Genomic DNA, 57671 nt, shown 5'->3' with positions numbered 1-57671 from the left:
TCAGCAGCAGCCGGGGTACGGACAGCCGTCGCCGTATCCGCCGCAGCAGCACTATCCGCCGCAGCAGGGTCACGGCGAGCAGCAGCCGTACCCCCCGCAGGGCGGGCAGCCGTACCCCGGACAGGGCGGGCAGCCCGGCCAGAGCGGGCAGCCCTATCCGCCGCAGCAGTACGCCGGACCGCAGCAGCCGCCGCAGCCCCCGCAGGCGTATCCGCCGCAGGGCTGGGCGCAGCAGCAGCAGCCGGGGCAGCCGCCGGAGCAGGGCGGCCCTCAGCCGCAGGGCCGGGCGGGTGGTCCTGAGGAGACCGATCCGCGGGAGGGGCCGCCGTCCGCGGAGTGGCCGCCGCGGCAGCCGTCGCGGCCTCCTGGGCAGTAGGGCGGCGCTCCCCGGGCGTCCCGAGGGGCCCGTATCGCTTCGGCGGTGCGGGCCCTCGGCCGTCCCGGCGGCCCACACGCCGTTTCCGGGACCGTTGACGCGGCCTGACGCCGCTGGTAGACCTCGCAGCACCGGCCCGTGAGTGACGAGGCGAGGTCACCGTCATGGTCACAGTGCTCCCTTTATCCCGTACCCGGGCGCGTCCCGCGTGGCGCGCGCTCGCCGCGGTGTCGGCCCTGGTGCTCGCGCTGACCTCGGCCGCGCTCCCGGAGGCCGCCCCGGAGCGGACCGGGGCCGGAGGCGGTGTGAGCACGAGCGAGAGCACGGGACAGGACAAGGGCAAGAGCGAGGGCGAGAGCGAGGGCCGCAGGGTCCTCACCGTCGCCGTGTCGCAGAGCGTGGACTCGCTCAGCCCCTTCCTGGCCCAGCGGCTGGTGTCCACCACCGTCCACCGCCTGGCCTACGAGTATCTGACGAACTACGACCCCGGGGACGGACGGCCGATCCCGGGACTGGCCACCTCGTGGAAGGCCGATCCGTCCAAGCTGACCTGGACGTACACCATCCGGGAGAACTCCCGGTGGTCCGACGGCCGCCCGGCGACGGCGCACGACGCGGCCTGGACGTTCCGCACGATGATGACCGACGAGAAGGCGGCCACCGCGAACGGCGGCTTCACCGCCAACTTCCGCGAGGTCACCGCGCCGGACGCCCGAACGCTCGTCGTCAGGCTGAAGAAGCCGCAGGCCAATATGGTCGCGCTCGATGTCCCGATCGTGCCCCGGCACATCTGGGAGCGGGTCGGCGACCTCTCCGCCTTCAACAACGACCGGCGGTTCCCCATCGTCGGCAACGGCCCCTTCGTCATCACCGGCTTCGAGGTCGACCAGTACATCCGGCTCAAGCCCAACAAGGGCTTCTGGCGGGGCGCGCCCCGGTTCGACGAGCTGCTGCTCAAGTTCTACAAGGACGGCGACGCGGCGGTCGCCGCGCTGCGCAAGGGCGAGGTGTCCTTCGTCCAGGGCCTGGTCCCGGCCCAGGCGGCCGCGCTGCGCCGGACCGAGAACATCAAGGTGAACGACGCCCCGGGCCGCCGCTTCCTCGCCCTCGCCGTCAATCCGGGCGCGCGCTCCCGGGACGGGAGGACCTTCGGCACCGGACACCCCGCGCTGCGCGATCCGGCCGTGCGCCGGGCGCTCTTCCACGCGGTCGACCGCCGGGAGATCGTGGAGGGTCTCTTCCAGGGCCACGCCGCCGAGGGCGCGGGCTACATCCCGCCGCGCTTCGGCGCGTACTTCTGGCGGCCCGGCGCCCGGCAGGAGATCGCCCACGATCCGCGGCGGGCGGCCGCCCTGCTGGACCGGGCGGGGTACCGGCGACAGGGCGACGGCGTGCGGACCGGCGCGGACGGCAGACCGCTCGTGCTGCGGCTGCTCTGTCACGCCACCGATCCGCACGACGCGCACATCGGCAGATACCTCTACGAGGTGTGGCGCGAGCTGGGCGTGGAGACCCGGATGGACTGCCGGGACAATGTCTCCGATCCCTGGCTGAAGGGCGACTACGACCTCGCCTTCGACGGCTGGTCGGTCAATCCCGACCCGGATTTCGTCCTCTCGATCCACACCTGCGCCGCGCTTCCGGCCACCCCGAAGGACACCGGCTCCACCGACAACTTCATCTGCGACCGGCGCTTCGACGAGCTGTACGCGCGGCAGATCGCCGAATACGACCCGGTGCGCCGGGCCGGCCTGGTGAAACAGATGCAGTCGAGGCTGTACGACACCGGTCTGATGAATGTGCTCGCGTATCCGAACGCGGTCGAGGCGTATCGGACCGACCACATCGCGTCGATCACGACCATGCCGCGGGACGGGGGCAATCTGTGGGGCCAGGACGGTTACTGGAGCTGGTGGTCCGCCGAGCCCGCCGACGGCCACGGCCGGGGCGGGAACACCGCGTCGGCGGCCGAGGTGGTCGGCGGCATCGGGGTGCTCCTGGCCCTGGCCGCCGTCCTCGCCGGGCTGGGCGCGCTGCGCCGCCGGGCCACCGCGGACGAGCGTGAGTAGCCGATGAGCGGCTCCTCCGCGCGCTCCTACGTCCTCTACTCCGCGGGCCGGCTGGGCGGGGCGGCGGTCTCCCTTCTCGCCGTCCTCGTCACCGGCTTCTTCCTCTTCCGGATCGTGCCCGGGGACCCGGTGAAGGCGCTGACCCGGGGCACTCCGACCACGGCGGGGCAGCTGGCGGAGCTGCGCCGGCAGTTCGGGCTCGACCAGCCGCTGTGGCAGCAGTTCACCGACTACTGCGCCAAGGCGCTGACGGGCGATCTCGGCGTCTCGTACCAGTTCCGCGCCCCCGTCGCGGAGCTGATCGCCGAGAAGGCTCCGGCGACCCTGCTGCTGACCGGGGTGGCGGTGGTGGTGTATTCGGCGATCGGGCTGCGGCTGGGCGCCCGTACCGCCTGGCGGCACGGCGGGCTCGGCGACCGGCTGCACACCGGGGTCGCGCTGACGCTGTGGTCGGTGCCGTCGTTCTGGCTGGGGCTGCTGCTGATCATCGTCTTCTCGGTGGGGGCGGGCCCGGTCCCCGGTCTCTTCCCCACCGGCGGCATGGCCACGGGCGACGAGAGCGGACTGGCGCACGCCGTCGACGTGGCGCACCATCTGGTGCTGCCGGTGGTCACCCTGGTCGCGGTGGGCTACGCGCAGACGCTGCTGGTGATGCGTTCGTCGCTGCTGGACGAGATGGGCGGCGACTATCTGACGACCGCGCGGGCCAAGGGTCTGCGGGACTCCGCCGTACGACGCCGCCATGCCGTGCCCAACGCGCTGCTGCCGACGGTGACGATGGTGTTCATCAATCTCGGCCATGTGGCGGCCGGGTCGATCCTGGTGGAGACGGTGTTCTCCTGGCCCGGGGTCGGCGGGCTGTTCTACCAGGCGCTGAGCGTGCCCGATCTGCCGTTGGTGCAGGGGCTGTTCATGGTCTTCGCCGGGGCGATGATCCTGATGAACCTGCTCGCCGAGCTGATCCTTCCCCTGCTCGATCCCCGGGTGGCCCGATGACGGACTCCGCGATCCCCCGTTCCCCGGCCCCGGCGCACCGCCGTGCCGCGGCCCTCCGCTTCTGGCGCGCGTACCGGACGCGCCGGGCGGGGCTGTTCGGTCTCGGGACGCTGGTCCTGATCGTCGCCGTCGCGTTCGCCGCCCCGCTGCTGGTGGAGGGGGACGTACGGCGGGTGACGAACGCTCCGGGCGAGCCGCTGGAGCCGCCGAGCGCCGCGTTCTGGCTGGGGACGGACCAGTACGGCCGGCCGCTGCTGGGCCTGCTGGTCCAGGGGGCGCGGATCTCGCTGACCGTGGGGCTGCTGGCGGCGGCGATGTCGGTGGCGATCGGCACGGTGGTGGGGATCGCCGCCGGGCACTTCGGCGGCTGGTCCGGCACGCTGCTGATGCGGGTCACGGACTGGTTCCTGGTGATGCCGACGCTGGTGCTGGCGATCGTGCTGGCGACCGTGATGTCCCGGAGCGTCTGGACGGTGATCATCGCGATCGGGGTGACCAGCTGGCCGACGACGGCCCGGCTGGTGCGGGCGCAGACCGTGGCGATCGAGGCCCGCCCGTACATCGAGCGCGCGAGGGCGCTCGGCGGCGGGCACCGGCACATCATGCGCCGCCATGTGCTGCCGAATGTGATGCCGCTGGTGCTGGCGCAGACCACGCTCGGGATCTCGGCGGCGATCCTGACCGAGGCCACGCTCGCCTTCCTCGGCCTCGGCGATCCGATGACGGTCTCCTGGGGCGGCATGCTCCAGCAGGCCCGGGAGGCGGGAGCGGTCTCCTCCGGCCACTGGTGGTATCTGGCCCCGCCCGGACTGGCGATCGCCGCGGTGGCGCTGGCCTTCACCCTCTGCGGACGGGCGGTCGAGACGGTGCTCGACCCGAGGCTGGGGGTGGGGCGGTGAGCCTGCTGGAGATCAGGGACCTGCGGGTGACCTACGGCTCCGGGGCGGCGGCGGTGCCCGCCGTGCGCGGGGTCGGTCTGTCGCTGGCCGCCGGGCGGAAGCTGGGGATCGCCGGGGAGTCGGGGTGCGGGAAGTCGACGCTCGCGCTCGCGCTGCTGCGGCTGCTGCCCGCCTCCGCCCGGCTGAGCGGGGAGATCCTCCTCGACGGCGAGGACGTGCTCACCATGCGGTGGGGCCGGCTGCGGGCGGTGCGCTGGGCCGGGGCGTCGATCGTCTTCCAGGGCGCGATGCACTCCCTGAACGCGGTGCGGCGGATCGGCGACCAGATCGCCGAACCGATCCTGCTGCACAGCGGGGCGACCCCGGGGGCGGCCAGGAGCCGGGTCGGCGAGCTGCTGGCCCAGGTCGGGCTGCCGGACGGGCGCGCCGACGCCTATCCGCACGAGCTGTCCGGCGGCCAGCGCCAGCGGGTGATGATCGCGATGGCGCTGGCCTGCGATCCCCGGCTGATCGTCGCGGACGAGCCGACGACCGCGCTGGATGTGATGATCCAGGCGCAGATCCTGCGGCTCATCGGGGGGCTGGTCGCCGAACGGGACCTCGGACTGCTGATGATCAGCCATGATCTGGCGGTGCTGGCGGACGTCTGCGACCGGCTGGCCGTGATGTACGCGGGGCGGGTGGTGGAGGAGGGGCCGGCCCGGGATGTGTACGCGGCCGGGCTCCACCCCTACGGACAAGCGCTGTCGGCGGCCTTCCCCCGGGTCGGCGACCCCGGCTCGCGGCGCGCGCCGCGCGGTCTGCCGGGCGATCCGCCCGATCCCGCCGCGCTGCCGCCGGGGTGCGCGTTCCATCCGCGCTGCCCGGTCGCGGTGCCGGTGTGCGCCCGGGAGGAGCAGGAGCTGACGGGGGACGGCCACCGGGCCGCGTGTGTGCGCCCGGGGCCCTCCCGCCCGTCCGGACCGCCCGGGAGGCCGTCATGACCGCCGCTCCCCTGCTGTACGCCACGGGTCTGGAGGTCGTCTTCCCCGGCCGGCGCGGCGCGCCGCCCGCGCGGGCCGTGGACGGGGTCGATCTGACCGTCGGCGCGGGCGAGATCGTGGCGCTGGTCGGCGAGTCCGGCTGCGGCAAGTCCACCCTGGCCCGCGCGCTGCTCGGACTGGTGCGGCCCACGGCGGGCGAGGTCGGCTTCGGCGGCCGGCCGCTCGGCCGCACCGCGCGCGCCCTCAAGGCGTACCGCCGCCGTGCGCAGCTGGTGCTCCAGGACCCGAGCGGCGCGCTCAACCCGCGTCACACGGTGTACGAGGCGGTCGCGGAGGGGCCGCGGATCCACGGCGGGGCTCGGGACGAGGGCGCGGCGGTCGCGGAGGCGCTGGCCCGGGCGGGTCTGCGGCCGCCCGAGCGCTTCTTCGCCCGGTATCCGTACGAGCTGTCGGGCGGTCAGCGCCAGCGGGTGGTGATCGCGGGGGCGCTGGCGCTGGAGCCCGAACTCCTCGTCGCGGACGAGCCGGTGGCCTCGCTGGACGCCTCCGTCCGCGGCGAGATCCTCGCGCTGCTGCTGCGGCTGCGGGACGAACTGGGGCTGTCCGCGCTGGTGGTGACGCACGATCTGGGGCTGGCGTGGAACATCGCGGACCGGGTGGCGGTGATGTATCTGGGCCGGATCGTGGAGTGCGGCCCGGCGGAGCAGGTGCTCACCGCGCCCCGGCACCCGTACACCCGGGCGCTGTTGTCGGTGCTCCCGGAGTCCGCGTCCCCCGCGGTCGTCCTCACCGGCGAGCCCCCCGATCCCTCCCGGATCCCCGGCGGCTGCCGCTTCCACGCCCGCTGCCAGATCCTGGCCTCCGGCGACGCGGACCGCGCCGGGGTGGCGGGGCGCTGCCGCTCCGAGGACCCGATCGTGCTGAGGGGTACGGGGGCGGCCTGCCACTGGGCGTGAGCGCGGACGGGGGTACGGGGCCCGGGACCGGCGCGCTGACGGCCGGGGCCGCGGGTGCTACGCGCCCGCCGTCAGCTCACGGCACTTCTGGACGTCCTCGCCCATCGCCACCAGCAGATCGTCGACGGAGTCGAACTTCCGCTGGCCCCGGACGTACGCGAGGAAGTCCACGGCCACGTGCAGCCCGTACAGATCGAGGCCGATGCGGTCGATCGCGTACGCCTCCACCGTCCGGTCGACGCCCTCGAACTGAGGGTTCGTGCCCACCGAGATCGCCGCGGGCATCCGTTCGCCGGCCGCCGTCAGCCAGCCCGCGTAGACGCCGTCGGACGGAATGGCGGTGTGCGGCAGCGTCTCCACATTGGCGGTGGGGAAGCCCAGCTCACGGCCGCGCTGCGCGCCTCGGACGACGATGCCCTCGACCCGGTGGGGGCGGCCCAGGATCTCGCTCGCGCCCTCGACATCGCCCTCGGCGACCAGCCGGCGGGTCAGGGTGGAGGAGAACGGCAGACCGCCGCCCGCCTCGCCCGTCACCACGAGATCGATGATCTCGGCCTGGTAGTCGTAGGTCCCGCCCAGCTCGGCGAGGAGGTCCACATTCCCGGCGGCGCGGTGGCCGAAGCGGAAGTTCGGTCCTTCCACCACCAGTCGGGCGTGGAGCTTGTCCACCAGGACCTTGACGATGAAGTCCGCCGGGGAGAGCTTGGAGAACTCCGAGGTGAACGGCAGGATCAGCACCGCGTCCACGCCCAGTTCGGCCATCAGCTCCGCGCGCCGGTGGTGCGGGGCGAGCAGCGGCGGATGGCTGCCGGGGCGCACGACCTCGCTGGGGTGCGGGTCGAAGGTCACGACCACCGACGGCACCGCCAGCTCGCGGGCCCGCTCCACGGCCCGCCCGATGATCAGCTGGTGTCCGCGGTGCACCCCGTCGTAGGAACCGATGGTGACGACGCTGCGCCCCCAGTCCTGGGGGATGTCCTCCAAGCCACGCCAGCGCTGCACTGTCACCGCTCCTCGCCCGAACCTGTGTACTGGTATGCCGATATAACGACAGCTGACTACGCAGGTCTAAGACTGCCATGCCCGGGGCCTTCGGTCCGCATCGGTATCGCGGAGGCCAGCGCTCCGATCGTCCGGCGGGCGTCGGGGCCGATCGGGAGGGGCCGTTCCCCGGCGGCTCCGACCGGCCACGCGACGAGCAGGCGGGCGAATCCGGGGGCGGTGCGGGCCAGCCGGATCAGCTCTTCCTCGAAGCGGGCCGGGCCGCCGGTCGGGGCGGCGGCGATCAGCAGCCCCGAGCGGCGGACCAGCTCACGGGTGTCGTCCTCGGGCCGGTCCGCGCAGCCGAGCGCGGCGGCCTCCAGCAGCGCCGCCGGGGTCCCGGGCTCGTCCTCGGGGCAGGCGCGCAGCAGGACGCCGAGGAGTTCGGCGCGCAGCGGGCGCGAGCGGGCGGTCCCGGCGGCGGCGAGCACGGGGGCGAGCGCTTGGCGCAGCTCTCCTGGGCCCTCCTGAAGCACCGCGCTGACCAGGGGAAAGAGCAGGGAACGGGCGGACGGACCCTGGTCGAGACGGCGGTCGACGAAGGCGGCGGCGTGCACGCCGCCGCCGGGGTGGCGGTCGAGGTACTCGGCGACGAGGGCGGCGGCGCGGCGGGCGAGCGCGGGCACGGTGACCTCGGCGAGCGCGCGGAGCACCTCCCCCGCGCGGTCGTCGGCGCGGAGCCTGGCCCGGAAGACCGCGAGCACCGGCCCGGGGTGGGTGATGAGCGCGGCGGCCAGGGCGCTCGCCGGGAGGCCGGGGGCGGCCCGGGCGTAGGCGGTGAGGGCCTGTTCGAGGCAGCGGGAGCGGCTGTGCGGATCCCGTACGAGCAGGGCGAGCGCGGCGCCGTGGAGGGCGGTGTCGGCGGCGCGTCCGAGGAGTTCGTACGCCGCGTGGCGGAGCAGCGCGCGATCGGCGGCGGTGGTGCAGTGGTCGGCGGCGGCCGGGGCGTGGGCGGCGGCCAGAGCCCGGCGGTCGGGGCGCGGGTCGCGGACCCAGCGGTCGACGGCCCGGCAGAGCGCGGAGGGCTCGTCCCGGGCGAGCGCGCCGAGGAGTTCGCGGGACCGGGCGTGTCCGCTCGCGGCGAGGGCCTCGGCGAGGTCGTCGACGGCGAGTGTCCGCCGGGCGTACAGCAGCGCCTGGGCGGCGGCGGCGACGGTGGGGCGCGCCGGGTCCCCGGGGGCGGCGGCGAGGGCGGTCTCGTCGGTGAACCAGCGGCAGAGCAGGGGCTGTACGGCGACGGGGCCGGCCTCCAGCAGGGCGGCGACGGCGTCCAGGACCCGGGGGCCGGGCGTCCCGGGCGGGCCGTCGGCGGGGATCAGCCGGCGCAGCAGATCGAGGCGGTCGGCCTCGGGGATCCGCAGCCGCAGCCAGAAGGCGGGGCCGAAGCCGGCGGGTGCGCCGGCCCGGGCGGGCCGGCGGCCGAGCCGGTCGGCGAGGAGCCGGAGCATGGGGAGGTAGGCCTCGGGGGCGGGCAGCGCGAGCAGGGTCCCGGCGAGCAGCCGGGTGGCCCACCAGTGGGCGTCCGGGCCCGCGTCGGGGCGGGCGACGGCGTCGATGAGGTCCTTGAGCCGCCGGGTCAGCGCGGCCGGGCCGTGGACGCGGTCCAGGAGCAGCAGGGAGTGGACGACCGGGCCGATGCGGTGGCGGGGCACGGGCAGCGGCGGCGGGGGCCGGTGGCGGGCCGAGCCGGGCGGCGGCGGGACATGGCCGGGGGTGAGGGTGCGGCCGGGCCGGGAGGGCAGCCGCGCCGGGGCCGGGGCGGCTGCCCTGGGGCGGATGAGGGCGTGCAGGGCCGCGTCGGGGTCGAGGTGGGCCCCCTGGATCCACTCGGCGACCTCTTCGTGGGCGAAGCGGTAGCCCGCGCCGGCGGGGACGAGCAGCCGCTCGGTGAGGACCGCGGCGGCCCAGCCGGGCCGCCAGGGGAACAGCTCCTCGAAGGATTCGCGGTCCAGCTCCCCGTGGCCCGGGCCCAGACAGCGCCGGGCGGCCTCGTGGACCCGTCCGGCGACCCGGGCGGCCAGCCGGCGTACGGCGGAGCCCCGGGGCGGCGGCCGGGACGCGGCGGCGATGCGTCCGGCGATCCGCAGACAGAGCAGGTCCAGATGGGCGCCGAAGATCTCGTCGCGGCCCGGCCGGCCGCCGACGCGGGCGGGCAGCGCCCCGCGCACCTCGGCGAGGAGCCGCAGCGCCAGCGGATGGGCGGCGTCGGCGGGGGCGATGGCGTCGGCGGGCAGTCCGTACCCCTGGCGCGCGGCCGCCGCCTCGGGCGCGGAGAGATCGGCGAGGGGCATGGCGACGGGCCTCGGGTGGGCGGCGGGGTGGAGGGCCTCGGCGCGCTCCCAGTGCTCGGGGCGGCAGGCGAGGACCATCCGGGCGGCGCGGCTGCTCAGCCAGTGCGCGGTGGCCGCCGTCCACGACGGCAGCCGGTGGGCGAGCGCGGGCGGCATCTCCTCGGGGCCGTCGAGGATCACCAGCAGCGGGCGGCCTGAGCGGTGGGCGAGGTGGGCGGCGCGTTCGGGGGTGACCTCGGCGAGGTCCGCGGGCGCGCCGGACGCGGTGAGCAGGCGTCCGGCGCGCCGCAGCGCGCGGGCGACCGCGTCGGCGACGGACGCGTCGTCGCTGTGCAGGTCACAGCCGCGCAGCCAGAGGGTGGGGGCGGGTTCGGGGCGGTGGGCCCGGTGGGCGGCGAGCGCGGCGAGGGCGGTCGTACGGCCCGTTCCGGGGTCGCCGACGAGGGCGAGCAGGGGCGGGTCGAGCGCGGTGAGCGCGGTGAGGATCCCGGGGCGGTCGTACGGCGGCGTGCGGCCGTGGGGGCCGGGCGCGGCGGCGGTGAGTTCCAGGACGGCGGCGAGGTTGAGGTCGTCGCCGTGGGCGGGGACGGTGGCGGCGTTGCGCCGCAGCAGCTCGGCGAGCGGGCCGTCCGCCGGGACCGGTGTGCGCAGCGGCAGGGCGAGGGCCGAGGCGCGGCGGTCGGACTGGAGCGCGGTGCCGAGTACGGCGAGGACCGCGCCGTTGGCGGCGTCGAGGACGGGTCCGCCGGTCGCTTCGCCGCCGAGGCGCAGCGCGTCGGCGGCGGCGGCCGGTACGGCGAGTTCCACGGCCTCGTCGATGAGGTGGTGGCGGTCGGTGGCGGTGTAGACGACCTGGACCGCGCCGAGGGCGCGGGCGTGGTGCCAGCCCCCGGCGGGCAGTCGCAGACCGGTGCCGGGGACGACGCGGCGGCGGGTGGTGAGGGGCAGGGGCCGCAGTCCGAGGCCCTCGGTGCGGACGAGGGCGAGTCCGGCCTCCGGGAGCGGGGTGATGGCGTCGGCCTCGGCGAGGCAGACGCGTTCCCCGGGGGCGTGGAGCACGAGACGGGTCAGTCCGTCGACGCTCTCGTGGCTGGTGAGGAGTGTGCCGTGGCGGTCGGCGGCGAATCCGGTGCCCCGGGGTCGTCCCGCGAGATCGCGGATGCGCACCAGGTCGCAGGGGGCTGCGAGCGTCGCCGGGTCTGCGCGTCCCATGGGGTCGACGGTAGGCCGACAGTGATCACCGGGTGAAGGCGGCGGGCGAACGCGCCCCCGCCGTGCCCCCGGATTCGCTCCGAGCGCCCGGCCGGGCGGGTGAACGACCGCGCTTCCGGGCGGGTGGACGACCGCGCTTCCCGTGGGGTGAGCGCGGTCGGACCGGGTGCGCGGACGCGCCTTCGGGCGGGTCCGCGGCGGACCGGGCGGGCGGTGATCAGTCGGCCGGCGGGCGACCGGGCGGGCACGGTCGGCCGGGCGGGGCGGGTGAACGGCGGGTGGGCCGTCCGCCCGCCCCGTCGGGCGGGCCGGGTCAGGGCAGCCGGGTCAGGGCAGCCGGGTCAGGGCCTCAGCCGAAGACGGCGAGGCTCTTGGCCTTGCCCTTCTGCTCCTCCACCAGGGCCAGAAAGCGGTCCTCGGGCCCGAAGACCGCGACCGGCGACCGGTCGTGCCGCGGTATGTCCAGCCGTACGCCGTTGAGCAGCAGCCTGGCGCGCCGCTCGTCCACGTCCCAGCGGGGGAACGCGGCGGCCGCGGCGTCGGCGATCGGCATCACGGTCAGCTCCTCCTGGAGCTGGTCGAGGGTCCTGGCCGCGTCCAGCCCGTAGGGACCGACGCGGGTGCGGCGCAGGGCGGTGAGGTGGCCGCCGACGCCGAGTCCGTCGCCGAGATCGCGGGCGAGGGCCCGGATGTAGGTGCCGGAGGAGCAGACCACGGAGACGACCAGGTCCATGACCGGGGTGCCGTCCTCGGCCTCGGCCTCGCGCACGTCGTACACCTTGAAGGACGAGACGGTGACCGGGCGGGCCGGGATCTCGAACTCCTCGCCGCCGCGCACGCGCGCGTAGGACCGCTTGCCGTCGATCTTGATGGCGCTGACCTTGGACGGCACCTGCATGATGTCGCCGCTGAGAGCGGCGACACCGGCGTCTATGCCCTCCCGGGTGACCCCGGAGGCGTCCGCGGACGCGATGATCTCGCCCTCGGCGTCATCGGTGACCGTGCTCTGGCCGAGCCGGATGGTGCCCAGGTACTCCTTCTCGGTGAGCGCGAGGTGACCGAGGAGTTTGGTGGCCCTCTCGACGCCCAGCACCAGGACTCCGGTGGCCATGGGGTCGAGCGTCCCCGCGTGTCCGACACGGCGGGTTCTGGCGATCCCGCGCATCTTGGCGACGACGTCGTGGGAGGTGAAACCCGACGGCTTGTCCACGATGACCAGGCCGTCGGGGGTGGTGGTCCGCTGTGTCATTCGGAGGTTTCGTCCTCGTCCTCCGGCTTGCGGTACGGGTCCGCGTCACCGGCGTAGGCGGCGCCCGAGGAGGCTTCCCGCACCTTGGCGTCCGAGGCCCGTGCCTTGTCCAGCAGGGTCTCGATCGTCTTGGCGTTCTCGGGGAGGGCGTCCGCCACGAAGGTCAGCGTCGGCGTGAACTTGGTGCCCGCCGCCGCGCCGACCGCCGAGCGCAGGACGCCCTTGGCGCTCTGGAGCCCGGCCGCGGCGCTGGCCCGGTCCTCGTCGTCGCCGTAGACCGTGTAGAAGACCGTGGCCTCCCGCAGATCTCCGGTGACCCGGGTGTCCGTGATGGTCACATGAGTGCCGAGCCGCGGGTCCTTGATGCCGCGCTGTAGCTTCTCGGCGACCACTTCCCTGATGAGGTCCGCCAGTTTCTTCGCCCGCGCGTTGTCGGCCACTGGTCCTTCTCCTTCTTACCTGCTTGCCTTGCCATCAGTCTTCGTCGCTGTGGAGCCTGCGTCGAACCGACAGCAGCTCCACCTCCGGCCGGCCGGCGACAAGGCGCTCACACCGGTCCAGCACTTCCGAGAGGTGCCCTGTGTCACCCGAAACCACCGCCAGGCCGATCTCGGCCCTGCGGTGAAGGTCCTGATCCCCGGTCTCCGCCGCGCTCACCGCGAATTTCCGCTGGAGCTCGGCGACGATCGGGCGGACCACGGAACGCTTCTCCTTCAACGACCGTACGTCACCGAGAAGCAGATCGAAGGACAGTGTCCCCACATACATGGATGATCCGGATGTCCCGCCGGTTCGGGTTCATGACGCCTGCCAGCGCTTGGCAGGGACATCCGAACCGTACACGGAGCGGCCGGGGCCGATCGACGGGATTTCTCCCGCCGACCGGCCCCGGCCGAGCGTTCCGCGTCAGCCGTGCGATCAGCCGCGCGGCTTCTCGCGCATCTCGTACGTCGCGATGACGTCGTCGATCTTGATGTCGTTGAAGTTTCCGAGGTTGATACCGCCCTCGAAGCCTTCGCGGATCTCGGTGACATCGTCCTTGAAGCGGCGCAGACCCTCGATGTTGAGGCTCTCCGCGATGACCTTGCCATCGCGCAGCAGTCGCGCCTTGGTGTTCCTCTTGACCTCGCCGGAGCGAATGAGGACACCGGCGATGTTGCCCAGCTTGGACGAGCGGAAGACCTCGCGGATCTCCGCCGTGCCCAGCTCGACCTCTTCGTACTCCGGCTTGAGGAGACCCTTCAGGGCCGCCTCGATCTCCTCGATGGCCTGGTAGATCACCGAGTAGTACCGGACGTCGACGCCCTCGCGCTCCGCCATCTGCGCGGCACGGCCGGCCGCGCGGACGTTGAAGCCGATGACGATGGCGTCGGAGCCCATCGCCAGGTCGATGTCGGACTCGGTGACCGCACCCACACCACGGTGCAGGACGCGGATGTCGACCTCTTCACCGACGTCGAGCTGGAGCAGCGAGGACTCGAGAGCCTCCACCGAACCGGACGCGTCGCCCTTGATGATGATGTTGAGGTCCTGCACCAGACCGGCCTTGAGCACCTTGTCCAGGTCCTCCAGGGAGACCCGGCGGACGCGCTTGGCGAAGGCCGCGTTGCGCTCGCGGGCCGCGCGCTTCTCGGCGATCTGACGGGCCGTACGGTCCTCGTCGACCACCAGGAAGTTGTCGCCGGCGCCCGGGACGTTGGTGAGACCGAGGACGAGGACCGGGGTCGACGGACCCGCCTCTTCCACGTTCTCGCCCTTGTCGTCGAGCATGGCGCGCACTCGGCCGTAGGCGTCGCCCGCGACCATCGTGTCGCCGACGCGCAGCGTGCCGCGCTGGACCAGGACGGTCGCGACGGCGCCGCGGCCACGGTCCAGGTGGGCCTCGATCGCGATGCCCTGCGCGTCCTGCTCCGGGTTGGCCCGCAGGTCGAGCGAGGCGTCCGCGGTGAGGACCACGGCCTCCAGCAGGGAGTCGATGTTCAGACCCTGCTTGGCGGAGATGTCGACGAACATCGTGTCGCCGCCGTACTCCTCGGCCACGAGACCGAACTCGGTGAGCTGACCGCGCACCTTGGTCGGGTCGGCGCCCTCGACGTCGATCTTGTTGACCGCGACCACGATCGGCACGTCGGCCGCCTTGGCGTGGTTCAGCGCCTCGATCGTCTGGGGCATCACACCGTCGTTGGCCGCCACCACGAGGATCGCGATGTCGGTCGACTTGGCACCGCGGGCACGCATGGCGGTGAACGCCTCGTGACCGGGGGTGTCAATGAAGGTGATCTTGCGGTCTTCGCCGTTGACCTCGGTCGCGACCTGGTAGGCGCCGATGTGCTGGGTGATGCCGCCGGCCTCGCCCGCCACCACGTTCGTCTTGCGGATCGCGTCGAGCAGCCGGGTCTTTCCGTGGTCGACGTGACCCATGACGGTGACGACCGGCGGACGGGAGACGAGGAACTCCTCGCCGCCCTCGTCCTCGCCGAACTCGATGTCGAAGGACTCGAGAAGCTCGCGGTCCTCCTCCTCCGGGCTGACGATCTGGACCTGGTAGTTCATCTCCTGCGCCAGCATGACCAGCGTGTCGTCGGAGACGGACTGGGTCGCGGTGACCATCTCGCCGAGGTTCATCATGACCGCGACGAGCGACGCCGGGTTGGCGTTGATCTTCTCGGCGAAGTCCGTGAGGGACGCACCGCGCGACAGGCGAATGGTCTCGCCGCCGCCGCGGGGCAGCATCACGCCGCCGACCGACGGGGCCTGCATGGCCTCGTACTCCTGGCGCCTCTGGCGCTTCGACTTGCGACCACGACGGGCGGGCCCGCCGGGACGGCCGAAGGCGCCCTGTGTGCCGCCACGGCCACCGGGGCCGCCGGGACGACCCGCGAAGCCGGGACGACCGCCGCCGAAGCCGCCGCCGCCACCGGGACCGCCGCCGCCGGGACGACCGGCGAAGCCGCCGCCGCCACCGGGACGACCGCCGCCGCCACCGCCGCCGGGACGGCCGGCGAAGCCGCCGCCGCCGCCGGGACGACCTGCGCCGGCGCCGCCGGGACGACCGCCGCCGCCCGCACCGGGACCGCGACCGCCGCCGCCACCGGGGCCCGGACGGGGTCCGGCCGCGGGACGCTGCGGCATCATGCCGGGGTTCGGGCGGTTGCCCGCGGGGCCGCCGCCGGGGCGGGGGGCCTGCGGACGGGGCATGCCGCCGGGAGTCGGACGGGCGCCGCCCTGACCGCCCTGCGGGCGGGGAGCGCCGCCGGGGCCGCCCTGCGGACGCGGAGCGCCGGGAGCGGCGCCGCCGCCGGGACGCGGGGCGCCGCCGGGACGGGGCGCCTGCGGGCGCGCCATTCCGGTGGAGCCGCCGGAGGTGAAGGGATTGTTGCCCGGACGGGGACCGGCCGGACGGTTGCCGCCGGGGCGGGGGCCGCCCTGACCGGGCGCGGAGCGCGCGGGACGGTCGCCACCGCGGCCGCCGTCACGCTGACCGCCGTCACGCTGGCCGCCGTCACGCTGACCACCGGGGGCCGGACGCGCGGGGCGCGGGCCGGGGGTGGCGGCGGGACGGGAGGCCTGCGGCGCCTGCGGAGCCGCGGGCTGGGCCGGGGCCGGGGCGGAGAACTCCGCCTGGGGCACCGGGGCCGCGGGACGCGCGGGGGCGGGCTTCGGACCCGGGCGGGGGCCCGAGGCCGGGGTGCTGCTGGTGGGCGCGCTGCTCGCGGGGGCCTCGGCGGCGGCCGGCTTGGGGGCCGGGGCGCCGGGCTTCGGAGCAGGCGGACGCGGCGCGGCCGGGGAGGGCGCGCCGGGGGTGGGACCGCCCGGACGGGGGGCGGGGGACGGCGCGGCCTTGCGGGGCGCGCCGGGCTTGGCAGCGGACTTGCCGGCGCCGGCGCCGGGTCCCTGCAGTGCGTCAGTCAACTTGCGTACAACCGGCGCCTCGATCGTCGAGGACGCCGAACGGACGAATTCACCGAGCTCTTGGAGCTTGGCCATGACGACCTTGCTCTCTACGCCGAACTCCTTGGCGAGTTCGTATACCCGGACCTTAGCCACTTCGCTCCTTTTAGGTCCGGGTTAGAGCCGGACCGTCGCTACTTCATGGGCGTACTCATCGCGTACTCATCGAGTGCTCATCGCAATCTCGACCTACTTCCAACTCGCGAGGTACCTGACCGCACGGGGATCCGTGCCGTACTTCTTCTTACAAGACCTGCCGCTCTGCCTGCTCCATGCGCCCCCGCACCGCGGCGGTGTCGAGCGGTCCCCTGCCCCGGAAGGCCCGGGGGAACGCCCGGCGTCGTACAGCAAGATCGAGACAGACCAGGGCGGGATGGAGATACGCGCCCCGGCCGGGCAGCGTACCGCGATCGTCGGGGACGCATTCGTCTCCGACGGCCACGATGCGCAGCAGATCGGTCTTGGCCGCTCGCTCCCGGCACCCCACACACGTACGTTCAGGGCGTGGGCGGGCGTGCGTCCGGCCAGACACGATTAAGTCTACCTCCCCGTAGCGGCCTCACCCCCGTGGGGCAAGAATCGAACGATCGTTGTCTCGATCTCGGCGTCGCGGATCCCGGCGCGGGCACCGTCACCCGGGGCAACGACGCCCTCGCCGGATTGCTTCCCCGGACCGGTCCGGGGCGCGCGCTCAGCCCCGGTCGGACCGCTCGGGCCGGACCGCCCGGTCGGCGCGGTCGGACCGGTAGTCCCGCTCGGAACGGTCGGAGCGGTCGGAGCGGTCTTCGGGGCGCTCGGCCTGCTCGGTGTCCGGGCGGATGTCGATGCGCCAGCCGGTGAGACGGGCGGCGAGGCGGGCGTTCTGGCCCTCCTTGCCGATCGCCAGCGAGAGCTGGTAGTCAGGGACGGTCACCCGGGCGGAGCGCGCGGCGAGGTCCACGACCTCGACCTTGCTGACCCGGGCCGGGGAGAGCGCGTTGGCGACCATGTCGGCCGGGTCGTCCGACCAGTCCACGATGTCGATCTTCTCGCCGTGCAGCTCCGCCATGACATTGCGGACCCGGCCGCCCATGGGGCCGATGCAGGCGCCCTTGGCGTTCAGACCCGAGCGGGTGGAGCGGACCGCGATCTTGGTGCGGTGGCCGGCCTCACGGGCGATCGCCGCGATCTCGACGCTGCCGTCCGCGATCTCGGGGACCTCCAGCGCGAAGAGCTTCTTCACCAGATTGGGATGGGTGCGCGAGAGGGTGACGGAAGGACCGCGCACACCCCGGGCGACCCGGACCACATAGGTGCGCAGCCGCAGACCGTGGGTGTACTCCTCGCCGGGGACCTGCTCCTGCACCGGCAGGATGGCCTCCAGCTTGTCGTCCAGCCGGACCAGGACGTTCTTGGGGTCCTTGCCCTGCTGCACCTGGCCGGAGACGACATCGCCCTCGCGGCGGGCGTACTCGCCGAAGGTGACGTCGTTCTCGGCGTCGCGCAGCCGCTGCTGGATGACCTGGCGGGCGGTGGTGGCGGCGATCCGGCCGAAGTCCGACGGGGTGTCGTCGAACTCCTTGGGCTCCTGGCCCTCCTCCAGATCGGCCGGGTCCTCCTTGGCCCACACGGTCACATGGCCGGTGTCCCGGCTGAGCACCACGCGGGCGTGGCGGCTGCTGCCGTCGGTGCGGTGGTACGCGATGAGGAGGGCCGACTCGATCGCCTCGACCAGCAGGTCGAAGGGGATCTCCTTCTCTTGTGCCAAGCCCTTCAGGAGCTTTACGTCGATGTCCACGGCTACGCCTCCTCTTCCTTCTTGTCCTTGCGGTTGAACTCGATCTCCACCCGGGCCCGGTCGATCTCCGCGAAGGCGATCCGGCGGGCGGTCGCCTTGCGGCCCTTCACGCCGGGCACTTCGAGGTCGAGACCTTCGTCGTCGACGGTGAGGATCCGGGCCACCAGCTCGCCGCCCTCGTGGAGCTGGAACTTGGCCAGCCGCCCGACGGCGCGCGCGTAGTGGCGGTGCTCGGTCAGGGGGCGTTCGGCGCCGGGCGAGCCGACCTCCAGGACGTACTCCTCCTCGCCCATGGCGTCGGACTCGTCCAGCGTGTCGGAGATCGCGCGGCTCAGCTCGGCGCAGGCGTCCAGGGTGGCTCCGTCGTCGGAGTCCACGATGATCCTCAGCTGGCGGCGGCGTCCGGCGCGGGAGACCTCGATCTCTTCCAGATCCAGGCCGGCGGCGCTGACGAGCGGTTCCAGCAGCCCGCGCAGCCTCTCGCTCTGGGTGGTGCTCATCCGGGTGACTCCTCGGCCGCGTGTGCTGTTGTGGGATCGTCGCGTGTCGAATCAAAGGGTATCCGGTCCCGGAGGGTGTTGCCGTCCACCGGAGGGGCGCCCACAGGTACGCTCGCCTGCGGCGATGATCACCGAGAAGTCGAGGAGACACGCGTGGGGCGCACGGGGACGACACGCAGACGTGTGTTCATCGTGACGGGTGCGGTCGCGGCGGGTGCGCTGGCCGGGTGCTCCGGCGGCTCCTCCGGGGGCGGGGCGGCCTCCGAGGAGGCGGCCCGGGCGAAGTCCGAGGCCGCCCTCCGCGCGGAGCTGGCCGCCCGGAGCGGGGCGCTGCGCGACCGCTACGACGCCACCATCGCGCGCCACCCCCTGCTGGCGGGCCGGCTGGCCGGGCCGCGGGACTCGGCGGCCGAGCATGTCGCCGCGCTCGGCGGCGGGGCGCGGAGCCCGTCCGCGAGCGCGGGCGCGTCCGCCGGCGCGACGGCCGCGCCGGCGGCGGTGACGGTGCCCGACACGGAGCCGGCCGCGCTCGCCGCGCTGGCGGACGCGGAGCGCCGGACGGCCGACGGTCACACCGCGGCGCTGGACACGACCGACCCGGAGCTGGCCCGGCTGCTGGCCTCGATGGCGGCGGCGGGCGCGGCCCACGCCTATCTGCTGACGAACGGGGACGCGCGATGAACGAGAGTCCGGATCCGGTGCTCGTCGCGGTGCGGGCGGCGCTCGCCGCCGAACACGCGGCGGTGTACGGGTACGGGGTCGTCGGCGCCCGCGTCGGCGACGACCGCGAGGGCGAGGCGACGGCCGCGCACGGGGCGCACCGGGCCCGCCGGGACAGCCTGGCGCGGACCGTGCGCGATCTGGGCGGGGCGCCGGATCCGGCGGCGGCGGCGTACGCGCTGCCGTTCCCGGTGCCGGACGGAGCGGCCGCCGTGCGGCTCGCGGCGGTCCTCGAGGACCGGGTCGCGGGCGTCTACTCCGACCTCGTACGGGCCGGGGACGGCGCGCTGCGGCGGGAGGCCGCGGTGGCGCTGCGGGAGGCGGCGGTGCGGGCGGCGCGGTGGCGGGGCAGCGGCGTAGCCTTTCCTGGGCTCGCCGAGCGGGCGAAGGGACAGTGAGAGGGCCGGCGGCGCGCCGAGGGGCGGGCGGCCGGCGCGTATGAGGGAAAGGGAACCACTCGCGCATGGGTTTTGAAGCGCCCCAGCGTCTGGTGCGGGCGCTCGGCGAGAGCGACCCGTGGCTCGGGCGGCTGCCCGGCATCGCCGAGGAGACGGTGGCCCGGCTCGGGCTGCGGGTCGAGCGGGTGCTCGCTCCCGGCGGCAGAAGCGGTCTGATCGTGCTCGTACGCCTCGCCGACGACACCCCCGCCACGCTCAAGCTCGCCCCCGGATCGGCCGCCCCGGAGCTGGAGCGGGCCGCGCTCGCGCACTGGGACGGGTGGGGGGCGGCGCGTGCGCTGCCGGTGTCCGGGACGGGGGACGCGCTGGTGCTGGAGCGGCTGCATCCGGAGGTGTCGCTGCGGTCGCTGCCGGAGGCGAAGGCGCTGCTGGAGGCGGCCGGGGTGGTACGGCGGCTGTGGGTCGCACCGCCGGCGGGGCATGGGTTCGAGACGGTGGCGGAGCGTACGGAGCGCCAGGCGCGGGTGCTGCGGGGGGTGGACGACCCGCTGGCGGCGGCGGCTCTCGCCGCCCGGGACGAGCTGGTGTCCGACCCCGCCGAGACCTTTCTCCTCCACGGGGCCTTCCGCCAGGGCAAGGTCCTCGCGGCGGACCGCGCGCCCTGGCTGGCGGTGGGGCCCGAGCCGGTGGTGGGCGAGCGCGCCTACGACCTCGCGCGCCTGGTCCGGGACCGGGCCGAGGATCTCGTCGCCGCGTCCTCGGGCCCTTCGGCGGCCCGCCGCCGGGTGAACAGACTGGCGGACTCGCTGGAGGTGGACGGGGCGCGGCTGCGGGGGTGGGTGTTGTTCCGGGCGGTGGAGTCGGGGATGAGGGCCTTGGAGGCGGGGAGGTCGCGCGAGGCGGAGTCCACCCTGGAGTTCGCCTCCTGGCTCTGAGCCCGGGGCTCGCCCCCCGGGCCCGGTCATCCCCCGGGCGGCCCGGCGCATGGTCCGTCCTCAATCGCCGGACGGGCTGAGTCTGCTCGCCGAAGCGAGTCGGGGCATTCCAGCCCCGCCGGCGATTGAGGCGCGGGGGGGCGGGGCAGAGCCCCGGGGGCAGCCAGAAGCGTGCGGGATCCCCGAGGCGCAGGTCCGTCCTCAAACGCCGGACGGGCTGGGTTTGCTCACCGGGCTGGGTTCGCTCGCCGCGGGTTGGGGCATTCCAGCCCCGCCGGCGATTGAGGCGCGGGGGGCGGGGCAGAGCCCCGGGGACAGCCAGAAGCATGCGGGATCCCCGAGGCACAGGTCCGTCCTCAAACGCCGGACGGGCTGAGTGTGCCAGGCGAGCCGAGCGCGTCATACTCAAGCCCCGCCGGCGATTGAGGCGCGGGGGGTCGGGGGCGGGGCCCCCGGGTCAGGGGCGGAGGCGGGAGACGGCTTCGGCGACGGGGAGTTCTTCGCGGGCGCCGGTGCGGCGGTCCTTGAGTTCGACGACGCCCTCGGCGGAGCGGCGCCCGGCGACGAGGATCTTGGGCACGCCGATCAGCTCGGCGTCGGTGAACTTGACGCCCGGGGAGACCCCGGCCCGCTCGTCCACCAGCACCCGCAGCCCCGCCGCCGCGAGCTGCTCCGCGACATCGAGGGCCAGCTCGGTCTGGACGGCCTTGCCCGCCGCCACCACGTGCACGTCCGCGGGAGCGATCTCCGCCGGCCAGCACAGCCCCTGCTCGTCGGCGGTCTGCTCGGCCAGCGCGGCCACGGCGCGGGAGACGCCGATGCCGTACGAGCCCATGGTCACCCGGGCGGGCTTGCCGTTCTGCCCGAGCACATCGAGCTGGAAGGCGTCGGCGTACTTGCGGCCGAGCTGGAAGATGTGGCCGATCTCGATCGCGCGGTCGAGCTTCAGACCGGTGCCGCAGCGCGGGCACGGGTCGCCGTCCTCGACCACGACGACGTCGGCGTACTCGTCGACCGTGAAGTCACGGCCCGCGACGACGTTCTTGGCGTGGGCGCCTTCCTTGTTGGCCCCGGTGATCCACGCGGTGCCGGCGGCGACCCTGGGGTCGGCGAGGTAGCGGACCTTCTCCAGGCCCTGGGGGCCGACATAGCCGCGCACCAGGTCGGGGCGGCCGGTGAAGTCGTCGGCGGTGACCAGCTCGACCGAGGCGGGCGCGAGGTGGTCGGTGAGCTTGCCGAGGTCCACCTCGCGGTCGCCGGGCACGCCGACCGCGACGATCTCGCCGTCGACCTTGACCAGCAGGTTCTTCAGGGTGGCGGAGGCCGGTACGCCCAGGTGGGCGGCGAGGGTCTCGATGGTGGGGGTGTCGGGGGTGTCCAGCTCCTCGACGGCGGCGTGGTCGGCGGCGGCGACCGGCTCGGCGACGAAGGTCACGGCCTCGGTGTTGGCCGCGTAGTCGCAGGCGGGGCAGTCGGCGAAGACGTCCTCGCCGGCGGCGGCGGGGGCGAGGAACTCCTCGGACGCGGAGCCGCCCATCGCGCCGGAGACGGCCGACACGACCCGGTGGTCGAGCCCGAGCCGCTGGAAGATCTTGATGTACGCCTCGCGGTGCCGGCCGTACGACTCGGCCAGGCCCTCGTCCGTGGTGTCGAAGGAGTACGAGTCCTTCATCAGGAACTCACGGCTGCGCAGGATGCCGGAGCGCGGACGGGCCTCGTCGCGGTACTTCGTCTGGATCTGGAAGAGGGTGACCGGCAGATCCTTGTAGGACGTGCACTGGTCCTTGACGAGCAGGGTGAAGATCTCTTCGTGGGTCGGGCCGAGGAGGTAGTCCGCGCCCTTGCGGTCCTTGAGGCGGAACAGCTCCGGCCCGTACTCCTCCCAGCGCCCGGACGCCTCGTAGGGCTCGCGGGGCAGCAGCGCGGGCAGCAGGACCTCCTGCCCGTCGATCGCCTCCATCTCCTCGCGAACCACACGGGTGACGTTCTCCAGGACCTGCTTGCCGAGCGGCAGCCAGGACCAGATGCCCGCCGCGTTCCGCCGCACATAGCCCGCGCGGACCAGCAGCTTGTGGCTGAGCGTCTCGGCGTCCGCGGGGTCGTCGCGCAGTGTCTTGACCATCAGACGGGACATGCGCTGGACCTGGGCTGCCATGAGGAACTCTCCTGCGTCAAGAAAGGGTGGTGTCGGAGAGGTTAGCCGGGCGGCGGGCGGCGGCGGAAATCAGTTGTCGCGCCGCAGCGGCAGCGGGGCCCCCATCACGGCGTACGGGCTCGGCGCGCTGGGGAAGTGGACGGGGCGGGCGAGGTCCTCGTACCCCAGCTTCCGGTAGAGCCTGCGGGCCGGTGACTCGATGTCGATGGCGGAGAGGATCGAGCGGGGCTGGTCCGCTCCGTCGGTGATGGCGGTGATCAGGGCGCGCCCGATGCCGCGCGCCTGGAAGGAGGGGTGAACGTGCAGCTCGGTGATGACGAAGGAGTCCGTGAGCCACCCCTCGTCGCCGGTGCGGCGCAGATGGGGTTCCACCACGGTGGACCACCAGTGCCGCCGGTCGTTCGGCATTCCGTAGACGAATCCGACGAGCCGCCCGGTCGGGGTGAGCGCGCCGAGCGCGCGGGCGCCGGGCTGGAGGAGGTGGCGGTGCACGATGTGGCGGCGCACCTCGATCTCTTCCTCGGTGAGTCCGAAGGCGAGGGCCTGCACGCCGAGGGCCTCGTCGATCCGGGCGCTGAGGTCGACCGGTTCGACCGCGACATCGGGAAGGGCTGCCATGCGCGAACCCTACTTGCCGCCGTCCCGGCTCAGAACAGCACGCTCATGAAGGCCCCGGTCTCCTCGAAGCCGACGCGCCGGTAGGCGGCCCTTGCCGGGGTGTTGTAGTCGTTGACGTACAGACTGACCACGGGCGCCACATCGGCGAGGGCGTACCTCAGCACGGCGGCCATGCCCGTCTCGGACAGTCCCCGGCCGCGGAACTCGGGGTCCACCCAGACGCCCTGGATCTGGCAGGCCTGGGTGGTCGCCGCGCCGATCTCCGCCTTGAAGATCACCCGGCCGTCCTCGATCCGGGCGAAGGAGCGGCCCGCGCCGACGAGTTCGGCGACCCTGGCCTGGTAGAGCAGTCCGCCGTCGCCGGCCATCGGGGAGACGCCGACCTCCTCGGTGAACATGGCCACGCAGGCGGGCATGATCGCGTCCATCTCGTCCTTGCGGATCCGGCGGACGTACGGGTCGGGCTCGATGTCGTCGGGCACCCGGTCGGTGACCATGAGCGGCTGGCGGGGGCGGACGTCCCGGGCGGGGCCCCAGCTGGGCTCCAGCAGCCGCCACAGCCGGGCGGTGGGCTCGGCGGGCCCGACGATGGAGGAGCAGCGGCGGCCGGCCCGGCGGGCGCGGTCGGCGAAGGCGCGGACGGCCTCGGGGGTGGCGCAGATGGGGACGAGGTTGGCACCGGAGTAGCACAAGGAGCGCAGCCGTCCGTCGGCGTACCAGCCCCACATCTCGCCGCCGAGCCGCCAGGGGTCGAGCCCGGCGACCTGGACCCGTGAGGTGACAAAGGCGTTCGCCACGGGCTCGCTCTCCAGAACGGCGAGCGCGGCGCCGAGGTCGCTGGGTTCGAGGACCCGGGTGGTCGTCTGCGTCAACACGAGGGGGCCTCACCTGCCGTCTGCCGATCTCCGCACTGTACCTGCCGGGTGGGCCGGGTGCCGAGCGTGCGACGGGCCCCGCTCGCGCGGGCGGCGCGGTCGGGGCCCTGGGCGGCGGCGGTCAGCCGACGGAGACCTCGGGCTCGCCGGAGGCGATGCCGTCCTTCTCCATCTGCTCGGCGATCTTCATCGCCTCTTCGATCAAGGTTTCGACGATCTTGGACTCGGGCACGGTCTTGATGACCTCGCCCTTGACGAAGATCTGGCCCTTGCCGTTGCCGGAGGCGACGCCGAGGTCGGCCTCGCGGGCCTCGCCGGGGCCGTTGACGACGCAGCCCATGACGGCGACGCGCAGCGGCACCTCCATGCCCTCCAGGCCCGCGGTGACCTCGTCGGCGAGCTTGTAGACGTCGACCTGGGCGCGGCCGCAGGACGGGCAGGAGACGATCTCCAGCCGGCGCTGGCGGAGGTTGAGCGACTCCAGGATCTGGATGCCGACCTTGACCTCTTCGGCCGGGGGCGCGGAGAGGGAGACCCGGATGGTGTCGCCGATGCCCTCGCTGAGCAGGGCTCCGAAGGCGACGGCGGACTTGATGGTGCCCTGGAAGGCGGGGCCGGCCTCGGTGACGCCGAGGTGGAGCGGGTAGTCGCACTGGGCGGCGAGCTGGCGGTAGGCGTTGACCATCACGACGGGGTCGTTGTGCTTGACCGAGATCTTGATGTCCTGGAAGCCGTGCTCCTCGAAGAGGGAGGCCTCCCAGAGCGCGGACTCCACCAGCGCCTCGGGGGTGGCCTTGCCGTACTTGGCCAGCAGCCGGGCGTCGAGCGAACCGGCGTTGACGCCGATGCGGATGGGGGTGGCGGAGGCCGAGGCGGCCCGCGCGATCTCCTTGACCTTGTCGTCGAACTGCTTGATGTTGCCCGGGTTCACCCGGACCGCGGCGCAGCCGGCGTCGATGGCGGCGAAGACGTACTTGGGCTGGAAGTGGATGTCCGCGATGACGGGGATCTGGGACTTCCGGGCGATGGTGGAGAGGGCGTCGGCGTCGTCCTGGGTGGGGCAGGCGACCCGGACGATCTGGCAGCCGGACGCGGTCAGCTCCGCGATCTGCTGGAGGGTGGCCCCGATGTCGGAGGTGCGCGTCGTCGTCATCGACTGCACGGAGACGGGTGCGTCGCCGCCGACGGCCACCGAGCCGACCTGAATCTTTCGGCTGACCCGCCGGTCGGCGAGCTTGGTCGGAACGGAAGGCATACCGAGCGAAATCGCGGTCATGTGCTGTGCAACCCCAAGGTGTGGATCGAGGTCCCGAATCGGCGGGCTCCAGAGGTCCGAGATTACGGCACCTCGGTTACGACAAGCACATCACGCGGGTGAAAACGCCGGAGCGGCGGGCGGCCGGGCGCACAGTGCACCCGGCCGCGCCGCCGCTCGGGGTCCGGTCAGCTGATCTTCACCGGATTGACGATGTCGGCGACCAGCACCAACAGGGTGAAGCAGATGAAGATCCCGGCGACGACATAGGCGACCGGCATGAGCTTGGCCACGTCGAAGGGGCCGGGGTCGGGACGCCGGAAGAGCCGGGCGACCTTGCGGCGCACGGACTCCCAGAGGGCTCCCGCGATGTGTCCGCCGTCCAGGGGCAGCAGCGGCAGCATGTTGAAGAGGAACAGCGAGAGGTTGAAGCCCGCGAGCAGCAGCATGAAGCTGGCGACAATGTTCTGGGTGGGTACGTCCAGATTCATCACCTCGCCGCTGATACGGGCCGCGCCGACGACGCCGACCGGGGAGTCGTCCTTGCGCTCGCCGTCACCGAAGGCCGCGTCCCAGAGGTCGGGGACCTTGGCGGGGAGGGCGATGATCGACTCCACCCCGTTCTCCAGCATGCCGCCCATGCGGTCGACCGAGTCGGGGAAGGAGAGCGGCATGATCTCGGTCCGGGCGGCGAAGCCGAGATATCCGGCCTCGACGAACTTCCCGGGGACGACCTCGCCGTCGGAGTCCTTGGCGACCACCTTGTTGGTGATCAGCTCGGCCCGCAGCTCCCGGCGCTCTCCGTCGCGCTCGACGGTGATGTCGGCGGCTCCGGTGGTGTCGCGGATCAGGCCGGAGAGGCCCGCCCAGTCGTCCACCGGCTTCCCGTCGAAGGCGACGATCTTGTCGCCGACCTTCAGTCCGGCGGCCTGGGCGGGCGAGGCGGGGTCGCCCGCCGCGCAGGTGTCGCGCTCCTCGCTCTGGGCGATGACGCACTTGGGGACGCCCGCGACCTCGGTGGTCTGGGTGGCGAAACCGAAGCCCATCGCGACGCCGAGGAAGATCGCGACGGCGAGGATCAGATTCATGAACGGGCCGGCGAACATCACGATCACGCGCTTCCACGGCTTGCGCGTGTAGAAGAGCCGCTTCTCGTCGCCCGGCTCCAGCTCCTCGTACGCGGCCGAACGGGCGTCCTCGATCATGCCGCGCCAGGGCGAGGTGGACCGGGCCTCGACGCGGCCGTCCGCGCCGGGCGGGAACATCCCGATCATGCGGATGTAGCCGCCCATGGGGATGGCCTTGATCCCGTACTCCGTCTCGCCCTTGCGCCGGGACCAGAGGGTGGGGCCGAAGCCGACCATGTACTGCGGCACCCGGATGCCGAAGAGCTTGGCCGTGGAGAGGTGGCCCAGCTCGTGGAAGGCGATGGAGAACAGCAGGCCGACGGCGAACAGCGCTATGCCGAGGACCGTCAACAGCAACGTCATGCGCGAGCCTCCGCTGTGGCTTTCCCTGCCAGTTCCCGGGCTCTGGCCCGGGCCCAGCTCTCCGCTTCGAGAACGTCGCCGACCGTCAGCGCGGTTCCCCGCGCGGGAGCCCCGTGTTCGGTGACGACTTCGGTGACCGTATCCATGATTCCGTTGAACGGCAGCCTTCCGGCGAGAAACGCGTCCACGCACTCCTCGTTGGCCGCGTTGAAGACCGCGGGGGCCGTGCCGCCCAGCTCGCCCACCTGGCGGGCGAGGGCCACCGAGGGGAACGCCTCGGTGTCGAGGGGGAAGAACTCCCAGGTCGAGGCCTGCGTCCAGTCGAAGGCCGGGGCCGCGTCGGGCACCCGCTCGGGCCAGCCGATGCCCACCGCGATCGAGCCCGTCATGTCCGGCGGGGTGGCCTGGGCGATGGTGGAGCCGTCCAGGAACTCCACCATCGAGTGGACATAGCTCTGCGGATGGACGACGACTTCGATGCGGTCGAAGGGCACGTCGTACAGGAGATGCGCCTCGATGACCTCCAGGCCCTTGTTGACCAGGGTCGCGCTGTTGACCGTGATCACCGGGCCCATGGCCCAGGTGGGGTGGGCCAGGGCGTCGCCGGGGGTGACGTCCGCCAGCTCGGCCCGGGTGCGGCCGCGGAAGGGGCCGCCGGAGGCGGTGACGACCAGCTTGCGGACGTCGGCGCGGGTGCCCGCGGCCAGCGACTGGAAGATCGCGGTGTGCTCGGAGTCCACCGGGATGATCTGGCCGGGCGCGGCGACGGCCTTCACCAGGGGCCCGCCGACGATGAGCGACTCCTTGTTGGCGAGGGCCAGCGTCCGGCCCGCCGTGAGCGCGGCGAGGGTGGGGGCGAGGCCGATGGAGCCGGTGATGCCGTTGAGCACGGTGTGGCAGTCGGAGGCGGCCAGCTCGGCGGCGGCCCCGGGGCCGGCGAGGATCTCGGGCCGCCGCTCGGTCCCGTACTCCGCGGCCAGCGCCTCGCGGAGCGCGGGCACGGCCTCCTCCCGGGCCACGGCGACCGTCTCGACGCGCAGCAGGCGGGCCTGCTCCGCGAGCAGCGCCACCCGTCCGCCGGCGGCGGAGAGCGCGGTGACGCGGAAGCGGTCGGGGTTGCGCAGTACGAGGTCTATGGCCTGGGTCCCGATGGATCCGGTGGAGCCGAGGACGACGACGTCCCGGCGTCCTTCGGCCGGATCGAAGGCGATGTGCGGGTCGGCGAGGGGAGATGGGCTGTCGCTCATCCCCCCATTGTGTCCGTAACGGCGGCGGGCAAGAACAGCGGCGTCGGGGCGGCGGGGCGCGGAACGGCGCCGGGGCCCGCCGCCCGGTCGCCGGGGCGGCCTCGGGGGCGGTCTCGGGGGCGGGGAGCCGGGGGCCGGCGAGGCGGGCGGCCGGGGTCGGGGAGAAGGGGCGAGGGCGCGAGGTGGCAGGGCCGCGGTCAGGGGACGGGGCGGTGGACGTTCTCCCGGGCGGAGGGGCCCGGAGTGGCGTCCGCGATCCAGGGCCCGTCGCCGCTGGGGTCGACGATGCCCTGCTCCAGCCACTCGTACCGGCCGGAGAGCACGCCCTCCACCACGCGGTGATCGATGCTGTCGGTGTTGGACCAGAGCCGGTTGAACAGCTCCTCCACCCGGATCCGGGACTGCCGGCAGAACGCGTCCGCGAGCTGGTACGCCTCCCGGCCGGGGCCCTCGCCGGTGCGCAGCAGCTCCGCCCGCACGCAGGCGGCGCTCATCGCGAACAGCTCGGCCCCGATGTCGACGATCCGGCCCAGGAAGCCCTGCTTGGTCTCCATCCGGCCCTGCCAGCGGGACATGGCGTAGAAGGTGGAGCGGGCGAGCCGGCGGGACGAGCGCTCGACGTACCGCAGATGGGCGGAGAGGTCCGGGAAGCCGGCCGGGTGGAACTCCCCGTACGAACTCGGGAGCCCGCCCGGGCCCGCGACCAGCTTGGGCAGCCAGCGGGCGTAGAAGGCCGTGGCCCGCGCGCCCGCCCTCGCCTTGTCGCCGAGGGAGTTCTCCGGGTCGATGAGCCCGCCGGCGACCTTGAGGTGGGCGTCGACGGCCTCCCGGGCGATCAGCAGGTGCATGATCTCGGTGGAGCCCTCGAAGATCCGGTTGATGCGCAGATCGCGGAGCATCTGCTCGGCGGGTACGGGACGCTCGCCGCGCGCCTTGAGCGAGTCGGCGGTCTCGAAGCCGCGTCCGCCGCGGATCTGGACCAGCTCGTCGGCCATCAGCCAGGCCATCTCGGAGCCGTACAGCTTGGCGAGCGCCGCCTCGATCCGGATGTCGTTGCGGTCCTCGTCGGCCATCTGGGAGGAGAGGTCGAGCACGGCCTCCAGGGCGAAGGTGGTGGCGGCGATGAAGGAGATCTTCGCGCCGACCGCCTCGTGCCGGGCGACCGGCCGGCCCCACTGCTCGCGCTCCGCCGACCACTCGCGGGCGATCCTCAGACACCATTTGCCCGCGCCGACGCACATGGCGGGGAGGGAGAGCCGTCCGGTGTTGAGGGTGGTGAGGGCGATCTTGAGGCCCTCGCCCTCGGCTCCGATGCGATGGGCGGCGGGGACCCGGACCCGGTGGAGGCGGGTGACGCCGTTCTCCAGACCGCGCAGGCCCATGAAGGCGTTGCGGTGCTCCACGGTGACGCCCTCGGAGGCCGCCTCGACCACGAAGGCGGTGATCCCGCCGCGATGGCCCTCCGACCTGGGCACCCTGGCCATGACGACCAGGAGGTCGGCGACGACGCCGTTGGTCGTCCACAGCTTCACGCCGTCCAGGACGTAGTCGTCGCCGTCCGGCACGGCCGTGGTGGCCAGGCGCGCGGGGTCGGAGCCGACGTCGGGCTCGGTGAGGAGGAAGGCGGAGATGTCGTGGCGGGCGAGACGCGGCAGGAAGGCGTCCCGCTGCTCCTGGGTGCCGAAGATCTTCAGCGGCTGCGGTACGCCGATCGACTGGTGCGCGGAGAGCAGCGCGCCGACGGCGGGGCTGGCGGAGCCGATCAGCGCGAGGGCCTTGTTGTAGTAGACCTGGGTGAGGCCGAGGCCGCCGTACTTGACGTCGATCTTCATCCCGAGCGCGCCCAGCTCCCTGAGGCCGTTGATCACCTCGTCGGGGATCCGGTCCTCGCGCTCGATGAGGGCTCCGTCGATCCGGGTCTCGCAGAAGGCGCGGAGCCGGGCGAGGAACTCCTCGCCGCGCCGGGTGTCCTCGGCGGCGGGGAGCGGATGCGGATGGATCAGGTCGAGCCGGAAACGGCCGAGGAACAGCTCCTTCGCGAAGCTGGGCCTGCGCCAGTCCTGCTCCCGCGCGGCCTCGGCGACCCGCCGGGCCTCCTGCTCGGTGACCTTGGGGGGACGGTTCTTCTCCAGTGGTGCGGTCATGAGGTTCACCTCGCCGCGAGTCGGGGATCCGGGCGTCGGCGGGCGGGGGCGGGGGCCCTCTACCGACCGGTGCTACTCGTCCGTACTACCTGATTCCGGGCGCGCCCACCAGTCCCCCGGGGCAGTCGGGCGAACGGGCGGGGCTCCGGCGGTCCCGGGCGGGGGCGCTCGGGGTGACCGGGGTGACCGGGGTGACCGGGGTGACCGGACCGGGGGCGCTCGGGGGCGCGCCCGTCCGGAGCCGGGCCGGGGGGTACGACGACGGCCGGAGCCCCCGCACAGTGGGCTCCGGCCGTCGTCGCGTCGTACCTCCCCGCCCGCTAGAGCGCGAGGCCGGTGAGGACGAGGACCCGCTCGTAGGTGTAGTCGTCCATCGCGTACGCCACGCCCTCGCGGCCGACGCCGGACTGCTTGGCTCCGCCGTAGGGCATCTGGTCGGCGCGGTACGAGGGCACATCGCCGATGATCACGCCGCCGACCTCCAGCGCGCGGTGGGCGCGGAACGCGGTCCGCAGGTCATGGGTGAAGACGCCCGCCTGGAGGCCGTACGGGGAGTCGTTCACCGCGGCGAACGCCTCGGCCTCGCCGTCCACCCGGGCGACCGTGAGCACCGGGCCGAAGATCTCCTCGCTCGCGAGGGTGACCCCGGCCGGGACCTCGGCGAGGACGGTGGGGGCGTACGAGGCCCGCTCGCGCGTGCCGCCGGTGAGCAGCTTCGCGCCCGCGGCGACCGCCTCGTCCACCCAGGACTCGACGCGCCGGGCGGCGTCCTCGCTGACCAGCGGGCCGACATCGGTGGCGGAGTCGGACGGGTCGCCGGTGACCTGCGCCTCGACCGCCGCGACGATCTTCGGCAGCAGCCGGTCGTGGACGGCGGTGTCGACGATGACCCGCTGGACGGAGATGCAGGACTGGCCGCCCTGGTAGTTCGAGAAGGTCGCGATCCGGCTCGCGGCCCACTCCAGGTCCTCCTCCGAGGCCCAGTCGCCGAGGACGACGGCCGCGCCGTTGCCGCCCAGCTCCAGGGTGCAGTGCTTACGGGGCACGGAGTCCATGATCGCGTAGCCGACCGGGCCGGAGCCGGTGAAGGAGATCACGGGCAGCCGCTCGTCCTGGACCAGCGCGGGCATCCGGTCGTTGGGGACCGGCAGCACGGACCAGGAGCCCGCGGGCAGCTCGGTCTCGGCCAGCAGCTCGCCCAGGATCAGCGAGGAGAGCGGGGTGGCCGGGGCCGGCTTGAGGATGATCGGCGCGCCCACGGCGATCGCGGGGGCGACCTTGTGGGCGCTGAGGTTCAGCGGGAAGTTGAACGGCGCGATGCCCAGCACGACGCCCTTGGGGATGCGCCGGGTCAGCGCGAGCCGGCCGACGCCGCCCGGGTCGGTGTCCAGGCGCTGGGCCTCGCCGCCGTTGAAGCGGCGGGCCTCCTCCGCGGCGAACCGGAACACGGAGACCGCGCGTCCGACCTCGCCCCGGGCCCACTTCACGGGCTTGCCGTTCTCGGCGGAGATCAGCAGGGCGATCTCCTCCGTGCGCTCCGCGAGCCGCCGGGAGACATGGTCCAGGGCGGCCGCGCGCACATGGGCCGGCGTCGCGGCGAACTCCTCGCGCACGGCGTACGCGGCGGCTACGGCCTCCTCGACCTGATCCTCGGTCGGGACGGAGACCCTGCCGACGAGACGTCCGTCCCACGAGTTGGTCACGTCGAAGGAGGTCTCGCCGGCGGCCTGGCGGCCGGCGAGCCAGAAGGCGTGGGTGGAGGTCATGTCCCGGCCCTTCCGAGATAGATGGGGTGCGTCCGACCACGGTAGGACCGGAAGGCCGTTCCGGTGATTGTCCGGGGTGGAGTGGTACGGGGATACTTCCGGACGCTTTGGCGCGTGCGGGGCGGCGGGGGTGCCCTGGCGGGCGGCGGGGGGTGTGACGGGGGCCGGGCCCGGGCCCGCCCTCGACGCGGGCCCTCGACCCGGGCGTGCGGCCGGGGACGGCGGGTGCGGGTGCGGACCGGTGATGCTTTTGCTCGCCGAGCCCGTCGAACTCGAGCCCCGCCGGCGATCGAGGCGCGGGGAGCGGGGCGGAGCCCTGGGGCGGCGGGGCGGTCAACCACGGGATCCCCGGGGCGCGGGGCCGTCCTCAAACGCCGGACGGGCTGGATTTGCCTACCAGGCTGGGTTCACTCGCCGAAGCGAGCTGGCAAATTCAAGCCCCGCCGGCGATCGAGGCGCGAGGAGCGGGGCAGAGCCCCGGGACGGCCAGGCGGTCAACCACGAGAACCCCGAGGCGCGGGGCCGTCCTCAAACGCCGGACGGGCTGGATTTGCCTACCAGGCTGGGTTCACTCGCCGAAGCGGGCTGGGGAAATCCAGCCCCGCCGGCGATCGAGGCGCGAGGAGCGAGGCAGAACCCCGGGACGGCCAGGCGGTCAACCACGAGAACCCCGAGGCGCGGGGCCGTCCTCAAACGCCGGACGGGCTGGATTTGCCTACCAGGCTGGATTTGCTCGCCGGGCTGGGTTTGCTTACTGGGCTCTCGCCGGTACGGGCACGGGTCAGTCGGAGGTGACGGACGCCGTGGTCTTCAGGGCGAGCCACAGCTCCATGCGGACGTCCGGGTCGTCCAGGGAACGGCCGAGGATCTCCTCGACCCGGCGCATGCGGTAGCGGAGGGTGTGGCGGTGCACGCCGAGGTCGGCGGCGGCCGCGTCCCACTGGCCGTGGCGGGAGAGCCAGGCCCGCAGGGAGGCCACCAGATCGCCGCGGCCCTTGGCGTCGTGCTCGTACAGCGCGCGGAGCATCCCGTCCGCGAAGGCGCGTACCGCGTCGTCGGCGAGCAGCGGGAGGATGGAGCCCGCGGCCAGCTCCTCGTGCTCGACCAGCGCCCGGCCGCGCCGGCGGGCGACCGAGAGGGACTGTTCGGCCTGTTTGTACGCGGCGGCCGCGGCGATCGGTCCGGTGGGGGCCGAGAGCCCGAGGACGGTCTCCGCCTCGCCGGCCTCCTTGGCGGCGTACGCGGAGAGCAGCTCGGCGACCACCGCGCCGCCGTCGGCCGCCAGCACCACGAGGCGCTCGTCGGTGTCGGGCACGGCGAGGTGGGCCTCCCGGGCGCGGAAGGCGGCCGAGTCGAGGAACTCGGCGAGGGCGGCGAGCGGCGGGGCGCCCTGGCCGTCGGCGGCGCTCTCCGCCGCCGGTTCGGCGATCAGGAGCCGGAAGGGCTGGTCGAGCAGTGTGCCGTACAGATCCCCGGCGGCGGCGCGGGCGGGGTCGGGCTGGCCGGACAGCAGCATCCGCAGCACCGCCGCGCCGAGCCGCTGCTCGGCCTGCTGGAGGGAGCGGGAGCGTTCGGTGGTGAGGGTGAGCAGGGCGACGGCGGAGTGCACCGCGTACCGCTCGGCGGTGCCGAGGGGCGCGCCGGTGCCGACCGCGAGGACGCCGCGCACCCGGCGGCCGGTGCCCAGGGACTGGAGTTCCACCCGGTCGTCGCCGGTGGCGGCGACCACCGCGCTGACGGGTGCGGAGCGCTCCCGCAGCCGCTCGACGTCGCCGGTGAGGCGGGCGGCCCGGCGGCCGGCCCAGTCGGGCGAGGCGGCGAGGACGGCTCCGGAGGCGTCGTAGAGCGCGGCCCAGCCGTCGACGTGGGCGGCGAGCCGGGCGACGACGGCGCCGGGGCCGTCGGTGAGCGCGGCCCGGGTCAGCTCGCGCTGGGCCTCGAACCCGGCGGTCACGGCACGGTACGTCTCGGTCGCGATCGCCGCCGAGACGGCCTTGCTGATGGCGAGGAAGGGGGTGCGGCGGGGGACTTCGAGCAGCGGGAAGTCCGCCTCCCGGGCGGCGTCGAGCAGCGCGTCCGGGATGTCCTCGTAGTGCACGCCGACGGCGAAGCCGAGTCCGACGACGCCCGCGCGGTCCAGCCGGCGGACGTACCGGCGCATGGCGTCGGGGTCCTCGGCGTCCAGGGTGATCGCGGTGACGAGGAGGAGTTCGCCGCCCTCCATGTACGGGACGGGGTCGGCCAGCTCGCTGACGTGCGCCCAGCGGACCGGGGCTTCGAGCCGGCCCTCCCCGGCGCGCACGGTGAGTTTGAGCGCCGAGTGCTGGAGCAGGGAGGCGAGGGTGGGCGGCATGGGACCTTCAGTGACCTCGGGGGCGGGGACGGCGCAGTGCGCCGTCCCGTATGAACGGCATGGTTCGATTCTGCCAGCTCGTCGAGTTGCGACGCTTGGCAGCCGTTATGTCCTGATCTCCGGTGGCCCGGCCGGCTGGTCTGACCGACTGACTGACTGACTGCCTGTCCGTCCCCCCGGCGCTCTCGGCCGGCGATCAGGTCCGAAGGTCCACCAGCAGGGGCGGGGTGTGCTCGCCGCGCACGGTCGTCAGCGAGAGCACCGCGTGCCCGGCGGGCACCAGGTGGGCCAGGTCCGAGGCGGACCAGCGGGCGCGCTCGACCTCGCGGACGGTGACCGCCTCGGCGGTGACCGCCCGGCCGGTGACCAGGCGGCGCATCATGTGCATCGCCTTCGTCAGCGGCTCGTCGGAGACGATCTGCCGATTGGTGACATCGCGGGTCTGCACCCATTCGGTGCCCCAGGCCTCGGCGAAGCGGTTGCCGTCCCAGGGCGCGAGCCCGGCGAACGCCATCCGGCAGCCGACCGCGCCGAGCAGCGGGCCGCGCAGCGGCTCGGGCACGTCCTCCAGGGTGCGCAGGGCGAGGACCACGCCGGCGTTGGCGGAGCGCAGCCGCTGGATGGAGCGGACCGAGTCGGCGGTGACGGTGTGGGTGGCGTCGTCGAGGACGAGCGCGGCGAACAGGGACCGGTCGGCGCGGTTGAGCACGGCCTCGGTGAACTGGGCCAGGACGAGCCGGGCGATGATCCGGGAGGCTTCGGCGTGGCCGCGTTCGGGGAGGTCGATCCGGACCCGCAGGGGGTGCTCGACGGCGCGCAGCGAGAACTGGCGGCCGGCGCCGTCGGTGCGGAAGAAGCGGGCGAAGGCGGGGCGGTCGAGGAAGGCGACGCGTTCGGCGAGGAGGACGCCGATGTCGTCGGCGCGGGCGGACTGGCGTTCGCGGGCGTCCAGCTCCCGCAGCTCGGCGGCGGTGCCGGGGCCGCCCTTCGTCTCCAGGCCGGCCCGCAGCCCGGCGAGGGCGGCGGGGGCGCCGCCGAGGAGTTCGCGCAGTTCGGGTACGGCGGGGAAGTGGCCGTGCACATGCCGGTACGGCCCGATCAGCTGGGCCAGCGCGGTGGCGGCGCGCCTGCTGTCGCCGCCGGGCAGGGTGGCGGCGAGGTCGCCGACGAGGGCTTCGGCGATGGTGCGGGCGGCTTCGTCGGGGTCGTCGGCGCCTCCGTAGAGGTCCAGGTCGTGGGTGGAGTCGGCTCGCCCCACCGAGATCACCAGATCGAACGCCCCGTCGGCGGCGGCCCCCGCCCCCTGCGCCGTGACCGCCACCACCGCCGCCCGGTTCGCCAGCGCCAGCAGACACATCGACTCCACCACCGGCCGCACCAGCCGCACACTCTTCCCCGACCCCGACGGCCCGACGGCGAGCAGCGAGGTCCCGATCAGGGAGGGGTCGAGGGCGAGGCCGGTGGTGCGGCGGGGGTAGGGGTTGCGGACGCCTCCGTCGGCCGTGCCGATCTTCACCTGGGAGGCGAAGAGATCGTGCTGCGCGCCTCGCGTCGGCAGGTCGCGAGAGCCGGAGGGGTGGGTGAACGCGGCGGCGCCACGGGTCAGCACCTGCTGGGTGAAGGCGGTCAGCCGGGACGGGTCGGCCTGGACGCTCTGCCAGGCGCGGCGGATCCGGGAGTAGTCGACATCGTTCATCCGCCCGGACCTGGCCTCGTCGGCGAGGCGTTCGGCGGCGGCGGCCTGGCCGGCGTTCCGGAGATCGGTCCACTCGGCGGGGTCGTCGGACGCGCCGGCCACGATCGCGGGAGCCGGACGGCTCTTCCTGGGGCGGAAGACGCCGAACAGGGGCAGCAGATAGCGGCGGCCGACTTCGGCCCAGCTGCCGAGCCGGGCGAAGAAGACGACGAACGCCACGAACAGCGCCAGATCGATGAGGGTGCCGATCACTCCCCGGACCGCGGCGTCGTCGAAGAGTCTGACCAGTGAGGTGGTCCAGTACAGAGGGTCCAGCCAGTACGGGATGTAGCGGTTGTAGTGCAGCGACCAGAGCAGGAGCGCGGCGAGGAACGAGATCAGCGCGCCGCTGATCAGGCTGGCTCCGGAGACCTTCTCCGGTTCTTCGTCGGGGCGCGGCACATGGCCGTACCTCCAGGTGCCGGGAGCCGCCTCGGGCCGCCGGGTCCGGAGCCAGTCGCCGAGTGACGGGCCCATCACGGGGGCGCTGGAGGGAAGAGGAGGCAGCGCGGGCTGGGGCGGCGGTCCGGCCGGGCGCGGTACGCCGTCGGCCCGGGTGCCACGCGCGTCGTAGGTGCCCTCAGTGTCCATCTCGCCCCTCGTCCCCTGCCCGCTTCACGATCCGGCCCTGCGCAGGCCCTCAATCTAATGCCCCCGCCTGGGCAGTTCACCGATCGACGGGGGCGGGGACGGCCGCACCCCGGGCCGGGCCCCCCGCGTCGAGCCCCCCACCCCTATGTCCGGCACGGACAACGCAGCCCGGGCAACACTCCCGAACGGCGCATGCCCACTCCCCGCTCGCGCCCCTAGCCTGCGGTGGAGAGAACCCTCAGCAGCGTCCAGAGCACCCCCAGGAGCCCCTCATGACCGCAATCCCGCAGGAGCGCCGCGTCGTCACCGCCATTCCCGGACCGAAGTCGGTCGAGCTGCAGGCGCGCCGTGCCGCCGTGGTCGCCGCCGGTGTGGGGTCCGTGCTGCCCGTGTTCACGGCGCGGGCGGGCGGCGGGATCATCGAGGACGTGGACGGCAACCGTCTGATCGACTTCGGCTCCGGCATCGCCGTGACCAGCGTCGGCGCGAGCGCGGAGGCCGTGGTGCGCCGGGCGTCGGCGCAGCTGGCGGACTTCACGCACACCTGTTTCATGGTGACGCCGTACGAGGGGTACGTGGCGGTCGCGGAGGCCCTGGCCGAGCTGACGCCGGGTGATCACGCGAAGAAGTCGGCGCTGTTCAACTCGGGCGCCGAGGCGGTCGAGAACGCGGTGAAGATCGCGCGGTCGTACACCAAGCGCCAGGCGGTGGTGGTCTTCGATCACGGCTACCACGGCCGTACCAATCTCACGATGGCTCTGACCTCGAAGAACATGCCGTACAAGCAGGGCTTCGGGCCGTTCGCGCCGGAGGTGTACCGGGTGCCGGTGGCGTACGGGTACCGCTGGCCGACCGGGGCCGAGAACGCCGGCGCCGAGGCGTCCGCGCAGGCCATCGACCAGATCAGCAAGCAGATCGGCGCGGAGAACGTCGCGGCGATCATCATCGAGCCGGTGCTCGGCGAGGGCGGCTTCATCGAGCCGGCCAAGGGCTTCCTGCCCGCGATCGCGCGATTCGCCCAGGAGAACGGCATCGTGTTCGTGGCGGACGAGATCCAGTCGGGCTTCTGCCGTACCGGCCAGTGGTTCGCCTGTGAGGACGAGGGCGTCGTCCCGGACCTGATCACCACCGCCAAGGGCATCGCGGGCGGTCTGCCGCTCGCCGCCGTCACCGGCCGCGCCGAGATCATGGACGCGGCGCACGCGGGCGGTCTGGGCGGCACCTACGGCGGCAACCCGGTGGCGTGCGCTGGCGCGCTCGGGTCGATCGAGACGATGAAGGAGCTGGACCTCAACGCGAAGGCCCGCCGCATCGAGGAGGTCATGAAGGGCCGGCTGACCGCGATGCAGGAGAAGTTCGACATCATCGGCGACGTCCGGGGCCGGGGCGCGATGATCGCGATCGAGCTGGTGAAGGACCGGGAGACCAAGGAGCCGCACCCGTCCGCCGCCGCCGCGCTCGCGAAGGCCTGCCACGCGGAGGGGCTGCTGGTCCTGACCTGTGGCACCTACGGCAATGTGCTGCGTTTCCTGCCGCCGCTGGTGATCGGCGAGGATCTGCTCAACGAGGGCCTGGACATCCTGGAGCAGGCGTTCCCGGCCGTCTGACCTGCGGCGGCGCGCCCGGCCCGGCCGTCCGGCCGAGCGGGCACCCGTGTTCGATCCATCCGAACGGATGAGCCCTGACCAGGCGGAACGGTCGCGACCTGTGAAGAAGGTGTGGGGGGCCGATGGCGGGATGGGAATCCGCCTGTCGGTCCCCCCGCCCCTGCCGTACGGTTTCTGCAGATGAGAGAAACACCCCGCCCGCAGGGGACTGCGGGCGATTCCGGGCCAGGGCTTCCCCGGCACTGTCCCGGCCGTGCCATTGCGCACACCACCGGAGCCTCAGGTTCCGGAACTCCTCACCGATCGGATGGCCGCACGCCCCAAACCCCCCGGGGCGGGCGGCAGACCGGTCCGGCCGGCAGTCTCGGAACCACCCCCCCTGTTCCGAGGCCGCCGGCCTTCTTCGCGTTCGCGCCGCTCGGCCTGTGCGCGGCGCTCTTCGGTCTCTTCGCCCTGATCACCTGGCAGGTGGCGGCCGGCGGACCGCTGCGCTCCCTCGACGAGCGCGCCGGACGGGCGCTCTTCGGCCGGGGCCCGCGCCCGGCCGCCGAACTCCTCGCCGACCTCGGCTCCCTCCCCGTCGCCCTGCCGGTGCTCGCCGCGGCCGTCGCGTACACCCTGTGGCGGGACGGCCGGGCCCGCCGCCCGGAGGCGCTGGCCGCCGTGCTCGCCCTGGCCGCCGTCCCCGCGCTCGTCGTGCCGCTCAAGGCGCTGATCGACCGGCCCGGCCCGCTGACGGAGGCGACCGGCTACTACCCCTCGGGCCACACCGCCACCGCGATGACGGCCTACGGCGGCGCGGCGCTGCTGCTCATGACGTATTCCCGGCTGCGATGGACGGCGCCCGCCGCCGGGGTGCTGACCCTGGCGACGGGCGTCGGTCTGGTGCTGCGCGGCTACCACTGGCCGCTGGACGTGATCGGCAGCTGGTGCCTGTGCGCGATGATCCTGCTGGTCAGCTCCAGGTGTACGCGTCGAAGTTCCGCGAGAACTGCCACTGGTTGTAGCGGTCCCAGTTGATCGACCAGGTCATCAGCCCGCGCAGGGCGGGGTAGGTGCCATGGGTCTGGTACGAGCCGCAGTTGGTCTTCTTGGTCAGGCAGTCGAGCGTCTTGGTCACCTCGGCGGGCGAGGTGTGACCGCCCGCCGCCTGGGTGGAGGCCGGCAGACCGATGGCGACCTGGTCCGGGCGCAGCGGCGGGAAGACCCGTGACTGATTGCCCGCGACCGGGAAGCCGGTGAGCATCATGTCGGCCATCGCGATGTGGAAGTCCGAGCTGCCCATGGTGTGGTACTGGTTGTCCAGGCCCATGATCGGGCCGGAGTTGTAGTGCTGGACGTGGAGCAGGGTCAGATCGTCCCGCAGCGCGTGGATGACCGGGAGATACGATCCGGCGCGCGGGTCCTGCCCGCCCCAGGGGCCGGAGCCGTAGAACTGGTAGCCCAGCTGGACGAAGAAGGTCTCCGGGGCCATGGTGAGGATGAAGTCCTTGCCGTACTTGGCCTTGAGGGACTTCACGGCCGAGATCAGATTGACGACGACCGGGGTGGTCGGGGAGCGGAAGTCCGTGTCGCCGGTGTTCAGCGACAGGGAGTGGCCCTCGAAGTCGATGTCGAGGCCGTCCAGCCCGTACTCGTCGATGATCTTCGAGACGGAGGAGACGAACAGGTCGCGGGCGCCGGTGGAGGCGAGCTGGACCTGGCCGTTCTGGCCGCCGATGGAGATCAGCACCTTCTTGCCCGCCGCCTGCTTGGCCTTGACGGCGGCCTTGAATTCGGCGGCGGACTCGACATTGGGGCACTCGGCGGCCGGGCAGAGGCTGAAGCGGATGTCGCCCGAGGTCACCGAGGTCGGCTCGCCGAAGGCCAGATTGATGACGTCCCAGGATTCGGGGACGTCCGCGAGCCGGGTGTAGCCGGAGCCGTTGGCGAAGCTGGTGTGGAGATAACCGACGAGGGCGTGGGCCGGGAGCCCGCCGCCCGGGGTGCCGCCGGAGGTGGTCGTGACGCTCACCGCGGCCGATTTCGGCGACTCGCCGGCGCTGTTGGCCGCGGTGACCTGGAAGGTGTACGCGGTCTGCGGGGTGAGCCCGGTGGCGGTCGCCGAGGCTCCGGTGACCGTGGCGACCTTCGCGGCGCCCCGGTAGACGTGGTACTCGGCGGCTCCGGCGACCGGGTTCCAGCTCAGCGGTACGGAGGTGGAGCCGGGCGATCCGGTGGTCAGGCCGGTGGGGGCGGCCGGGATCTCGACCGGGGCCCCGCCCGGTCCGAAGAGCGAGATGTCGTCGGCGTGGTAGGCGGAGGTACCGTACCAGCCGTGGGTGTAGAGGGTCACGGAGGTGGTGGCGGCACCGGTGCGGAAGGTGGTGGAGAGCTTCTGCCAGGAGGGGGCGGACGGGGTCCAGGCGTAGACGTCGGTGGTGCCGGTGCCGCCGACGCCCAGATAGGCGTAGCCGCCCTGGACCCAGCCGCTGAGGGTGTAGGCGGAGTTGGGCTTGACCGTGACGGTCTGGCTGCACTTGGCGTTGTCACCGCCCGCGGGGGTGGCCTTGAGGGCCGCCGCGCCGCCGTGGACCGGGGTGGTGACGGCGGCGCCGCTGCCGGCCGAGCAGCTCCAGCCGGTGAGGCCGGCCTCGAAGCCTCCGTTGACGGCGAGTTCGCTGTCGACGGCCTGGGCGGGGGTCGCGGTGGCGACGAGCCCGCCGAGGGTGAGGAGGGCCGCCGAGAGGACGGCGACCCACCGGGCGCGGCGGCCCGGGGCGCGCCTCCCGGTGCGGTCTCTTGCGCGATCTCTGGTGCGTTCCACGACTGCCTCCGTGCATGGGGGGATGGAAGTGGGAGCGCGCACAATTTGGTCCAGACCAATGGGGTTGTCAAGGCTTTGCGCAGAGCCGGGCCCGCGGAGGACCGCCGCACGGAGGGGGCCCGGCCGCCGCGGGACCGGCCGAGGACCTCCGTACGGCAGGCGGCCCGGCCGCCGCGCGCCCGAGCCGCCCCCGTCAGTCACCCCCGTCAGTCACCCCCGCCGAAGGCCCGGATCGCCGCCGCCTCGTGCATCGCCGACACCAGCAGCGCCGGATCGGTGAGAACGCCGGAGCCGTCCGGCGGGACCAGCCAGCGCACCCCGGCCCCGGGCGCGCGGCCCGGGTACGGGACGACGATCCAGGAGCCCTCCCCCGCGCCCCGGACGCCGGTGGCCAGCCAGCGGCCCGCCGTGCCCGGGGGTACGAAGAAGCCCAGCCGGCCGGCCCGCGCGTCCGCGAGCACCGGGCCGCCGCCGTCGGTCAGCCGGTTCAGCACCTCCAGCGTCGTACGGCCCAGCCCGTCGGGCAGGATCAGCACGTCCCAGCGCCGGCCGGCGGGCAGCAGGACGGTCCCCAGGGGATTGCGCTCCCACTCCCACCGGCAGACGTCCGGATACCGCGCCGCCGATACGAGCCACTCCACCGCTGCCTTGGCCCCCGAGCCAGCCATCGCCCGGCCTCCGTCCCTTGGTTCCCTGTGATGTCCAGGGCGCTTCACGCGCCTTCACAGGGAGAGAGCGGGCCGGGCCCGGAGTATGACGCGGGTTTCGCTACTCCTTGGTAGTGAAACCGGGACGGGCCGTTCGCCGAGCGGTCGACGGTCCCGGCCCCTCGGCGGACGGGCCGTACGCGCCGTCCGCCGGGCGCCCGGGGCCGGTCTCAGCTGTCGAAGCCCAGCCCCAGCCGGTCCAGGGTCCGCAGCCAGGCGTTGCGCCGCCCGCCGTTGGCGTCGGCCCTGGCCAGGGACCACTGGGTGAGCCCGATCCCGGCCCAGGCGACCGGCTCGGGCGGGAACGGCAGCGGCTTGGTCCGCACCATCGCCAGCCGGGTGCGCTCGGTGCTCTCCCCCGCCAGCAGGTCCAGCATCACCTGCGCGCCGAAGCGGGACGCCCCGACGCCCAGACCGGTGTAGCCGGCCGCGTACGAGACACGGCCGCCGTGGGCCGTGCCGAAGAACGCCGAGAAACGCGAGCAGGTGTCGATCGCGCCGCCCCAGGCGTGGGTGAAGCGCACCCCCTCCAGCTGGGGGAAGCAGCGGAAGAAGTGCCGGGCGAGCCGGAGATGGGTCTCGGGCCGGTGGTCCAGCCGGGAGTCGAGCCGGCCGCCGTAGGGATAGACCGCGTCGAAGCCGCCCCACAGGACGCGGTCGTCGGCGGTCAGCCGGAAGTAGTGGAACCGGTTGGCCGCGTCGCCCAGCCCCTGCCGGCCGCGCCAGCCGATCTCCGCGAGCTGTCCGGCGGTGAGCGGCTCGGTCGTCAGGGCGTAGTCGTAGACCGGCACGGTGTACGGCCGCACCCGTCTGACCAGCGAGGGAAAGACATTGGTGCCGAGGGCGACCCGGCGGGCGAAGACCCGGCCGCCGGGGGTGCGCACGGCCATGCCGGAACGGAACGGGGCGAGCGCCAGGCCGGGGGTGTTCTCGTGGATCCGTACGCCGAGTCCGAGGCAGGCCCGCTTCAGGCCCCAGGCCAGCCGGGCCGGATTCAGCATCGCGGTGCCGCGCCGGTCCCAGAGCCCGCCGAGGAAGGTCGGGGAGTCCACCTCGGCGCGCATCGCGTCCCGGTCGAGCAGCCGGTGGCCGTCGAGACCGAGCGCGCGGGTCCGCTCGTACAGCTCGGTCAGCTCCGCCACATGGTGCGGCTCGGTGGCGACGTCGACGGAGCCGGTGCGCTCGAAGTCGCAGTCGAGGGAGTGGGCGGCGACCGCGGCCTCGATGGCGTCGAGGTTCTCCGCGCCGAGCCGCTCCAGAGCGGCGATCTCGCCGGGCCAGCGGGCGAGGCCGTTGGCGAGACCGTGGGTGAGCGAGGCCGCGCAGAAGCCCCCGTTGCGGCCGGAGGCGGCCCAGCCCGTCTCGCGGCCCTCGATGAGGACCACCTCGCGGCCGGGGTCGCGCTCCTTGGCGAGCAGCGCGGTCCACAGCCCGCTGTAGCCGCCGCCGACGACCAGCAGATCGCAGTGCTCGTCGCCGCCGAGCGCGGGTTCGGCGGCGGGCCTGGCGGGGTCGTCCAGCCAGAAGGCGACGGGCCGGGCGTCGGACAGGGACGAGGCGAAGGTCATGGCGGCTGGGGCCATGGTTTCCACTCCTTGGGCGTACGGGGTCGGGGGCCGGCCCCCGCCTCGGTGTGGGGGCCGGTGATACGGGGCCGGGGGCCCGGGCGGTGGTCCGGGGCCGGGGGGCCGGGGGCCCGGCGCAGTCGGGGGCTAACGCGACCGGACGCGGTCGCGGCGCCGGCCCGCGACGAACTGTCCGACGACCACCACCGTCACGGCGATGACGAACATGGCCGTCCCGATCACATTGATCTGAACGGGTGTGCCGCGCTGCGCCGAACCCCAGACGAACATGGGGAAGGTGACGGCGCTGCCCGAGGTGAAATTGGTGATGATGAAATCGTCGAAGGAGAGCGCGAAGGCGAGCAGCGCGCCCGCGGCTATCCCGGGGGCGGCGATCGGCAGCGTCACCCGGAGAAAGGTCTGCAAGGGTCCGGCGTACAGATCCCGGGCGGCCTCCTCCAGCCGGGGATCCATCGACAGCACCCGCGCCTTCACCGCCACCACCACGAAACTGAGGCAGAACATGGTGTGGGCGATGAGAACGGTCCAGAAACCGAGTTCGGCGCCGAGATTCAGAAAGAGCGTGAGCAGGGACGCCGCCATCACCACCTCGGGCATCGCCATCGGGAGAAAGATAAGCGAATTGACCGCGCCGCGCGCCCGGAAACGGTAGCGGACCAGCGCGAAGGCGATCATCACACCGAGGACGGTGGCCCCGGCCGTCGCCCAGAAGGCGATCTGGAGCGAGAGCGCGAGCGATCCGCAGAGATCGGGAACGCCACACGGATCGCGCCAGGCGTCGGCGGAGAAACGCCGCCAGGAGTAGTTGAACTTCCCGGCCGGGTCATTGAAGGAGAACACCGTCACCACGATGTTCGGAAGAATCAGATAGGCGAGCGTCAGCAGTCCGGCGATGATCACCGCATTGCGCCGCAGCCATGCCATCGGAGCCATCAGATCAGGTCCTCCGTTCCGGCCCGCCGGATGTAGAAGGTGACGATGACGAGTACCAGCGCCATGAGCAGGAACGACAGCGCGGCGGCGGTCGGATAGTCGAGCACCCGCAGGAATTGCGACTGAATGACGTTGCCGACCATTTTGGTGTCCGTGGAGCCGAGGAGTTCGGCGTTGACGTAGTCGCCGCTGGCCGGGATGAAGGTCAGCAGCGTGCCGGAGACCACCCCGGGCATGGAGAGCGGGAAGGTGACCTTGCGGAAGACGGTGGACGGCCTGGCGTACAGATCGCCCGCCGCCTCGTGCAGCCGGGGGTCGATGCGCTCCAGCGAGGTGTAGAGCGGCAGGATCATGAACGGCAGGAAGTTGTACGTCAGTCCGGTGACCACCGCCAGCGGGGTGGCGAGCACCCGGTCCCCCTCGGTCATCCCGAGCCATCCGGTGACGTCGAGGAAGCCGACGGCCCCCAGGACGTCCACCACCGGTCCGCTGTCCGCGAGGATCGTCTTCCAGGCGAGGGTGCGGATCAGGAAGCTGGTGAAGAACGGCGCGATCACCAGCACCAGGAGCAGGGTGCGCCATCGGCCCGCCCGGAAGGCGATCAGATACGCCAGCGGATAGCCCAGCAGCAGACAGAGCAGGGTCGCCGTGCCCGCGTAGAGCACCGAGCGGACGAAGTGGGGGGCGTACTCGGCGAGCGCGTCCGCGTAGGTCGCGAAGTGCCAGGTGACCGTGAATCCCTCTTCCAGGGATCCGGTCTGCACGGACGTCGACGCCTGGTAGACCATCGGCAGCGCGAAGAAGACCAGCAGCCACAGGACGCCGGGCAGCAGCAGCCAGTACGGCACCAGTCTGCGGCGCAGCGGCGGGGTGCGGACCCGGGCCGCGGGCGGCGGCTCGGTCCCGGCCGCCGCCGGGGCGTCGGCGGCGGTCATGAGGGATCCCCGGCGGTCTCCACCCCGGAGGCGATGTCCTGGGCCGCGTCGAGGCCGAAGCTGTGCTCCGGGTTCCAGTGCAGGACGACCTCCGCGCCGGGCGTCAGCCGCGGGTCGCGCTCGATGTTCTGTACGTACACGGCCAGCTCCGGGCAGACGGGGCTGTCGATGACGTACTGCGTGGAGACGCCGATGAAGGCGGCGGCGGCGATGGTGCCGGTGAGCCGGTTCCGTCCGTCGGCGACCGTGCCGGTGTCGTCCGCGTGGACCAGCGACATCTTCTCGGGGCGTATCCCCACCAGCAGCGCGCCCCCGGCGGCGGGGGCGGTGGCGCAGCGCCCGGCGGGCAGGCGCAGCCGGGCTCCGGCGGCGGTCACGAGGACCTCGCCCCCGGCGGTGGAGAGGACCTCGGCCTCGATGAGGTTGGAGGTCCCGAGGAAGTTGGCGACGAACGTCGTCCGCGGGTTCTCGTACAGCTCGGCGGGCGCGCCCAGCTGCTCCACCCGTCCGCCGTTCATGACCGCGACCGTGTCGGCCATGGACATGGCCTCCTCCTGGTCGTGGGTGACGTGGACGAAGGTGATGCCCACCTCGGTCTGGATGCGCTTCAGCTCCAGCTGCATCTGGCGGCGCAGTTTGAGGTCGAGCGCGCCGAGGGGTTCGTCGAGCAGCAGCACCTGCGGGTGGTTGATGAGCGCGCGGGCGAGGGCGACGCGCTGCTGCTGGCCGCCGGAGAGCTGATGGGGGCGGCGGGCGGCGAGGTCGCCGAGTTCGACGAGGTCGAGCATCTCGCCGACCTGCTTCTTCACCGAGGTGATGCCGCGTCGGCGCAGTCCGAAGGCGACGTTCTCGTGGATGCTGAGGTGGGGGAAGAGCGCGTAGCTCTGGAAGACGGTGTTGACGGGCCGTTTGTACGGGGGCAGTCGGGTGATGTCCCGGTCGCCGAGGAAGACGGAGCCGGTGGTGGGGTCCTCCAGCCCGGCGATCATCCGCAGGGTGGTGGTCTTTCCGCAGCCGGACGCGCCGAGCAGGGCGAAGAAGGCCCCCTGCGGGACGGTCAGGTCCAGTGGGTGGACGGCGGTGAAGGAGCCGCCGTAGGACTTGCTGATCCCGGAGAGGCGGACAGCGCCGCCGCCTGTGGTGTCGGTCATGGGTCGCGATCCCGGTGGTAGCGGTGAACGGTGCGGTCAGGCGCCGATGAGCGTGGCGAACTTCTCCTCGTACGCCTTCTCCTCCGCGCTGCTCAGCGAGCGGAAGGCATGGGACTTGGCGGCCATGGCCTTGTCCGGGATGATCAGGGGGTTTCTGGCCAGCGCGGGGTCGATCTTCGCCAGTTCGGCGCCGACTCCGCCGACCGGGCAGACGTAGTTGATGTACGCGGCGAGCCGGGCGGCGACCGGGAGCCGGTAGTAGTGGTCGATGAGCCGGGTGGCGTTCTCCGCCCGGCGGGCCTGGGCCGGGACGAGCAGATTGTCGCTGGAGGTGATGTATCCGGCGGCGGGGATCGCGAACCGGACGTCCGGGTTGTCGGCCTGGAGCTGAACGACGTCGCCGGCCCAGGCGAGACAGGCCGCCAGATCCCCCTTGCTGAGGTCGGCGGTGTAGTCGTTGCCGGTGAAGCGCCGGATCTGCTTCTTGTCGACGCCCTTCTGGAGCCGGCCGACGGCCTCGTCGTAGTCGGCGTCGGTGAAGTCCGCGGGGTTCTTGCCGAGGTCGAGCAGGGCCATTCCGACGGTGTCGCGCATCTCGGTGAGAAAGCCGACCCGGCCCTTGAGCGCGGGGTCGTCGAGCAGCTGGGAGACGGAGTCGACCTTCTTCCCGCCGGTCGCCCTCGTGTTGTAGGCGATGACCGTGGATATCCCGGTCCAGGGGTAGGAGTGGGCGCGGCCGGGGTCCCAGTCGGGGTTCCGGAACTGGGCGGAGAGATGGGTGTACGCGTGGGGCAGCAGCGCGGGGTCGAGCTTCTGGACCCAGCCGAGGCGGATCATCCGGGCGGCGAGCCAGTCGGTGACGCAGATCAGATCGCGGCCGGTCTCCTGTCCTGCGGCGAGCTGCGGCCGGATCTTGCCGAAGAACTCGACGTTGTCGTTGATGTCCTCGGTGTACTTGACCCGGATGCCGGTGCGCCGGGTGAAGTCGGCCAGGGTGGGGCGGCTCTTCTCGTCCTCGCCGACGTCCATGTACTCGGTCCAGTTGGAGAAGGCGACCGTCCGCTCCCGGGCGGAGTGGTCGTCGGAGGCGGCGGCCCCGGTCTCGCGCCGGGCGGGCGGGATGCCGCAGGCGCTCAGGGCGGCGCCGCCGCCGAGGACGAGGGCGCCCGCGCCGCCGGCGCGCAGCATCGACCGGCGGGTGAGCGCGCCCCGGCCGCCGGTCAGACTGCGCCGGATGGCGGCCGACTGGGCCGGGGCGGGGCCGTCGGGCTCGTACGGATCCATGATCGGTGGCCTTTCGGGGAGACGCCCTTGCGGGACGGGGGCCGGGGGGTGCGTCCGCCGGGTGGGGCCGGGGGTGGGGTGCGCCGGGGGCGGGAGGGGCTGCCGGGGTGGCGGAGGTGTGGGCTGGCGGAGGTGTCGGGTGCCGTGCGGGCGGGTCGGTGCTGTCGGGTGGCGGAGGTGTCGGTGCCGTGCGGGCGGGTCGGTGCTGTCGGGTTCGTGAGGGTCGTCGGTAGGTCAGAGCCTTCGGTACGTCAGGGCCTTCAGTAAGTCAGGGCCTTCGGTACGTCAGGGCCGTCGGCCGGAAGGGGTGGGTCCGGCGGTCGGGGCGGCCGCCCGGAGGTCGCTGGAGCCGGGCGGCCCGCCCTGCGGGCGGAAGGAGCCGGGCCGGGGCGGGCGGCGGTCGGATCCGGGGTGAGGGCCTGGGGCCGTTCAGGGGCGGAGGGGCTCCCCCGACGGTCGGCGGCGGCCGAAGACCGTCCGGTGCCAGTCCTTCCGCGCGACCGCGGTGTTGTCGAACATGACGTGCTTGACCTGCGTGTACTCCTCGAAGGAGTACACGGACATGTCCTTGCCGAAGCCGGACGCCCGGTGTCCGCCGTGCGGCATCTCGCTGATGATCGGGATGTGGTCGTTGATCCAGACGCAGCCGGCCCGGAGTTCCCGGGTGGCGCGGTTGGCGCGGAAGACGTCGCGGGTCCAGGCGGAGGCCGCGAGGCCGTAAGGGGTGTCGTTGGCGAGCGCGATGCCCTCGTCGTCGGAGTCGAACGGCAGCACGGTCAGCACCGGGCCGAAGATCTCGGCCTGGACGATCTCGCTCTCCTGGGCGGCCCCGGTGACCAGGGTGGGCGGGTAGTACGCGCCGGCGCTCTCCGGGACCCGGCCCCCGGTGACGACGGTGGCGTGGGCGCGGGCCCGTTCGACGAAGGCGGCCACCCGGTCGCGGTGGGCGTGGGAGACGAGCGGCCCGAGATCCGTCCCGGGGTCGAACGGATCGCCCGCCCGCACGGTCGCCATGACATCGGCGACGCCCTCGACCAGCCGGTCGTACAGCGGGCGCTGGACATAGAGCCGGGTGGCCGCGGTGCAGTCCTGGCCGGAGTTGATGAGCGCGGCGGCGACCGCGCCCTGGACGGCGGCCTCCGCGTCGGCGTCGTCGAAGACGACGAAGGGGGCCTTGCCGCCGAGTTCGAGGTGGAGCCGCTTCACGGTGGCGGTGGCGAGTTCGGCGACCCGGCGGCCGACGGCGGTGGAGCCGGTGAAGGAGACCATGGCGACGTCCGGGTGCGCGACGAGATGCTCGCCCGCGTCCCGTCCCGCGCCGGAGACCACATTGATCACACCGTCGGGGATGCCCGCCTCGGTGGCCGCCTGAGCGAACATCAGCGAGGTCAGCGGGGTGATCTCGGCCGGTTTGAGGACGACGGTGTTGCCCGCGGCGACCGCCGGCAGGATCTTCCAGGCCGCCATCTGGAGCGGGTAGTTCCAGGGGGCGACGGAGCCGATGACGCCGATCGGCTCCCGGCGTACGTAGGAGGTGTGGTCGCCGCTGTACTCACCGGCGGACTGCCCCGTGAGCTGCCGGGCCGCGCCCGCGAAGAAGGCGGTGTTGTCGAGGGTGCCCGGTACGTCGAACTCGCTGCTGAGCGTGATCGGTTTGCCGCACTGGAGGGACTCGACCCGGGCGAGGTCGTCGGCCCGTTCGGCGAGCACGGAGGCGAAGCGGTGCAGGGCGTCGGAGCGCTCGCCCGGGGTCGCGCCCGCCCACCCGGGGAAGGCGTACCGGGCGGCGGCGACCGCCTCGTCCACATCGGCCGGGCCGGCCGGTTCGTAGGTGTGGACCGTCTCGCCGGTCGCGGGGTCGACGATGTTCTGCGTACGCCCCGAGGCGCCGGACTTCAGCCGTCCGCCGGTGTACTGCGCGCCGGCCGCGAAGCGGTCCAGCCCGTGGTTGCCGATGCCCATGGCGTTCTCCGTACTCCCGGCCCGTGGTCCCTGTCCGAATTGAGTGCCGATCCTGACAGAGGGCCCGTTCGCCAACAAGTGATTCCGTTGTTGCCATTTGGTCACGCGACGGAATCGGTCGACCATCTGTCGGGTGGGGAGGGCTGGGAGCGTACGGAGTGTCAGTGGCGGGTGCGAGACTCGCGTGCATGGGGAGACACTTGGGGACGCATGAGCTGATCCGGCAGGTCAGCACCGGTGAGCGCATCACGTATCTGCATTTCTGGGGCCACGCGCCGCGGCGGGACGGGCGGATCGGCGCGAGCTGTCTCAGCCAGTGGTGGCCGTCACCCTTCGTGGTGGACGGCGTTCGGTACGCCACGGCCGAGCACTGGATGATGGCGGCCAAGGCCCGGCTGTTCGGGGACGCGGACGCGGAGCGGCTGGCGCTGGACGCCGCGGGTCCGGCCCAGGCCAAGCGGGCCGGGCGGCTGGTGCGCGGATTCGACGACCGGGTGTGGGAGCGCGAGCGGTTCGGCATCGTGCGCGCGGGGAGCGTGCACAAGTTCGGCGCGCGTCCGGAGCTGGCGGAGTTTCTGCTCGGCACCGGCGACCGGGTGCTGGTCGAGGCCAGCCCCATGGACCGGATCTGGGGCATCGGGCTGGCCGCGGACGACGAGCGGGCGGGGGACCCGGCGCGCTGGCCGGGGCTGAATCTGCTGGGGTTCGCGCTGATGGAGGCGCGGGAGGAGCTGCGGAGGACGGCGGGGACGGGGTGAGGCCGCGCCGGGCGGAGCCTCGGCGTGCGGCGGTCCCCGCGGGCGCGCCGGGCCTCGCACGCGCGCGGGCCTCGGGCGTGGGTGACGTCCGGATCGTCCCCGGCGTCCCCGGGCCTCGGGCGGGGCGACCTGCCCGGGTGGGGGCGGGGGGCCTCAGACCCGGGAGTCCTCGACCACCAGGCTGTTGGAGTAGTCGTAGTCGTAGGTGTCTCCGCCGCTGCCGCTGTCCTCGGTCACGGCCCAGATCATCAGCCCGAGGATCACGGCCCCGAGGACCATGCCGATGGTGCCGAGGATGATGCCCGAGAGCGCCATGCCGTCGTTGTCGGCCCGGCCCATCCGGACGCGCTTCCTGCCGTTGACGCCGAAGATCAGGGCGAGCAGCCCGAGGACGAGCCCGGGTATGCCCCACAGGCAGACCAGGCAGAGGGCGAGGATGCCGAGGACCATCGCCGCGACGCCCATGCCGTTCGAGGTGGTGACGGGCGGCTGCCAGCCGGTCGGCGGATAGCCCTGGTAGCCGGGGTAGGCCGGGTAGCCGCCGCCGTAGGGGTCGGGCGCGGCGGGGTAGCCGGGGCCCGGGGCGTGTCCGAAGGGGGCGCCGGCGGAGGGGAAGGCCCCGCCGGGGGCCGTCGGCGGGGGCGGCACCGCGCCCGTCGGCATCGAGGTGACGGTCGGCTGGCTGTGCACGTGCGGGGAGGCGGGGGCGTCCGGGGCGGCGGGGTTCAGCGGCACATCGGGCCGGGTCGTGCCGCTCGGGCCGCCGCTCCACTCCTGATGGCCGCCGGGGACCCGCGGGTGGGCGTCCGGGCCGTTCACGCTCTCCCGGTTCGCGCTCTGCCGCGGAGGGGCCCAGGGATCCTGGTCCTGCGGTTCGGGCGTGCCCGGCGGCTGGGGCTGCTGCTCTGACATGGGTCTCCCCCGGTTCGTGGTCCGGTCATGCTAAAGCCTGTGGTCGGCCGGGAGACCGGCCGCCTACGATGATTCCCGACTCGAACGACCGACCGCGCGGAGGACCCCGATGACCGACCTGCACCACTTCATCGAGGGCCTCCCCAAGGCCGAGCTGCATGTGCACCACGTCGGATCGGCCTCCCCGCGCATCGTCGCCGAGCTGGCGGCCCACCACCCCGACTCCAAGGTGCCCACCGACCCCGAGGCCCTCGCGGACTACTTCACCTTCACCGACTTCGCACACTTCATCGACGTCTATCTCTCGGTGGTGGACCTGATCCGCACCCCGGAGGACGTCCGGCTGCTCACCTTCGAGGTGGCGCGGGACATGGCCCGGCAGAACATCCGTTACGCCGAGCTGACCATCACCCCCTTCAGCTCGACCCGCCGGGGCATCGACGAGAAGGCGTTCATGGACGCGATCGAGGACGCCCGGAAGGCGGCCGAGGCCGAGCTGGGGATCGTGCTGCGCTGGTGCTTCGACATCCCGGGCGAGGCCGGGCTGGAGGCCGCCGAGGAGACCACCCGGCTCGCGCTGGACCTGCGGCCGGAGGGGCTGATCTCCTTCGGTCTGGGCGGCCCGGAGATCGGGGTGCCCCGGCCGCAGTTCAAGCCGTACTTCGACCGGGCGATCGCGGCCGGGCTGCGCTCGGCGCCGCACGCCGGGGAGACGACCGGACCGCAGACGATCTGGGACGCGCTGAACGAGCTGGGGGCCGAGCGCATCGGCCACGGCACCAGCGCGGCGCAGGACCCGGCGCTGCTGGCCCATCTCGCCGAGCGCCGTATCCCGCTGGAGGTCTGCCCCACCTCCAATCTGGCCACCCGCGCCGTGCTCGATCTCGACCGGCACCCCGTCAAGGAGATGGTCGCGGCCGGGGTGCTGGTCACGATCAACAGCGACGACCCGCCGATGTTCGGCACCGACCTCAACAACGAGTACGGGGTCGCGGCCCGGCTGCTCGGCCTCGACGAGCGCGGGGTCGCCGACCTGGCCAAGAACGCGGTGGAGGCCTCCTTCCTGGACGCGGCCGGCCGGGCGCGGATCGCCGACGAGATCGACGCCTACACCGCCGCGTGGACCGCGGGCCGCTGAGAAGCCCGTACTCCCGGGCGCCCGCCCCGCGCGGGGCGGGCGCACAGGGCCTCCGGAACAATGGGCGCATGCGCACCGTCACCGCCGTAGGCCACCGAGGCGATCCCTACCTCGTCCGTGAGAACACCCTTCCCTCGCTCCGCTCCGCCGTCGCGAGCGGCGCGGACGCGGTGGAGATCGACGTACGGCTGACCGCCGACGGCGTTCCCGTCCTGCTGCACGACTCCACGCTGAAGCGGCTGTGGGGCCATGACCGGCCGGTGGCGAGGCTGACCCGGGCCGAGGTGGCCGAGCTGACCCTCGGCGGGGTGCCCACCCTGGCCGAGGCGCTCGACGCGCTCGACGGGCACCGGGTGATGATCGATCTGCCCGGCGCGGACCGGGCGACGGTACGGGCCGTGGTCGGCGCGGTCCACGAGCTGGGCGCGGCGGAGCGCGCGTACTACTGCGCGGGCCCCTCCACCATGCTCGCCGTACGCGCCGCGGACCCCGCCGCCGAGACCGCCCTGACCTGGACCTCGCTCGCGCCGCCGCGTCCGGTGCTGCTCGACGCGCTCCGTCCGCGCACCCTCAACTACCGCTTCGGCCTGATCGGCCGGTCCCTCACGGACCGGGTCCACCGCGACGGGATGCTGGTCTCCGCGTGGACCGCCGACACCCGGCGCACCATGCGCGCGCTGGTGGCGGCGGGCGTCGACTCGATCACCACCAACCGGGTCGGCACCCTGCGTTCGGTCCTGCGGACCCCGGGACGCGCCCGCCCGTCCGACCGCCCCGTCTCTTGATCCTTCCGGCATGATGGGCCGCCGGTCCCCGCACCCGGCCGAGGAGCACAGATGAACGACAGGATCCGTACCGACGTCGCCCACAACGCCAGGGTCTGGAACCACTGGCTGCACGGGAAGGACAACTACCCCGTCGACCGCACGGTCGGCGACCACATCACCGACCTCTATCCGAGCATCGGCGAGGTCGCCCGCGCCGACCGGGCCTTCCTCGGCCGGGCCGTGACCCATCTGGCCGCCGAGCGCGGCATACGGCAGTTCCTGGACATCGGCACCGGACTGCCGACCGCCGAGAACACCCACGAGGTCGCCCAGCGCATCGCGCCCGACTCCCGCGTCGTCTACGTCGACAACGACCCGATCGTGCTGGCGCACGCCCGCGCCCTGCTCACCAGCTCCCCCGAGGGCAGGACCGAGTACCACGACGGGGACGCCCACGACCCCGAGTCGATCCTGCGCTCGCTGCGCCCCACCCTCGATCCGGACCGGCCGGTCGCCGTCATCATGCTCGGCATCCTCAACTTCGTCCTGGACACCGACAAGGCCCGGTCCATCGTCCGCACCCTGATGGACGCCGTCCCCTCCGGCAGCGCCCTCGTGGTCACCCATCCCACCCTGGAACTCGGCGGCGAGGGCAACGAGGAGGCCATGGCCTTCTGGAACGAGAACGCCACCCCGCCCATCACCGCCCGCACCGGCGCGGAGATCGCCTCCTTCTTCGACGGCCTCGACCTCCTCCCCCCGGGCCTCGTCTCCTGCTCCCACTGGCGCCCCGACCCCGCCTCCCCCTCCCCGGCCCTGGTGGCCCAGTACGGCGCGCTGGGCCTCAAGCCGTAGCCGCGGGGCGGAGCCGGGAGGCGCGGCGCGTCCGGACGCGCGGCAGGGGGCGGAGGAACTTCCCTCCGCCCCCTGCCTGTCGGCCGACGGCCGTCAGCCGTCCAGCGACGTCATCACATGCTTCACGCGCGTGTAGTCGTCGAAGCCGTACGCCGACAGGTCCTTGCCGTAGCCGGACTTCTTGAAGCCGCCGTGGGGCATCTCGGCGACGAGGGGGATGTGGGTGTTGATCCAGACGCAGCCGAAGTCCAGCGCCTTGGACATGCGCATGGCGCGGGCGTGGTCCTTGGTCCAGACGGAGGAGGCGAGGGCGAATTCGACGCCGTTCGCCCAGGTGAGGGCCTGGGCCTCGTCGGTGAAGGACTGGACGGTGATGACGGGGCCGAAGACCTCGTTCTGGATGATCTCGTCGTCCTGGCGGAGGCCGGAGACGACGGTGGGGGCGTAGAAGTACCCCTTGTCGCCGACCCGGTGGCCGCCCGCCTCGACCTTGGCGTGGGCCGGGAGGCGGTCGATGAAGCCGGAGACCTGGGCGAGCTGGTCGGCGTTGTTGAGCGGGCCGTAGAGGACGTCCTCGTCGTCCGGGGCGCCGGTGCGGGTCTCGGAGGCGGTCTTGGCGAGGGCCTCGACGAAGGCGTCGTGGATGGACTCGTGGACCAGGACGCGGGTGGCGGCCGTACAGTCCTGGCCGGCGTTGAAGTACCCGGCGACGGCGATGTCCTCGACGGCCTTGGCGATGTCGGTGTCCTCGAAGACGACGACCGGGGCCTTGCCGCCCAGCTCCAGGTGGACGCGCTTGACGTCCTTGGCCGCGGAGGCGGCGACCTGCATGCCGGCGCGGACGGAGCCGGTGATGGAGGCCATGGCCGGGGTCGGGTGCTCGACCATCGCGCGGCCGGTCTCGCGGTCGCCGCAGATGACGTTGAAGACGCCCTTGGGGACGATCGAGCCGATGATCTCGGCGATCAGCACGGTGGAGGCCGGGGTGGTGTCGGACGGCTTCAGGACCACGGTGTTGCCCGCGGCCAGCGCCGGGGCGAACTTCCACACGGCCATCATCATCGGGTAGTTCCACGGCGCGACCTGCGCGCACACGCCGATCGGCTCGCGGCGGATCATGGAGGTGAAGCCCTCCATGTACTCACCGGCGGAGCGCCCCTCCAGCATCCGCGCCGCGCCCGCGAAGAAGCGGATCTGGTCCACCATCGGCGGGACCTCTTCGGTGCGGACCAGCTCCAGCGGCTTGCCGGTGTTCTCCGACTCGGTCGCGATCAGGTCCTCGGCGCGCTCCTCGAAGGCGTCCGCGATCTTCAGCAGCACCCGCTGGCGCTCGGCCGGGGTGGTGTCGCGCCAGGCGGGGAAGGCGGCCTCGGCGGCGTCCATGGCCGCGTCGACGTCGGCCGGCCCGGAGAGCGGAGAAGCGGCGTACACCTCGCCGGTGGCCGGATTGACGACGTCGATCGTCCGCCCGTCGGCGGAGTCACGGAACTCCCCGTTGATGTAGTTGCGCAGACGACGCAGCTCGGTGGTCACTGTGGCCACCCTCCTGTCTGTTCTCCGTTGGTCCAATGGGTGAGACAACCCACCCCAGAGCGCCCACCCTAGCCTCAGAAGCGACGCTTTCGACAGCCCTACCCCATGCCACCTTCGGATTCAGTTCTCTCAAGCATCAATAACAACGAATTTCATCGCTTGGGGCTTGCAAGACAGACGAGTCCCGGTGCATGGTGAATCCGTGGCCAGTCGAAGCGCAGACTCCAGGAGCGGCAGCGGATCGTCCCCGACGATCGACGCCGTCTCCCTCGCGATCATCGAACAGCTCCAGGAGGACGGTCGCCGTCCCTACGCCGCGATCGGCAAGGCCGTCGGCCTGTCCGAGGCGGCCGTACGGCAGCGCGTCCAGAAGCTGCTCGACCAGGGCGTGATGCAGATCGTCGCCGTCACCGACCCGCTCACCGTGGGCTTCCGGCGGCAGGCGATGGTCGGCGTCCGGGTCGAGGGCGACCTCGACCCGGTGGCGGACGCGCTGACCGCCATGGCCGAATGCGAGTACGTGGTGATGACCGCGGGCTCCTTCGACCTGATGGTGGAGGTCGTCTGCGAGGACGACGACCACCTGCTCGAAGTGATCAACAAGCGGATCCGCGCGCTCCCCGGTGTGCGGTCCACCGAGAGCTTCGTCTACCTCAAGCTCAAGAAGCAGACCTACATGTGGGGAACCCGATAGCCGTGAGCCAGGACCGCAGCGACCTCTCCAAGACCGCCTACGACCACCTGTGGATGCACTTCACCCGCATGTCGTCGTACGAGAACTCCCCCGTGCCGACCATCGTCCGCGGTGAGGGCACCTACATCTTCGACGACAAGGGCAAGCGCTACATCGACGGGCTCGCCGGCCTCTTCGTGGTGAACGCGGGCCACGGCCGTACCGAGCTGGCCGAGACCGCCTACAAGCAGGCCCAGGAGCTGGCCTTCTTCCCGGTGTGGTCCTACGCCCACCCCAAGGCCGTCGAGCTGGCCGAGCGCCTCGCCCACGAAGCCCCCGGCGACCTCAACAAGGTCTTCTTCACCACCGGCGGCGGCGAGGCGGTGGAGACCGCCTGGAAGCTCGCCAAGCAGTACTTCAAGCTGAAGGGCAAGCACACCAAGTACAAGGTCATCTCGCGCGCGGTCGCCTATCACGGCACCCCGCAGGGCGCCCTGTCCATCACCGGCCTGCCCGCCCTCAAGGCCCCCTTCGAGCCGCTGGTCCCCGGCGCGCACAAGGTGCCGAACACCAACATCTACCGCGCCCCGATCCACGGCGAGGACCCCGAGGCCTTCGGCCGCTGGGCCGCCGACCAGATCGAGCAGGAGATCCTCTTCGAGGGCCCCGAGACCGTCGCCGCCGTCTTCCTGGAGCCCGTGCAGAACGCCGGCGGCTGCTTCCCGCCGCCGCCCGGCTACTTCCAGCGCGTCCGGGAGATCTGCGACCAGTACGACGTGCTCCTCGTCTCCGACGAGGTCATCTGCGCCTTCGGCCGCCTCGGCACCACCTTCGGCTGCGACAAGTTCGGCTACGTACCGGACATGATCACCTGCGCCAAGGGCATGACCTCGGGCTACTCCCCCATCGGCGCCTGCATCATCTCGGACCGCATCGCCGAGCCCTTCTACCAGGGCGACAACACCTTCCTGCACGGCTACACCTTCGGCGGCCACCCGGTCTCCGCGGCCGTCGGCATCGCCAACCTCGACATCTTCGAGCGCGAGGGCCTCAACCAGCACGTCCTGGACAACGAGGCCGCGTTCAAGGCCACCCTGGAGAAGCTGTACGACCTGCCGATCGTCGGCGACGTCCGCGGCAACGGCTACTTCTACGGCATCGAGCTGGTGAAGGACCGGGCCACCAAGGAGACCTTCACCGACGAGGAGACGGAGCGCGTGCTCTACGGCTTCCTCTCCAAGGCGCTGTACGACAACGGCCTGTACTGCCGGGCCGACGACCGCGGCGACCCGGTCATCCAGCTCGCGCCGCCGCTGATCGCCGACCAGACGACCTTCGACGAGATCGAGCAGGTGCTGCGGAGCGTCCTCACGGAGGCCTGGACCAAGCTCTGAGTCCGGCTCCCGACCCGTCGCACACCCGGCCCGGGTGCGCCCATCCGAGTGGATGGAGCGCACCCGGGCCGTGTGTTCACCCGGAGCC

The 57671-nt window shown here is 73.1% G+C and carries 46 protein-coding genes (1 of these 46 running past the window's edge); 17 read left to right on the top strand and 29 right to left on the bottom strand.

Annotation, left to right across the window (positions count from 1 at the left end):
• The 6 genes from ACF089_RS02125 to ACF089_RS02100 all read left to right on the top strand — a co-directional run.
• Positions 1-376, top strand: partial view of an SCO5717 family growth-regulating ATPase gene (locus ACF089_RS02125; RefSeq protein WP_392020566.1) — the end only. Its footprint begins 3233 nt before the window's first position; only the last 376 of its 3609 coding nucleotides appear in the window; its start codon lies off the left edge, out of view; it ends in the stop codon at positions 374-376.
• A gap of 164 nt (positions 377-540) precedes the next feature.
• A complete protein-coding gene (locus ACF089_RS02120; RefSeq protein WP_392020564.1) occupies positions 541-2445 on the top strand; it encodes an ABC transporter substrate-binding protein in 1905 nt (634 codons plus the stop codon).
• A 3-nt stretch (positions 2446-2448) separates the two neighbouring features.
• Positions 2449-3441, top strand: a complete 993-nt coding sequence (locus tag ACF089_RS02115; protein WP_392020561.1) for an ABC transporter permease — start codon at positions 2449-2451, stop codon at positions 3439-3441.
• On the top strand, positions 3438-4340 hold the full coding sequence (locus ACF089_RS02110; protein ID WP_392020559.1) for an ABC transporter permease: 903 nt from the start codon (positions 3438-3440) through the stop codon (positions 4338-4340). The genes ACF089_RS02115 and ACF089_RS02110 overlap by 4 nt, the downstream gene beginning before the upstream one ends.
• Positions 4337-5323 (top strand): ABC transporter ATP-binding protein, encoded by a 987-nt coding sequence (locus ACF089_RS02105; RefSeq protein WP_392020556.1) that lies wholly within the window; start codon positions 4337-4339, stop codon positions 5321-5323. Before ACF089_RS02110 ends, ACF089_RS02105 begins: the two co-directional genes overlap by 4 nt.
• On the top strand, positions 5320-6279 hold the full coding sequence (locus ACF089_RS02100; protein WP_392020555.1) for an oligopeptide/dipeptide ABC transporter ATP-binding protein: 960 nt from the start codon (positions 5320-5322) through the stop codon (positions 6277-6279). Before ACF089_RS02105 ends, ACF089_RS02100 begins: the two co-directional genes overlap by 4 nt.
• A gap of 57 nt (positions 6280-6336) precedes the next feature.
• Here ACF089_RS02100 and ACF089_RS02095 read toward each other — a convergent pair whose 3' ends face one another.
• From ACF089_RS02095 to rimP, 9 genes are all read right to left on the bottom strand, one after another.
• A complete protein-coding gene (locus tag ACF089_RS02095) occupies positions 6337-7281 on the bottom strand; it encodes a bifunctional riboflavin kinase/FAD synthetase (protein WP_392020552.1) in 945 nt (314 codons plus the stop codon).
• Between the two features lie 56 nt (positions 7282-7337).
• On the bottom strand, positions 7338-10823 hold the full coding sequence (locus ACF089_RS02090; RefSeq protein WP_392020549.1) for a serine protease: 3486 nt from the start codon (positions 10821-10823) through the stop codon (positions 7338-7340).
• 349 nt (positions 10824-11172) lie between these two features.
• Positions 11173-12072, bottom strand: a complete 900-nt coding sequence (gene truB / locus ACF089_RS02085; protein ID WP_392020546.1) for a tRNA pseudouridine(55) synthase TruB — start codon at positions 12070-12072, stop codon at positions 11173-11175.
• Entirely contained in the window at positions 12069-12512 is a 444-nt protein-coding gene (rbfA, locus tag ACF089_RS02080) for a 30S ribosome-binding factor RbfA (RefSeq protein WP_392020543.1), read from the bottom strand. Before rbfA ends, truB begins: the two co-directional genes overlap by 4 nt.
• Positions 12513-12546: 34 nt before the next feature.
• On the bottom strand, positions 12547-12840 hold the full coding sequence (locus ACF089_RS02075; RefSeq protein WP_392020540.1) for a DUF503 domain-containing protein: 294 nt from the start codon (positions 12838-12840) through the stop codon (positions 12547-12549).
• Between the two features lie 150 nt (positions 12841-12990).
• Positions 12991-16119 carry a translation initiation factor IF-2 gene (gene infB / locus ACF089_RS02070; RefSeq protein ID WP_392020538.1) on the bottom strand — a complete coding sequence of 1043 codons (3129 nt, stop codon included), beginning with the start codon at positions 16117-16119 and terminating at the stop codon, positions 12991-12993.
• Positions 16120-16267: 148 nt separating this feature from the next.
• Positions 16268-16555: a YlxR family protein gene (locus tag ACF089_RS02065; RefSeq protein WP_392020535.1), complete on the bottom strand. Its 288-nt coding sequence runs from the start codon at positions 16553-16555 to the stop codon at positions 16268-16270.
• Positions 16556-16714: 159 nt separating this feature from the next.
• A complete protein-coding gene (gene nusA, locus ACF089_RS02060; protein WP_392020532.1) occupies positions 16715-17800 on the bottom strand; it encodes a transcription termination factor NusA in 1086 nt (361 codons plus the stop codon).
• Between the two features lie 2 nt (positions 17801-17802).
• Positions 17803-18300, bottom strand: coding sequence for a ribosome maturation factor RimP (gene rimP / locus ACF089_RS02055; RefSeq protein WP_392020529.1), 498 nt, complete (start codon positions 18298-18300; stop codon positions 17803-17805).
• Between the two features lie 183 nt (positions 18301-18483).
• Here rimP and ACF089_RS02050 point away from each other — a divergent pair, with 183 nt between their 5' ends.
• From ACF089_RS02050 to ACF089_RS02040, 3 genes are all read left to right on the top strand, one after another.
• Positions 18484-18981 (top strand): hypothetical protein, encoded by a 498-nt coding sequence (locus ACF089_RS02050; protein ID WP_392020527.1) that lies wholly within the window; start codon positions 18484-18486, stop codon positions 18979-18981.
• Entirely contained in the window at positions 18978-19418 is a 441-nt protein-coding gene (locus ACF089_RS02045) for a ferritin-like domain-containing protein (protein WP_392020525.1), read from the top strand. Before ACF089_RS02050 ends, ACF089_RS02045 begins: the two co-directional genes overlap by 4 nt.
• A gap of 65 nt (positions 19419-19483) precedes the next feature.
• Positions 19484-20353: an aminoglycoside phosphotransferase family protein gene (locus ACF089_RS02040; RefSeq protein ID WP_392020523.1), complete on the top strand. Its 870-nt coding sequence runs from the start codon at positions 19484-19486 to the stop codon at positions 20351-20353.
• A gap of 457 nt (positions 20354-20810) precedes the next feature.
• Here the strand turns inward: ACF089_RS02040 and ACF089_RS02035 are convergent, their stop codons facing one another.
• The 10 genes from ACF089_RS02035 to ACF089_RS01990 form a co-directional block, all read right to left on the bottom strand.
• Positions 20811-22508 (bottom strand): proline--tRNA ligase, encoded by a 1698-nt coding sequence (locus tag ACF089_RS02035; RefSeq protein WP_392020520.1) that lies wholly within the window; start codon positions 22506-22508, stop codon positions 20811-20813.
• 69 nt (positions 22509-22577) lie between these two features.
• A complete protein-coding gene (locus ACF089_RS02030; protein WP_392020517.1) occupies positions 22578-23126 on the bottom strand; it encodes a GNAT family N-acetyltransferase in 549 nt (182 codons plus the stop codon).
• Between the two features lie 29 nt (positions 23127-23155).
• Positions 23156-23998, bottom strand: a complete 843-nt coding sequence (locus ACF089_RS02025) for a GNAT family N-acetyltransferase (RefSeq protein ID WP_392021565.1) — start codon at positions 23996-23998, stop codon at positions 23156-23158.
• A 124-nt stretch (positions 23999-24122) separates the two neighbouring features.
• Positions 24123-25277, bottom strand: a complete 1155-nt coding sequence (gene ispG, locus ACF089_RS02020; RefSeq protein ID WP_392020514.1) for a flavodoxin-dependent (E)-4-hydroxy-3-methylbut-2-enyl-diphosphate synthase — start codon at positions 25275-25277, stop codon at positions 24123-24125.
• Positions 25278-25444: 167 nt separating this feature from the next.
• Positions 25445-26746 carry a M50 family metallopeptidase gene (locus tag ACF089_RS02015; RefSeq protein WP_392020511.1) on the bottom strand — a complete coding sequence of 434 codons (1302 nt, stop codon included), beginning with the start codon at positions 26744-26746 and terminating at the stop codon, positions 25445-25447.
• Positions 26743-27993, bottom strand: coding sequence for a 1-deoxy-D-xylulose-5-phosphate reductoisomerase (dxr, locus tag ACF089_RS02010; RefSeq protein ID WP_392020508.1), 1251 nt, complete (start codon positions 27991-27993; stop codon positions 26743-26745). Before dxr ends, ACF089_RS02015 begins: the two co-directional genes overlap by 4 nt.
• 197 nt (positions 27994-28190) lie before the next feature.
• Complete coding sequence (locus tag ACF089_RS02005; protein WP_392020505.1) at positions 28191-30137, bottom strand: acyl-CoA dehydrogenase family protein; 1947 nt, start codon at positions 30135-30137, stop codon at positions 28191-28193.
• A gap of 320 nt (positions 30138-30457) precedes the next feature.
• Positions 30458-31903 carry an aldehyde dehydrogenase family protein gene (locus ACF089_RS02000; protein WP_392020503.1) on the bottom strand — a complete coding sequence of 482 codons (1446 nt, stop codon included), beginning with the start codon at positions 31901-31903 and terminating at the stop codon, positions 30458-30460.
• A 781-nt stretch (positions 31904-32684) separates the two neighbouring features.
• Positions 32685-34256 carry a PucR family transcriptional regulator gene (locus tag ACF089_RS01995; RefSeq protein WP_392020501.1) on the bottom strand — a complete coding sequence of 524 codons (1572 nt, stop codon included), beginning with the start codon at positions 34254-34256 and terminating at the stop codon, positions 32685-32687.
• Positions 34257-34452: 196 nt separating this feature from the next.
• Positions 34453-36582 carry an ATP-binding protein gene (locus ACF089_RS01990; RefSeq protein ID WP_392020498.1) on the bottom strand — a complete coding sequence of 710 codons (2130 nt, stop codon included), beginning with the start codon at positions 36580-36582 and terminating at the stop codon, positions 34453-34455.
• A 272-nt stretch (positions 36583-36854) separates the two neighbouring features.
• On the opposite strand from ACF089_RS01990, the gene gabT reads away from it, so the two are divergent.
• Both gabT and ACF089_RS01980 read left to right on the top strand, forming a co-directional pair.
• Positions 36855-38189, top strand: coding sequence for a 4-aminobutyrate--2-oxoglutarate transaminase (gene gabT, locus ACF089_RS01985; protein ID WP_392020496.1), 1335 nt, complete (start codon positions 36855-36857; stop codon positions 38187-38189).
• Between the two features lie 468 nt (positions 38190-38657).
• Entirely contained in the window at positions 38658-39209 is a 552-nt protein-coding gene (locus ACF089_RS01980; RefSeq protein WP_392020493.1) for a phosphatase PAP2 family protein, read from the top strand.
• Here the strand turns inward: ACF089_RS01980 and ACF089_RS01975 are convergent.
• From ACF089_RS01975 to ACF089_RS01940, 8 genes are all read right to left on the bottom strand, one after another.
• Positions 39145-40995, bottom strand: a complete 1851-nt coding sequence (locus ACF089_RS01975; protein WP_392020490.1) for a chitinase — start codon at positions 40993-40995, stop codon at positions 39145-39147. The two genes, ACF089_RS01980 and ACF089_RS01975, sit on opposite strands and share 65 nt — an antisense overlap.
• 206 nt (positions 40996-41201) lie before the next feature.
• Positions 41202-41663, bottom strand: coding sequence for a hypothetical protein (locus tag ACF089_RS01970; protein ID WP_392020488.1), 462 nt, complete (start codon positions 41661-41663; stop codon positions 41202-41204).
• Positions 41664-41872: 209 nt separating this feature from the next.
• Entirely contained in the window at positions 41873-43285 is a 1413-nt protein-coding gene (locus ACF089_RS01965) for an NAD(P)/FAD-dependent oxidoreductase (RefSeq protein ID WP_392020485.1), read from the bottom strand.
• A gap of 129 nt (positions 43286-43414) precedes the next feature.
• Positions 43415-44212: an ABC transporter permease gene (locus tag ACF089_RS01960; protein ID WP_392021563.1), complete on the bottom strand. Its 798-nt coding sequence runs from the start codon at positions 44210-44212 to the stop codon at positions 43415-43417.
• A gap of 8 nt (positions 44213-44220) precedes the next feature.
• Positions 44221-45156: an ABC transporter permease gene (locus ACF089_RS01955; RefSeq protein WP_392020483.1), complete on the bottom strand. Its 936-nt coding sequence runs from the start codon at positions 45154-45156 to the stop codon at positions 44221-44223.
• The gene (locus ACF089_RS01950; RefSeq protein ID WP_392020481.1) at positions 45153-46307 is read right to left on the bottom strand and encodes an ABC transporter ATP-binding protein; all 1155 of its coding nucleotides are present in this window, start codon (positions 46305-46307) and stop codon (positions 45153-45155) included. The genes ACF089_RS01955 and ACF089_RS01950 overlap by 4 nt, the downstream gene beginning before the upstream one ends.
• A gap of 36 nt (positions 46308-46343) precedes the next feature.
• Positions 46344-47591, bottom strand: coding sequence for a spermidine/putrescine ABC transporter substrate-binding protein (locus ACF089_RS01945; RefSeq protein WP_392020479.1), 1248 nt, complete (start codon positions 47589-47591; stop codon positions 46344-46346).
• Between the two features lie 429 nt (positions 47592-48020).
• A complete protein-coding gene (locus tag ACF089_RS01940; RefSeq protein WP_392020476.1) occupies positions 48021-49553 on the bottom strand; it encodes a gamma-aminobutyraldehyde dehydrogenase in 1533 nt (510 codons plus the stop codon).
• 188 nt (positions 49554-49741) lie between these two features.
• Between ACF089_RS01940 and ACF089_RS01935 the strand changes: the two genes are divergently transcribed.
• Positions 49742-50311: an NADAR family protein gene (locus ACF089_RS01935; protein WP_392020473.1), complete on the top strand. Its 570-nt coding sequence runs from the start codon at positions 49742-49744 to the stop codon at positions 50309-50311.
• A 153-nt stretch (positions 50312-50464) separates the two neighbouring features.
• Here ACF089_RS01935 and ACF089_RS01930 read toward each other — a convergent pair whose 3' ends face one another.
• A complete protein-coding gene (locus ACF089_RS01930) occupies positions 50465-51223 on the bottom strand; it encodes a DUF4190 domain-containing protein (RefSeq protein ID WP_392020470.1) in 759 nt (252 codons plus the stop codon).
• A gap of 109 nt (positions 51224-51332) precedes the next feature.
• Here ACF089_RS01930 and ACF089_RS01925 point away from each other — a divergent pair, with 109 nt between their 5' ends.
• From ACF089_RS01925 to ACF089_RS01915, 3 genes are all read left to right on the top strand, one after another.
• Entirely contained in the window at positions 51333-52361 is a 1029-nt protein-coding gene (locus tag ACF089_RS01925) for an adenosine deaminase (RefSeq protein WP_392020468.1), read from the top strand.
• A 68-nt stretch (positions 52362-52429) separates the two neighbouring features.
• Positions 52430-53146, top strand: a complete 717-nt coding sequence (locus tag ACF089_RS01920; protein ID WP_392020465.1) for a glycerophosphodiester phosphodiesterase — start codon at positions 52430-52432, stop codon at positions 53144-53146.
• 51 nt (positions 53147-53197) lie between these two features.
• Positions 53198-53983, top strand: coding sequence for an SAM-dependent methyltransferase (locus ACF089_RS01915; protein ID WP_392020463.1), 786 nt, complete (start codon positions 53198-53200; stop codon positions 53981-53983).
• Positions 53984-54076: 93 nt separating this feature from the next.
• On the opposite strand, the gene ACF089_RS01910 is transcribed toward ACF089_RS01915, so the two are convergent.
• Entirely contained in the window at positions 54077-55516 is a 1440-nt protein-coding gene (locus tag ACF089_RS01910) for a gamma-aminobutyraldehyde dehydrogenase (RefSeq protein ID WP_392021559.1), read from the bottom strand.
• Positions 55517-55703: 187 nt separating this feature from the next.
• Here ACF089_RS01910 and ACF089_RS01905 point away from each other — a divergent pair, with 187 nt between their 5' ends.
• Positions 55704-56210, top strand: a complete 507-nt coding sequence (locus ACF089_RS01905) for an Lrp/AsnC family transcriptional regulator (protein ID WP_392020461.1) — start codon at positions 55704-55706, stop codon at positions 56208-56210.
• Positions 56195-57583 (top strand): aspartate aminotransferase family protein, encoded by a 1389-nt coding sequence (locus ACF089_RS01900; RefSeq protein WP_392020459.1) that lies wholly within the window; start codon positions 56195-56197, stop codon positions 57581-57583. Before ACF089_RS01905 ends, ACF089_RS01900 begins: the two co-directional genes overlap by 16 nt.
• Positions 57584-57671 lie beyond the last annotated feature (88 nt).

The organism is Streptomyces sp. NPDC014894, from assembly GCF_043080985.1.
GTDB lineage: Bacteria > Actinomycetota > Actinomycetes > Streptomycetales > Streptomycetaceae > Streptomyces.
This window is presented reverse-complemented; position numbering and strand designations above follow the sequence as displayed.

Coding starts and splice junctions, on each gene's coding strand:
- ACF089_RS02120 (WP_392020564.1), top strand. CDS start 541: ATGGTCACAGTGCTCCCTTTATCCCGTACCCGGGCGCGTCCCGCGTGG.
- ACF089_RS02115 (WP_392020561.1), top strand. CDS start 2,449: ATGAGCGGCTCCTCCGCGCGCTCCTACGTCCTCTACTCCGCGGGCCGG.
- ACF089_RS02110 (WP_392020559.1), top strand. CDS start 3,438: ATGACGGACTCCGCGATCCCCCGTTCCCCGGCCCCGGCGCACCGCCGT.
- ACF089_RS02100 (WP_392020555.1), top strand. CDS start 5,320: ATGACCGCCGCTCCCCTGCTGTACGCCACGGGTCTGGAGGTCGTCTTC.
- ACF089_RS02090 (WP_392020549.1), bottom strand. CDS start 10,823: ATGGGACGCGCAGACCCGGCGACGCTCGCAGCCCCCTGCGACCTGGTG.
- truB (WP_392020546.1), bottom strand. CDS start 12,072: ATGACACAGCGGACCACCACCCCCGACGGCCTGGTCATCGTGGACAAG.
- ACF089_RS02075 (WP_392020540.1), bottom strand. CDS start 12,840: ATGTATGTGGGGACACTGTCCTTCGATCTGCTTCTCGGTGACGTACGG.
- rimP (WP_392020529.1), bottom strand. CDS start 18,300: ATGAGCACCACCCAGAGCGAGAGGCTGCGCGGGCTGCTGGAACCGCTC.
- ACF089_RS02045 (WP_392020525.1), top strand. CDS start 18,978: ATGAACGAGAGTCCGGATCCGGTGCTCGTCGCGGTGCGGGCGGCGCTC.
- ACF089_RS02040 (WP_392020523.1), top strand. CDS start 19,484: ATGGGTTTTGAAGCGCCCCAGCGTCTGGTGCGGGCGCTCGGCGAGAGC.
- ACF089_RS02035 (WP_392020520.1), bottom strand. CDS start 22,508: ATGGCAGCCCAGGTCCAGCGCATGTCCCGTCTGATGGTCAAGACACTG.
- ACF089_RS02030 (WP_392020517.1), bottom strand. CDS start 23,126: ATGGCAGCCCTTCCCGATGTCGCGGTCGAACCGGTCGACCTCAGCGCC.
- ispG (WP_392020514.1), bottom strand. CDS start 25,277: ATGACCGCGATTTCGCTCGGTATGCCTTCCGTTCCGACCAAGCTCGCC.
- ACF089_RS02015 (WP_392020511.1), bottom strand. CDS start 26,746: ATGACGTTGCTGTTGACGGTCCTCGGCATAGCGCTGTTCGCCGTCGGC.
- dxr (WP_392020508.1), bottom strand. CDS start 27,993: ATGAGCGACAGCCCATCTCCCCTCGCCGACCCGCACATCGCCTTCGAT.
- ACF089_RS02005 (WP_392020505.1), bottom strand. CDS start 30,137: ATGACCGCACCACTGGAGAAGAACCGTCCCCCCAAGGTCACCGAGCAG.
- ACF089_RS02000 (WP_392020503.1), bottom strand. CDS start 31,903: ATGACCTCCACCCACGCCTTCTGGCTCGCCGGCCGCCAGGCCGCCGGC.
- ACF089_RS01995 (WP_392020501.1), bottom strand. CDS start 34,256: ATGCCGCCCACCCTCGCCTCCCTGCTCCAGCACTCGGCGCTCAAACTC.
- ACF089_RS01990 (WP_392020498.1), bottom strand. CDS start 36,582: ATGGACACTGAGGGCACCTACGACGCGCGTGGCACCCGGGCCGACGGC.
- gabT (WP_392020496.1), top strand. CDS start 36,855: ATGACCGCAATCCCGCAGGAGCGCCGCGTCGTCACCGCCATTCCCGGA.
- ACF089_RS01970 (WP_392020488.1), bottom strand. CDS start 41,663: ATGGCTGGCTCGGGGGCCAAGGCAGCGGTGGAGTGGCTCGTATCGGCG.
- ACF089_RS01965 (WP_392020485.1), bottom strand. CDS start 43,285: ATGGCCCCAGCCGCCATGACCTTCGCCTCGTCCCTGTCCGACGCCCGG.
- ACF089_RS01960 (WP_392021563.1), bottom strand. CDS start 44,212: ATGGCATGGCTGCGGCGCAATGCGGTGATCATCGCCGGACTGCTGACG.
- ACF089_RS01955 (WP_392020483.1), bottom strand. CDS start 45,156: ATGACCGCCGCCGACGCCCCGGCGGCGGCCGGGACCGAGCCGCCGCCC.
- ACF089_RS01950 (WP_392020481.1), bottom strand. CDS start 46,307: ATGACCGACACCACAGGCGGCGGCGCTGTCCGCCTCTCCGGGATCAGC.
- ACF089_RS01945 (WP_392020479.1), bottom strand. CDS start 47,591: ATGGATCCGTACGAGCCCGACGGCCCCGCCCCGGCCCAGTCGGCCGCC.
- ACF089_RS01940 (WP_392020476.1), bottom strand. CDS start 49,553: ATGGGCATCGGCAACCACGGGCTGGACCGCTTCGCGGCCGGCGCGCAG.
- ACF089_RS01935 (WP_392020473.1), top strand. CDS start 49,742: ATGGGGAGACACTTGGGGACGCATGAGCTGATCCGGCAGGTCAGCACC.
- ACF089_RS01930 (WP_392020470.1), bottom strand. CDS start 51,223: ATGTCAGAGCAGCAGCCCCAGCCGCCGGGCACGCCCGAACCGCAGGAC.
- ACF089_RS01925 (WP_392020468.1), top strand. CDS start 51,333: ATGACCGACCTGCACCACTTCATCGAGGGCCTCCCCAAGGCCGAGCTG.
- ACF089_RS01920 (WP_392020465.1), top strand. CDS start 52,430: ATGCGCACCGTCACCGCCGTAGGCCACCGAGGCGATCCCTACCTCGTC.
- ACF089_RS01915 (WP_392020463.1), top strand. CDS start 53,198: ATGAACGACAGGATCCGTACCGACGTCGCCCACAACGCCAGGGTCTGG.